This window comes from Pseudomonas solani, from assembly GCF_026072635.1.
Classification (GTDB): Bacteria; Pseudomonadota; Gammaproteobacteria; order Pseudomonadales; family Pseudomonadaceae; genus Metapseudomonas; species Metapseudomonas solani.
This window is the reverse complement of the sequence record NZ_AP023081.1, coordinates 1262501-1318045: the sequence shown is the minus strand read 5'-3', so window position 1 is coordinate 1318045 and position 55545 is coordinate 1262501. Positions and strand designations below refer to the sequence as shown.

The window sequence follows — 55545 nt, the reverse complement described above, 5'->3', positions numbered from 1 at the left end:
CCAGGCGACTTCGCCCTGGGTGCGCTCGACCACGACGACGGTGGAGACATCGGGGCAATCCTTCAGCGCCTTGTCGACGTTCTGCTTGAGGGGCACGTACTTGCCGCCGCGCACGCCTTCGTCGGCGGTGATCACGGCGCGGCAGTCGGCGTCGAGGATTCGGTCACGCAGGGCGTCGGGGGAGAAGCCGCCGAACACCACCGAATGCACGGCGCCGATGCGCGAGCAGGCGAGCATGGCGTAGGCCGCCTCGGGGATCATCGGCATGTAGATGCACACCCGGTCGCCCTTCTTCACGCCGCGATCCTTGAGCACGTTGGCCAGGCGGCAGACGTGCTGGTGCAGCTTGCGGTAGGTGATCTGCGCGGATTCGGCCGGGTTGTCGCCTTCCCAGATGATGGCGACCTGCTCGGCGCGTTTTTCCAGGTGGCGGTCGATGCAGTTGTAGCTGACGTTGAGCTTGCCGCCCTTGAACCATTCGGCCTGGCCTTGGCGCAGGTCGCTGCTGTGCAGCTGGTCCCAGGGCTGGAACCAGTCGAGGAAGGTGGTGGCCTGCTCGCTCCAGAACTCCTCGGGGTTATCCACCGACTGCTGGTACAGGCGCAGGTAGGCATCGTTATCCAGGAAGGCGCGCTTGCGCACGTCCTCGGGCACGGCGTGAAGGCTGATTTCGTACATGAGGCGGGTCCTTGTTTTTGTGTTGCCGCAATGCCGGCTAGGGTGCACCCAAGCAGTTGCTCGGTTCAAGTGCCCGCCGGCTTTGCACAGGCGTTTGAGCCCGCCCCAAGGTTATTCGTTCAGCGCAGGGGCGTACTCGAGCTGGGCTGCTACCAGTGCGGCGGTGGCTGGGTCGTAACGCTCGGCGATGGCGCCCAGGGTCTGGTCGAAGAGGCGGGCCAGCGGTGCGTCGGTGGGCTGCAGGTGCGTGATACCCGGGTGCGCGGCCATGGGCTCCGGTAGCAGGACCAGGCCGCTGGCCGTGCGGATGGGCGATGCATCCGCCGCCAGTGCCAGGACCTCGGAGCGGAAGGTGCGCGACCAGGCGTCTGCACGCAGGGCCAGGGCCAGTTCGTCTTCGCCTTGTCGCACCTCCAGCCCCAGCTCCTCGTGACGCCAGAACGACAGCAGATTGCCGGCGGCGGCCAGGTAGCCGCCGGCGCCGAGGGCGAAGGCATCGCCGTCGTGGCGGGGCGACCAGTCCGCCAGGCCGATGCCCGTGGCCAGCGCCTGTGCTCGGTCGGTGCCGGCGATGGCCTCCACCAGGGCAATGGAGACGGGTATCGCGGCGCTGACGCCGGCCGTGGTGATCACCTTGCCGTCGGCCAGGTAGCGGCGATCGCTCACCCAGCGGGTGCCGGGAAAGTCGTCCTCTCGCTGGCCCCGGGAGTACCAGTGGCCGGTGGCGCGACGCCCCTCCAGCAGGCCGGCTTCGCCGAGCACCAGGGCGCCGTCGCAGATACCGACGACGGTCGCGCCCTTGGCGGCCTGCTGGCGGACCCAGCGCAGCAGTTGCGGGTCGTCGCTGTAGTGGACGGCAGGCACGACGATGTAATCGGCGCCTTCGGGGTGACGGCGGTCGAAGCCGACGATATCGGCCTCGGCCAGCAGGCGCAGCGCCGGCATCATCTGCATCGGCCCTGGCCGGGTGGAAAGCGCGACGACCTCGGCGACGCTCGAGCGCTTCAACAGCCCATAGGGGAGAACGTAATCGACCAGCTCCGTCATGCGGTTTTCTCCGATCACCGCCACCAGCGGCCGTTCGCGCTCGAAGCGCTTCTGGTAGGCGGGCAGGCGCTCGGGTGCTTCGTCGGCCCTCAGGGGCAGGGGATGGCAGAAAAACAGGCAGGCGAGCAGCAGGGTGGCTAGGCGGGACATGGGGGACTCCTTGGCGGGCGGGTTGCCTGGAGTGTTAATCGGGTCAGCCTGGCGCGAATGACAGTGATGGATGAAACTCCGCCAATCCTCGTCAGTGCCTGCCAGGTGGCCCATGTCCGTAGCCCCCGAATCGCCGCCCCATCTCGTCGTCTTGCTGGTCTTCACCGATTTCCAGCTGCTCGACGCCAGTGGCCCGGCGGATGTGTTCGCTGCCGTCGGCGAGCACCTGCCGGGTGGCCGTGCGGCGCCTTATCGCTTGCGCACGGTGGCGCCTGAGGCGGGGCTGGTGGCGTCGTCCACCGGGTTGCAGTTGCAGGCCGAGGCGCTGCCGCCACCCTCCGAGCTCGTGGGCTGCACCTTGCTGGTGGCCGGCGGCCATGGCGTGCAGCGGGCCATGGGGGCGGAGGTGCTGGTGCGCTGGCTGGCCGAGGTGGCGCAGGTTGCGCGGCGTTGCTGTTCGGTCTGCACCGGCGCCTTCCTGCTGGCGCGCGCTGGGCTGCTGGATGGGCGCCAGGTGGTGACCCACTGGCGCTACGCGGCACTGCTGCAACGGTTGTTCCCGACGGTGCGGGTGCTGGAGGACGCGCTCTTCGTGCGTGACGGCGCTTTCTACAGCTCCGCGGGTGTTACCGCGGGCATCGACCTGTGCCTGAGCCTGGTGGAGGAGGACCTGGGACGTGGTGTTTCGCTGCAGGTGGCCAAGGGGCTGGTGATGTACCTGCGGCGCCCTGGCGGGCAGCGCCAGTTCAGTGCCGAGCTGCTGGCCCAGCAGGCGCCGGTGGGCGGGCTGGTGGAGCAACTATCGGCCTGGCTGCGGGAGCACCTGCAGGAGGACCTGGACATCGAGGCGATAGCGGCGGCGCTGGCAGTGTCGCCCCGCACCCTGCATCGACGCTGCAAGGAGGAGCTGGACATGGGGCCTGCGCGGCTGCTGTTCCAGATGCGCCTGGAAGCGGCCTGTCGGTTGCTGGAGGCGGGGGCGGCCTCGCTCAAGCGCACGGCACAACGCACCGGCTTTATCAGCGAGTACAACCTGAGAAGGGCGTTCGTGCTGGAGTTGGGGGTGACGCCGAGCGAGTACCGCCAGCGTTTCTGCCGCTAGCAGCGGCGGGTACCTGGCGGGGGAGTGCCGCACCCGGGGCGGGTGCGGCAGCTGCATCAGCCGCGATGACGGCCGCGGAAGAAGTCGATCAGGCCCTGGGTGGAGCCGTCCTCGGCGGGGGTTTCCTCGCTGCCGACGATGCGCGAGTAGACGCCCTTGCCCAGCTCCTTGCCCAGTTCGACGCCCCACTGATCGAAGGCGTTGATGCCCCAGAGCACGCTCTGCACATAGACCTTGTGCTCGTACATGGCGATCAGCGCGCCCAGGCGGCGAGGGCTGATGCGCTCCATCACCAAGGTGTTGCTGGGGCGGTTGCCGGGGATCGCCTTGTGCGGTGCCAGGCGCTGCACCTCGGCCTCGGGCAGGCCCTTGGCGCGCAGCTCGCTCTCGGCTTCCTCGCGGGATTTACCGAGCATCATCGCCTGGCTCTGGGACAGGCAGTTGGCGAACAGCCACTGGTGGTGGTCGGCCACCGGGTTGTAGCTGGACACCGGGACGATGAAGTCGGCCGGGATCAGGTGGGTGCCCTGGTGCAGCAACTGGTGGTAGGCGTGCTGGCCGTTGCAGCCGACGCCGCCCCAGATCACCGGGCCGGTGCCGGCGGTGACCGGGCTGCCGTCCTGGCGCACGCTCTTGCCGTTTGATTCCATGTCCAGCTGCTGCAGGTGGTCGGTGAAGTTACGCAGGTAGTAGTCGTAGGGCAGGATCGCGTGGCTGCGGGCGCCCCAGAAGTCGCTGTACCAGACGCCCAGCAGGCCGAGGATCACCGGGATGTTGCGCTCGAAGGGTGCGGTCTGGAAGTGCTGGTCCATGCTGTAGGCGCCGGACAGCAGCTCCTTGAAGTTGGAGATGCCGATGGACATGGCGATGGGCAGGCCGATAGCCGACCACAGCGAGTAGCGGCCGCCCACCCAGTCCCACATGGGGAAGATGTTCTCTTCACGGATGCCGAAGGCCATGGCCGCTTCCTTGTTGCTGGAAACGGCGATGAAGTGGCGGTAGAGCTCTTCCTCGCTGCCGCCCTGGGCCAGGTACCAGGCGCGGGCGGCCTGGGCGTTCTTCAGGGTTTCCAGGGTGCCGAAGGACTTGCTGGAGACGATGAACAGGGTGGTTTCGGCGTTGAGCTTGCAGGCCAGCTCGCGGAACTCGCTGCCGTCGATGTTGGCCAGGTAGTGGCAGCGCACGCCTTTCTGGGCGAAGGGCAGCAGGGCTTCGGAAACCAGTTGCGGGCCGAGGAAGGAGCCGCCGATGCCGATGTTCACCACGTCGGTGATGGGCTTCTCGGTGTAACCGCGCCACAGGCCGTTGTGCACGTAGCCCACCAGCTCGGTCATCTGGTGCAGCACACGGTGCACCTCGGGCATCACGTCGGTGCCGTCCACCCGCACCTTGTCACCGATGGGGCGGCGCAGTGCGGTGTGCAGCACCGGGCGCTGTTCGGAGGCGTTGATCACCTCGCCACGGAACATCGCCTTGATCGCGTCGCTGAGCTGGGCCTCTTCCGCCAGTTTCACCAGCAGGGCCAGGGTGTCGTCGCGGATCAGGTTCTTGGAGAAGTCCAGCAGCAGCCCGCAGGCGCTGAGGGTGAAGCGCTTGAAACGCTCGGCGTCATCCTGGAAGGCCTGGCGCATCTTGAAACCGGCCAGCTCCTCACGGTGCGCGGAGAGCGCGCCCCAGCTGGGCAGTTGGGTTACGTCGAGCGGAGTCAGGTGGTGGTTCATGGCGTGCCTTCAAGCAATCAACTTGGTTATGAACATGAAAAAGCCCGGAGTGTTCCGGGCTTCCAGTCTAGCGGGTCAGGGCTTAGGCGACCTGTACCGGAATGGCGTTACTGGTATGGCTCAGCTCGTTGCCCGGCGCCATGTAAAGCATGCGCGGCTTGAAGCTGGCCAGTTCGGCTTCGCTGTAGTGGGCGTAGGCGCAGATGATGACCCGGTCGCCTACTTTGGCCTTGTGCGCGGCAGCGCCGTTGACCGAGATCATGCGCGAGCCGTTTTCACCGCGGATGGCGTAGGTGGTGAAGCGCTCGCCGTTGTCGACGTTGTAGATCTGGATCTGCTCGTATTCGTGGATGCCGGCGAGGTCCAGCCACTCACCATCGATGGCGCAGGAGCCTTCGTAGTCGAGTACGGCGTGGGTGACTTCGGCGCGGTGCAGCTTGGCCTTGAGCATGATGGCGTGCATGGCGTTTTCCTTGTCTGGACGCTGGCGGCGGCAGAGTTTGCCCGAACCACGAGGGGCGGGCAAGCCGTGCCGGGCGCGGGTTTCAGGCCTGCTTTTCGAGGCTGAAGGCGAGGTTGTCGATCAGCCGTGTGGTGCCCATGTAAGCGGCGGCCAGTATCACCAGGTCGCGCTCGCCGGGCTGCGCCGGACGCAGGCTGGAGGCCTCGCGGACTTCCAGGTAATCGGGGCGGAAACCGGCCTCGCTCAGCGCGTCGCGGCCCTGGGCTTCCAGTGCGGCGAAGTCGCTGTTGCCACTGGCTACGGACGCTGCCAACTGCTTAAGGATGCGGTACAGGGCCGGTGCGGCGGCACGCTGCTGCTCGTTCAGGTAGCCGTTGCGCGAAGACAGTGCCAGGCCGTCTTCGGCGCGCACCGTGGCCTCGCCCATGACCTGGATCGGCATGTTGAGGTCGCGGACCAGCTTGCGGATCACCGCGAGCTGCTGGAAATCCTTCTCGCCGAACAGGGCGAGGTCCGGCTGGACCATGTTGAACAGCTTGCTGACCACGGTGGCGACACCTTCGAAGTGGCCGGGACGGCTGGCGCCGCAGAGCCCTTCGGAGACCAGGGGCACGCTGACGCGGGTCTGGTCGCTCATGCCGTCGGGGTACATCTCCTCGACGTCCGGGTGGAACAGCAGGTGGCAGCCGGCGGCGACCAGTTTTTCCTGGTCGGCCTGCAGGGTGCGGGGGTACTTGGCCAGGTCTTCGCTGGGGCCGAACTGCAGCGGGTTGACGAAGATGCTGGCGACGACGAAATCGGCGCGCTGGGCGGCTTTTTCCACCAGCGCGGCATGGCCGGCGTGGAGGTTGCCCATGGTCGGCACCAGGCCGATGCGCTTGCCTTCGCCACGAGCACGGGCCACGGCGGCCCGCAGCTCGCGGACGGTCTTGACGGTGATCATGCGGAGAATCCGTGTTCGGCGGCCGGGAAGGTGACGTCCTTGACGGCCTTCACGTAGGCGGCCATGGCGGCCTGGATGCTGGGCTGGCCTTCCATGAAGTTCTTCACGAACTTGGGCGCGCGGCCGGTGAGAGAGAGGCCGAGCATGTCGTGCATCACCAGGACCTGGCCATCGGTGGCGCTGCCGGCACCGATGCCGATGACCGGGATCTTCACCGACTGGGTGATTTCGGCGGCCAGTTCACTGGGCACGCATTCCAGCAGCAGCATGGCGGCGCCGGCCTGTTCCAGGGCCATGGCGTCGGCGCGCAGCTGGCGGGCCTGGGCTTCCTGGCGGCCTTGCACCTTGTAGCCACCGAGGATGTTCACCGCTTGCGGGGTGAGGCCAAGGTGGGCGCAGACGGGAATGCCGCGCTCGGCCAGCAGGCGGATGGGCTCGGCCAGCCAGGCGGCGCCTTCCAGCTTGACCATGTGCGCGCCGGCCTGCATCAGGGCGGCGCTGTTGGCGAAGGTCTGCTCCAGGGTGGCATAGGCCATGAACGGCAGGTCGGCGATGATCAGCGCGCCCTGGTTGCCGCGCTTCACGGCGGCGGTGTGGTACGCCATGTCGGCGACGCTCACCGGCAGGGTGCTGTCATGGCCTTGCAGGACCATGCCAAGGGAATCGCCCACCAGCAGCACATCGGCACCGGCCTGGCTCGCGGCCTGGGCGAAGGTGGCGTCATAGGCCGTTAGCATGGCGATCTTCTCGCCTTTCTGCTTCAGCTCTTGAAGGGTGGTCAGGGTCACATCAGGCATGAAAACGTCCTCATCGGTACCGATTCTGCACCGGCACGGGGCAACGGGACGCTTATAGTCCCGATGGTGGGGCATGGTGTCAATTGCAGGTGTTACCGATCTGTTACGGCGTTACCGCCATGCCCGGAAGGCGCCCCACGACCTCGAGCCCTTCGAAGGGACAGGCGTCCAGAAGTGCTTGCAGGGGCTGGCCGCTGGGGAGCTTCAGGCCACCGCCGGCTATCTCCGCGAGGGGATAGAGAACGAAGGCGCGAGCGTGCATGTGGTAGTGCGGAACCTGCAGGCGTGGCTCGTCGAGCATGCGCTCGCCGAACAGCAGGATGTCCAGATCGAGGGTGCGCGGGCCCCAGCGCTCGTCCTTGCGCACGCGGCCCTGGGCGAGTTCGATCGCCTGCAGGGCGTCGAGCAGTTCCAGGGGCATGAGTTCGGAGTCGAGGGCGGCCACGGCATTGGCATAGCGGGGCTGGTCGGGTGGGCCGAGCGGGTCGCTGCTGTAGAGCGAGGATACGGCCGCCAGGCGAGTGCGTGGCAAGGCGGCCATGGCCTGCAGGGCGCAGGCCAGTTGTGCCGCAGGCTCGGCGAGGTTGCTGCCGAGCCCTATATAGATGCGCTCCATCATCACTCGCTGGCGGGAGCCGAGCCTTCACGCGGGCCGCGTTTGCGACGGCTGCCGCCACGGCGCCGCTTGCGCGGTGCGCCGCTGCCGTCGTCCTTGCTGCTGAGGTCGCGGATCATGGCGCGACGCTCGCTGTCGCTGGCTTCCTGGTAGTCGGTCCACCAGTCGCCCAGGCCGTCGGTTTGCTCGCCTGCGCTTTCACGCAGCAGGAGGAAGTCGTAGCCGGCGCGGAAGCGCGGGTTCTCCAGCAGCAGGTCGGCACGTTTGCCACTGCGGCGCGGCAGGCGCTCCTGCATGTCCCAGATCTCGCGGATCGGGATAGTGAAACGCTTGGGAATGGCGGTGCGCTGGCACTGTTCGAGGATCAGGCCGTGGGCCGCTTCCTGGATGGCCGGGATCGGCGGCATGCCACGCTCCTGCAGCAGCGCTGCACGGGCAGGCAGGGCCGGCCAGAGCATGGCGGCGAAGAGGAAGGCGGGGGTTACCGGCTTGCCTTGGCGGATGCGTTCGTCGGTATTCGCCAGTGCCTGGCGGATCAGCGCGCCAGCGTATTCCGGGTCGCGCTCCAGGGACGCTGCAGCGGCCGGGAATAGCGGGGCGAAGAGGTCGTATTCCAGCAGCAGTTCGAAGGTGCGCTCGGCCTTGCCGCCGAGGAACAGCTTGAGGATCTCGTCGAACAGGCGGGCGGAGGGAATATCCCGCAGCATCGGCGCCAGGCGGCGGATGGGCGCGGCGCTGTGCTTCTCTATCTCGAAGCCGAGCTTGGCGGCAAAGCGCACGGCGCGAAGCATGCGCACCGGGTCTTCGAGGTAGCGCTGCTCGGGATCGCCGATCAGGCGGATCAGGCGGTTGCGGATGTCGTGTACGCCGTGGGCGTAGTCGAGGATGCGCTCGGTGACCGGATCGTAGTAGAGGGCGTTCATGGTGAAGTCGCGGCGTTGCGCGTCTTCTTCCTGGTTGCCGTAGACGTTGTCCCGCAGGATGCGGCCGCTCTCGTTGCGCGAGGACTGGTTGCTGTCTTCCTCGTCGGCACCCTGGGGGTGGTTGGCGCGGAAGGTCGCGGTCTCGATGATCTCGCGGCCGAAGTGCACATGGACCAGCTTGAAGCGGCGGCCAATGACGCGGGCGTTGCGGAACTCCGCGCGGACCTGCTCGGGCGTAGCGCTGGTGGCCACGTCGAAGTCCTTGGGCTCCAGGTTCAGCAGCAGGTCGCGCACGCAACCCCCGACCAGGTACGCCTGGTACCCGGCTTTTTGCAGGCGCTCGACCACGTTCACCGCGTTGCGGCTGATATCCGCACGCTCAAGCGAGTGTTGGCGATTGCTCAATACTTCGGGTGTGCTGCGGGGATGCTGCGCGCGGCGCAGGGGAGAGCGAAAAGACTGGATCAGCTTCTTCAGCATGGGATGCACTGTTTTGCGGAATGGACGGCCAGAATTGAACAAGACCGCACGATGGACGCGGATTCTAGCACTGGGTCGGGAGATGGTGAAGGAAGCGGCGGGGGTGTGTCAAAGCTACTGGGGGAGCCGAAGCTCCCCCCAAATTGGTGCGTGCTTTGTTTTTATTGTTGTGTCGGGCTTGGTGTTTTTGTTGTTTGACCCGTTCCAGCAGGCTCTTGGCCTCTGAAAATGCCCTCGAATCGAGGGTCAATAGCAAACGGATTGCTTTGGACGCTGACGGTGCCATGATCATTCCGTGATCCAACCAGTTCCGGCGCTGCCTTAGGGCAGTTTTGTTGTTCTCAGCCTGGCTGTGGGGCGAGCCCCAAAGGCAACTCCTCTCCAAAAGAATCAGTTAGCTGCGCCTCCGCGGTTTTGTTTTTGTTGTGCTGGAGTCGATACGTCTTGTTTTTATTGTGGGGTTACACGTTTGTTATTGTTGTTGTACTGGAGATAAAGCAGTTGCCGTGCCAACTTTTGCGAATCCTTGTAAATCAAGGGTTTGCGAAGATCAGGGGTGGATCGGCAGGTACAAAAAAGCCGGGCTTTCGTTACCTTAAGACCCGGCTTTTGTTACGAGAGATTAACGCGGTAACAAAGCGATGCAATCCGCCCACACCGCTCTACTCCTGAGGTTCGCCGCCTCAGGAGGTCGCTGCACCCGATTTGCGACGGGGGATACCGAGGCGCTGGCGGCGTTCCCACAGGCATTTGCGGCTGATGCCCAGTTTTCGGGCAAGCTCGGTCTCGGTCATATGATCCTGGTGCTCGAGGACGAAGTGCTGGAAGTAGTCTTCCAGTGACAGGTCTTCGGTCGGCTCGTGGCTGCTGCTGGCGCTTTGCATGGGTGAATCGAGGAAGACGTCGTCATCCAGGTCGTCCAGTTCTATGTCGATGCCTAGAAGCTCGGCGGAGATGTCCGGGCTCTCGCACAGGATCACCGCGCGCTCGATGGCGTTCTCCAGTTCGCGCACGTTGCCCGGCCAGGGGTAATGACGGATGGCCTGCTCCGCATCGTGGGCGAAGCGCAGGTCTTCGCGCCCCATGCGTGTGCATTGGCGGGCGAGGAAGGCGCGGGCGATCTCGATCACGTCGTTTCCGCGCTCGCGCAGGGCGGGCAGCTTCAGCGAGATCACATGGAGGCGGTAATAAAGGTCTTCGCGGAACTGGCCGGTCTTGGCCAGCGTCTTCAGGTCGCGGTGGGTCGCGGCGATCAGGCGCACGTCGACCTTCTGCGATTGCACCGAGCCGACCCGGCGGATCTCGCCTTCCTGCAGCACGCGCAACAGGCGCGCCTGGGCTTCCAGCGGCAGCTCGCCGATTTCATCGAGGAACAGGGTGCCGCCATCGGCCGCCTCGACCAGGCCTGCGCGGCCGGCGCTGGCGCCGGTGAACGCGCCCTTTTCATGGCCGAAGAGTTCGGACTCGATCAGGGTCTCCGGGATCGCGGCGCAGTTCACCGAGATCAGCGGCGCCTTGGCGCGGCGGGAGAGGTTGTGCAGGGCGCGGGCCACCAGTTCCTTGCCGGTACCGGATTCGCCCTGGATCAGGACGGTGGAGTCGGTGGGCGAGACTTTGCGGATCTTGCTGTACAGCTCCTGCATCGCGCCGCAGGAGCCGATGATGCCAATTTCGCCGTCTGCGGCGCTGCTGCTCGCTGCGGCTTTTTCCGTGCCGCGCGCGTTACCGCTGCGTTCGGCCGGGGCGCCTTTGCCTTCCTGGCGCTCCTTGAGGATGCGCGCGACGGCTTGCAGCATTTCGTCGTGGTCGAAGGGCTTGGCGATGTAGTCCACCGCACCCATTTTCATCGAGTCCACGGCCGAGCGCAGGCTGGCGTAGCTGGTCATGATCAGCACCGGGGTGCCCTGGGCGAGCTTGATCAGCTCGGTGCCCGGTGCGCCAGGCAGGCGCAGGTCGCTGACGATCAGGTCGAAGCCGGGGATGCTGTAGCGCTCCTGGGCTTCCTGGACGGAACCTGCTTCGCTGACCTGGTATTGGTTGCGTTCAAGCAGGCGGCGCAAGGCAGAACGGATAATGGTTTCGTCTTCGACGATGAGAATATGTGGCATTAAATTCAGCTCTCTCGACGGTCTCAGATCACAGCGGACGTCGCTTCGACAAATCGTGGCAACGTCACCCTGATTCGGGTGCCGCGCTGTTGTTCGGGGTCGGCCGGGCTTTCGATGGTGATGTGGCCATAATGCTCTTCCACGATCGAATAGACCAGCGCGAGGCCCAGGCCGGTCCCCTTGCCCGGGTCCTTGGTGGTGAAGAACGGCTCGAACAGGCGGTCCATGATCGCCTTGGGAATCCCGCTCCCTTCGTCCTCCACTATAAGGTCGACCGCGTGGTCGGATATCTCGCTGCGCACGCGTATCGCGCTACCGGGCGGGGAGGCGTCGCGGGCGTTGGAGAGCAGGTTGATCAGCACCTGGGCGAGGCGCTGCGGGTCGCCCTCGGCGACGTGTTCCGGGTCGCACAGGTTGAAGAACTCCACGTCGACGCTACGTTTGTTCAGCGACAGCAGGCCGATGGCGTCCTGGGTCACGTCGGCCAGGCACACCGGCTCGGTGGCCTGCTGGCGGCCGCCGGCATGGGCGAAGCTCATCAGCGACTGGACGATGCGTGACACGCGCTTGGTCTGTTCCAGTATCTGGCTGCTGATCTCGGTGAGCTCGCCATCACCCTCACGCTCTTCGCGTAGGTTCTGCGCCAGGCAGGCAATGCCGGTGATGGGGTTGCCGATCTCGTGGGCGACGCCGGCGGCGAGGCGACCGATGGACGCCAGGCGCTCGGAGTGCACCAGTTTGTCTTCCAGCAACTGGGTATCGGTAACGTCTTCCACCAGCAGTACCAGGCCACTGTTACCGGGGGCCAGGGGCTCGTCGATGGCCGCCTTGTGCAGGTTCAGCGAGCGGGTCTGGCCCTCCAGCTGCAGGCGCTGCTTATGCAGGTGCTCGTCGGGCAGGTTGATGAAGCTTTCCAGCAGCCCCTTCCAGGGTTCGGCGATGGCCGAGAGGCGCGAGCCGACCACGCGCTGGGCGGGGATTTCGGTGAGCTCCTCCATGGCACGGTTCCACATGAGGATTTCCTGGTCCTTGGCCAGCGAGCACACGCCCATCGGCAGTTCCTGCAGGGTCTGGCGGTGGTAGCGACGCAGGGCGTCCAGCTCGGCGGCCAGGCCGGTGAGGCGGGAGTGGTAGTCCTCCAGGCGGCTCTCGATGAAGTGGATGTCCTCGGTGACGTAGCTTTCGCTGCCGGACTTGTACGGCAGGAAGGTCTCGACCATGTCCTGGGCCACGCTGGGCCCCATCAGCCCGGAAAGGTTGGCTTCGATGCGGTCGCGCAGGCGACGCAGCGCATAGGGGCGGCGCTCGTCGAAGGGCAGGTGCAGGTCGCGCAGGGCTTGCTCCACCTCCTTCTGCGCGGTCTTGGCACCCAGCGGCTTGGCCAGCTGCGCGGAGAACTCCTGGGGCGAGCCGGCCACCAGTTCGCGGCGTTGCGGGCGGCGCACGTTGTCCACGGCGCAGGCCTCGGCGGCACCACGCTCTTCGGCGCTGGCATCGGTGAACAGCGAGACCAGGGTGAAGACCAGCACGTTGGCGGCCAGCGAGGCGATGGCCGCGATGTGCCAGCTGGTGTCGTCGAGCACATAGATGGCGTTGAACAGCGGCAGGTAGATGCCCTGCAGGTTGCCCACCAGCGGCAGCAGCATGCTGAACAGCCAGACGCCGATACCGGCCAGCAAGCCGGCGATGAAGCCGCGGCTGTTGGCGGTGGGCCAGTAAAGCACCGACAGGGCGCCGGGAAGGAACTGCAGGGTGGCGACGAAGGCGACTATGCCCAGGTTGGAAAGGTCCTGCTCGGCACCCAGCAATAGATAGAAGCCGTAGCCGGCCATGATGATGGCGACGATCAGCGCCCGGCGCGTCCATTTCAGCCAGCGGTAGATGTTGCCTTCCGACGGCGGCTGGTAGAGCGGCAGCACCAGGTGGTTCAGCGCCATTCCCGACAGCGCCAGGGTCAGCACGATGATCAGGCCGCTGGCCGCCGACAGCCCGCCGACATAGGCGAGCAGTGCCAGGGCGTCGCTGTTCACGGCGATGCCCAGGCCCAGTGTGAAGTATTCCGGGTTGGTGGTGGCACCGAGCTTGAGGCCGGCCCAGAGGATCAGCGGCACCGCCAGGCTCATCAGCAGCAGGAACAGCGGCAGGCCCCAGCTGGCGCTGACCATGGCGCGGGGGTTGAGGTTCTCGGTGAAGGTCATGTGATACATGTGCGGCATCACGATGGCCGAGGCGAAGAACACCAGCAGCAGCGTGCGCCAGGGGCCTTCCTGCAGTGGCGTGTGCAGGGTGGAAAGCGCCGCCTGGTTCTGCAGCAGCCACAGTTCCAGTTCATGGGGGCCGCCGAACACGCCGTACAGCGCGTAGAGGCCGATGCCGCCCAGGGCGGTGAGCTTGACCAGGGATTCGAAGGCGATGGCGAACACCAGGCCCTCGTGTTTCTCCCTCGTGGCGATGTGGCGTGCACCGAAGAGGATGGTGAACAGTGTGATCAGGGCGCAGAAGCTCAGGGCCACGCGGTCGTGCACCGGCTCGCGGGTGAGGATGCCGATGGAATCCGCCACCGCCTGGATCTGCAATGCCAGCAGCGGCAGCACACCCACCAGCATGAACAGCGTGGTCAGCGCCCCGGCCCAGGTGCTGCGGAAGCGGAAGGCGAACAGGTCCGCCAGCGAAGACAGCTGGTAGGTGCGGGTGATGCGTAGGATCGGGTAGAGCAGCACGGGCGCGAGGAGGAAGGCGCCGGAGATGCCCAGGTAGCTGGCGAGGAAGCCGTAGCCGTACTGGTAGGCCAGGCCGACCGTGCCATAGAAGGCCCAGGCGCTGGCGTAGACGCCCAGCGACAGGGTGTAGGTCAACGGATGGCGGACGATGCGCCGCGGTACGAAACCACGGTCGCTGAGCCAGGCGACGCCGAACAGGGTGAACAGGTAAGCCGCGCTGATCAGGATCAGCTGGCTCAGGCTAAAGCTCGTCAGCATCGCGTTGGCTCTGGAGGATGAAGGTCACCACGATCAGGATCAGCCAGAGCAGGTAGGGGCGGTACCAGGCCCCATTGGGGTCGATCCACCAATCCATGATGGCGGGGGAGAACAGGTAGATCCCCACCACCAGGAGCAGGACCAGTCGGTAGATATACATGCCGCATCTCACGTCGGGAGTGCGGCGATGGTAGCGAATGCCCGATGCCGGTGCGAGGGGGATGGCGCCTAGCGCAATTGCGCTTCGGCCAGGGTGCGGCTGCCGGGGATGCGCGTGGCGTCCCAGTTGGCGATGCCCCAGTCCAGCACCTCGCGCGCGCTGGCGTCGGCGAGCTCTTGCGGGGGGCGCTGGCCCAGTGCGCGGAGTGCGCGGTTGAGCAGCGGGGCGGCCTGGTCGGTCGGCAGCGGTGGGGAGCGGTAAGACTTGCCCAGCTTGTGGCCGTCCGGCTGGATGATCAGCGGCACGTGCAGGTAGCGCGGCTGCGGCAGGCCCAGCAGCTCCTGCAGGTACAGCTGGCGCGGCGTGGAGTCGAGCAGGTCGGCGCCGCGCACCACATCGGTCATGCCCTGCCAGGCGTCGTCGAGCACGACTGCCAGTTGGTAGGCGTAGAGGCCGTCGCGTCGGCGGATGACGAAATCGCCGACTTCACGCCCCAGGTGCTGGCGGAACTCGCCCTGCACGCGGTCGGTGAAGCCATAGATGAGTTCCGGCACGCGCAGGCGGATCGCTGCGTCGTGCTGAGGGTGCAGTGCATTGCGGCAGAAACCGGGGTAGACGCCCTGATGGCCTTCGAGCTGCTTGCGCGAGCAGGTGCAGGCATAGGCCAGGCCCTGGTCGAACAGGCGGTCGATCACCTGGGCATAGACGTCGTGGCGATCGCTCTGGCGCACCCGTTCACCGTCCCACTCGAAGCCGTAGCTTTCCAGGGTGCGCAGTATCGCGTCCTGGGCGCCGGCCACTTCACGGGGTGGGTCGAGGTCCTCCATGCGCAGCAGCCAGCGGCCACCCACGGCGCGGGCGTCGAGGTAGGAGGCGAGGGCGGCGACAAGGGAGCCGAAGTGCAGATAACCGCTGGGCGTGGGAGCGAAGCGGCCGATGTAGGCAGGGGAGCTCATTGGGATGCGGGCCTGCTGAAACGAAACGGGGCGCCGAAGCGCCCCGTTCTGGGATCAGGAACCGAGTTGCTTTTCCTTGATCTCCGCCAGCGTCTTGCAATCGATGCAGAGCGTAGCGGTGGGGCGTGCCTCGAGGCGGCGGATGCCGATCTCGACGCCGCAGGAGTCGCACCAGCCGTAATCGTTGTCTTCGATCAGCTGCAGGGTCTCGTCGATCTTCTTGATCAGCTTGCGCTCGCGGTCACGGGCACGCAGTTCCAGGCTGAATTCTTCTTCCTGGCTGGCGCGGTCGGCCGGATCGGGGAAGTTAGCGGCTTCGTCCTGCATGTGGTGCACGGTACGATCCACTTCTTCCATCAGCTCAACCTTCCACTTGTTGAGGATGCTGGTGAAGTGAGCGCGCATGCGATCACTCATGTATTCCTCACCCTTGGTTTCCTGGTAGGGCTCGAAACCACGGATCAGTTGGCTGCTCTGTTGCTTAGCTTTGGTGGGCATGAATGGCCGCCTCTCACTTTCTCTAATCCATTGCGCAGGTTCTGGTCCATCGCCGGTAACCCGGCCCTGCGACTGCAAGCGGGCGAACTTACCAGATCGACTCCGGGCACGCTACTCCCAGTTATCTTGGTTGCTGCAGCCTTCCCGGACCATTCGGTAGAATCCGCTCTTTGCGTTAATAAAGGAAGGCCGATGGCCCAGTCATACAGTGCACGCAGCCGTGCCATAGAACCCTTCCACGTGATGGCCCTGCTGGCTCGCGCCAACGAATTGCAGGCCCAGGGGCATGACGTCATCCACCTGGAGATCGGCGAGCCGGACTTCACCACCGCCGCGCCCATCGTCCAGGCGGGGCAGGCTGCCCTGGCCGCCGGCCACACGCGCTACACCGCCGCACGGGGCCTGCCGCAACTGCGCAGCGCCATCGCCGGGTTCTATGGCGATCGCTACGACCTGGATATCGACCCCGAACGCATCCTGATTACTCCCGGCGGTTCGGGGGCTTTGTTGCTGGCCGCGAGCCTGCTGGTCGACCCGGGCCGCCACTGGCTGCTCGCCGACCCGGGCTACCCCTGCAACCGTCACTTCCTGCGCCTGGTGGAAGGCGCGGCGCAACTGGTGCCGGTCGGCCCCGAAAGCCGCTACCAGCTCACCCCGAACCTGGTGGAGCGCTACTGGGATGGCGACAGCGTCGGCGCCCTGGTCGCCTCGCCCGCTAACCCCACCGGCACGCTGCTCACCCGCGATGAGCTGGGCGGCCTTTCCGCCGCGCTGAAGGCCAAGGGCGGGCACCTGGTGGTCGACGAGATCTACCACGGCCTCACCTACGGCGTGGATGCCGCCAGCGTGCTGGAGGTGGATGACGACGCCTTCGTGCTCAACAGCTTCTCCAAGTACTTCGGCATGACCGGCTGGCGGCTCGGCTGGCTGGTGGCGCCGACGGACGCGGTGCCTGAGCTGGAGAAGCTGGCGCAGAACCTCTACATCAGCGCCCCGTCCATGGCCCAGCACGCTGCCCTGGCCTGCTTCGAGCCGGATACCCTGGCGATACTCGAAGAGCGGCGCATCGAGTTCGCCCGCCGTCGCGACTACCTGCTGCCCGCCCTGCGCGAGCTGGGCTTCCGCATCGCCGTCGAGCCGGAAGGCGCCTTCTATCTATATGCAGATGTTTCCGCCTTCACCCAGGACGCCTACGCCTTCTGCCGGCACTTCATCGAAACCGAGCACGTGGCCTTCACCCCGGGCCTGGATTTCGGTCGCCACCTGGCCAACCAGCATGTGCGTTTCGCCTACACCCAGAGCCTGCCGCGCCTGGAAGAGGCGGTGCAGCGCATCGCCCGTGGCCTGAAGACCTGGGCGGCACTGACGGCATGAAGTTCGAGCCGCCCCTGGAGCAGGGCCGCCTGCTGCGTCGCTACAAGCGCTTCCTCGCCGATATCGAGACCCTCGACGGCGAGCTGTTGACCATCCACTGCCCGAACACCGGCTCGATGCTCAACTGCATGAGCGAAGGCTGCCGGGTCTGGTTCAGCCGCTCCAACGACCCCAAGCGCAAGCTCCCCGGCACCTGGGAAATCACCGAAACGCCCCAGGGGCGCCTGGCCTGTGTGAACACCGCACGGGCCAACGCCCTGGTCGAGGAAGCCCTGCGCGCCGACCTGATTCCCGAGCTGGCCGGCTTCATCGCGCTCAAGCGCGAGGTCGCCTACGGCGTGGAAAACAGCCGCGCCGACTTCCGCCTGGACTACCCGACGGGCGAGGTGTTCGTGGAAGTGAAAAGCGTGACCCTGGGCTTCGACGGCACCGCCGTGGCGGCCTTCCCCGACGCCGTCACGGTGCGGGGCAGCAAGCACCTGCGCGAGCTGGCAGCGCTGGCGCGCCAGGGCATGCGCGCGGTGCAGTTCTATTGCGTCAATCTCTCCGGCATCGAGGCCGTGCGCGCGGCGGAGGAGATCGACCCGGCTTACGCCGCAGCGCTGGCCGACGCCAAGGCCGCCGGGGTGGAGGTGCTCGCCTATGGCGCCGAGGTCAGCCCTGAAGGGCTGGTGCTGCAGCGCAAGTTGCAGGTGCTCGGCTAGCAGGCCTTTGAAAAACGTAGACGAGGCAGCCGACGCAAGGCGAAAACGGCCGAAAAAGCGCAGTTTACGTAGGGTAAATGAGCATTTGAGGGCGTTTTCAACGCCGCAGCGGCAACGCAGTTAGTTTTTCAGCAGCCTGCTAACGCGCCAGCCAGATGCCGTGCTCGTCCTCGCTGCAGTCGAGGGCGCGCAGGGACTCGCCGGCACAAGGCCCGGCCACGCACTCACCGGATTCGATAAGGAACAGTGCGCCGTGGGTGGCGCACTGGATCAGGCTGCCGCTGTCGTCGAGAAAACGGTCCGGTTGCCATTCCAGGGGAATGCCCCGGTGCGGGCAGCGGTTTTCGTAGGCATGGACCCGGCCCTCCCGGCGAACCAGCAGCAGCTTCAGGTCATCGATCAGAAAGCCCCGGCTCTGGCCTTCGGCCAGTTCGTCGGGGCGGCATAGCAGGATCATCGGCGTCTCCACGGCAGGCGGGCATTATCCCGCGCTGCCGTGGATTGCCAAGAGGGTGCGCGTCCTTGCGCTGAAAGGGGTCAGATCTCCCAGACCAGGTTGACCGCGGCGTGGCGGCCGGGCTGGTTGTAACGCTGCAGGCTGGGGCTGTTCTCGGTCAGCCCGCGTACATCGCCCCACTGCCAGTAGTCCTTGTCGGTGATGTTGAACAGACCGGCGTTGACCGAGAACTCCTCGGTGACCTGCCACCAGCCGTTCAGGTCCAGCAGGCCGTAGCCCGAGGGCTGGTACTGGCCGGCGGTCTGGGTGCGGTCGATACGTTCCTTGGCCGCCACCAGGGTCCAGCTCAGGTCACCGCCGAACTTTCCGCCGGGCTGTGCATAACCCAGGCCGAAGACCCCCTTGAGCGGGTCGACGCTGTTGATCGGCTGGCCAGTGCCTTCGTCCTTGCCACGTGCGTAGGCCACGGAACTCATGGCGCGCCAGCCGGCCGGCATGCCGAGCTTGTCGAGGAAGAGCTCGCCCTTGGCTTCGAAGCCACGGATGGTTACCCGGTCGCGGTTGACGTACTGGAACTCGCCGAAGGGGAAGCCCGGCACGCTGGAGGCGCGGGATACCTGCTCGATGAAGTCGTCGTAGCGGTTGTAGAACAGCGCGGCGCCGAAGCTGCCGATCTCGTACTTGCCGCGCAGGCCCAGTTCGAAGCTGTCGCTGGTCTCGGCCTTGAGGTTGGTGTTGGCCAGGGTGCGGTACATGCCCGGGTTGACGAACTCACCGAAGATCTCGATCGCCTGCGGGGCGCGGAAGCCGGCGGCGTACTGGCCGTAGACGCTGTGCTGGTCGTCGACCTGGTAGGTCACGCCGAACTTGGGCGATACGGCCGAGTCGGTGAAATTGCTCGGGTTGGCGTCGGTCGCCTGGCTATTGAGGTAGCGCGCGGTGGCGTGCGGCTTCATCTCGTAATAGTCGTAGCGCAGGCCCGGCAGCAGGGTCCAGCGGCCGATCTCGATGTTGTCCTGGACGAAAGCCGCGTACTCGTTGGTGGTCGGGTCCGGGAAGTCGCTGGTCGGCAGGACCGGCGTGTTGACCCCGGTGGCTATGACGGTTTCGCCGCCTTCGCGCAGGTCGGTGTTCTTCAGGCGCTTGAGGTCGGTGCCGTAGACCAGGGTGTGCCGGCTGCCGGCGATGCTGAAGGATTTGTCCAGCTTGCTGTTGAGCACCCAGAGCTTTTCCTCGTAGTGGGAATCGCGGGTACGGAAGCGCGCCGAACCCGTGACGACGCGGTTCTCGTAGGTACGCTGGCGGGTCTGGCTGTCCTGGTAGCTGAGCTGGTTCTGCACGTTGTCCGCTATGGGGCTGTCCAGCTGCAGGGTGTGCAGCAGGGAATAGCGCTCGCGGTCGACGCTGTCGCGCGCATCCTGGGTACGGATGGTGGCGGTGTTGCTGTAGTTGCTCAGGACCTTGGTGTCGGTGTCGTCCTGGTAACGCTCGTAGGTCAGTTGCAGGCGCTGGCCTTCGGCGTAGTTCCAGCCGAGCTTGGTGAGCAGGTTGTCGGTGGTGTAGTCGACCGGGTTGGCTTCCTCGCGGGTCGCGCCTATGCCACTGATGTCGCCCTGGGTGTCCAGTGCCTGGCCGGTGCGGCGGCCGATGTGCACCAGGCCATCGACGTTGCCTTGGCGGGCGGCGAGGGTGGTGCTGCGCAGCCAGCTGTCGTCGGAGCCGTCGTAGCCGGTCTTCAGGCGGGCGTAGGCGTCATCGCCTTCGTCCAGGTAGTCGGCCGCGTCCTTGGTGAGGAAGCTCACCGCGCCGCCGATGGCGTCGCTGCCGTACAGCGAGCTGGCCGGGCCGCGGATGATCTCCACCTGCTTGAGGGTGTCCGGGTCCACGTAATCGCGCTGAGCGCTCAGGAAGCCGCCGAAGGAAAAGGCGTCCGGCATGCTCACGCCGTCCACCTGGGTCAGTACGCGGTTGCCACCGATGCCGCGGATGGTGAAACCGGACAGGCCGAAGCGGCTGCCCGTTCCGCCAACGGATACCCCCGGCTCGTAACGCACCAGATCCTGAATATTTTTTACGTTCTTCTGGTCGATCTCTCGTTCAGTCATTACCGACACCGTGTTTGGCACCTGGTCGAGCGTCTGCTCGCTGCGGGTGGCGGTAACGGTGACGGTGTCGAACTGGGTCGCGGTTTTTTCCGCAGCCAGGGCGAGAGAGGGGGAAAGAAGAAGCAAGGCCAGCCAGGGGCGGCGGGCGAAGGGGGGCGAAGCGACATGGATGGACTCCCGGGTTCAAGGCGCAACCAGGGACCGGCCGGGCACTTCTGGTGTGGCTCGGGGCCACGGGCGTCATGCCGCGGGTGCCTTTCCCGATGGCCGTCCTGACCATCGCTTTCGCCGGCCTCTCTGGTGATCGCAGATTGGCATCGGTGGCGAACATAATGAGGTTGACAGTCAAATGCAAACAATTATCAAATTGATTCGTATTTATGTGTTCGGGCTTGAAAATGCCGCGTATCCCACTCTGTCTCGCGCTGTCGCTTGTCGCGCACGCGGGGCTTGCATGGCTCCTGCACGACCTGCGGGCGGAGGCGGCTATCGCCCAGGGAGAGGCCCGGGCGGACGTGGTGCACCTGGTCAGCCTGGCCGAGCCGGCGCCTGCCGTGGCTGAGCCCGTGGCGCGTCCGGCACCGGCTCCCCGCAAGGTGGAACCACAGAGCCGCCCAGTCGCGGAGGCCAAGCCTATTGCCATCAAGCCGCGCCTGGTCAGCCCCGAAGCCCCCGCGCGCAAGGTCGCTCGCGTCGAGCCCAAGCCGCAGCCGCGTCCGCAATCCCGCCCCAGCAGCGAGCCGAGCGTGGCGCACGCCGCAGCGTCGGCCCCGCAGCCGGCACCTGCCCAGCAGGTCGCCATCGCCGCCAAGTTGCCGAAGGCCGAGGTGGTCATCGACCAGCCTTCCTTCCTTACACCGCCCAAGCCCCCGATCTACCCGGCCCAGGCGCGCCGCCGCAATCAGCAGGGCGTGGTCCTGGTGGAGGTCCGCCTGGACGAGCGCGGCGGGCTGCGGGAGATGAAATTGCTGCGCTCGTCAGGCATCGAAAGCCTCGACGAAGCGGCCATAAACGCGGTCGCCAGCTGGCGCTTCCGTCCCGAGGTCCAGGACGGCGAGCCGGTACCGAGCCGCGTGAGAATACCCATTGAATTCGCCCTTACGGCGAGCCGTTGATCCTGAAGGAGTGACACCATGACTGCCCTCACCCAAACCGCCACGGCGGGCCCCGCCCTGTACCAGGCCTGGCAGACGCTGCGTGGCGAAGAGCCGCGCCTGCGCGCCCGTGACGCCGCCGAGCGCCTCTCGGTCAGCGAGGGCGAGCTCACCGCCAGCCGCCTGGGCGTGGATGCCGTGCGCCTGCGCCCCGAGTGGGCGAGCCTGCTGCCCGCGCTGGGCGAGCTGGGCCACATCATGGCGCTGACCCGCAACGAGCATTGCGTGCATGAGCGCAAGGGCGTCTACCGCGACGTGTCGGTGATGGCCAACGGGCAGATGGGCCTGGTGGTGTCCGCCGACATCGACCTGCGCCTGTTCCTCGGTGGCTGGTCCAGCGTGTTCGCCGTCGCCGAAGAGACCCCGCGCGGCACCCAGCGCAGCATCCAGATCTTCGACAAGCAGGGCGTGGCCGTGCACAAGGTGTTCCTCACCGAGCGCAGCGAGGTCGCTGCCTGGGCGCCGCTGGTCGAGCGCTTCCGCGCCGAGGAGCAGAGCACCGAGCTGGACCTGCAGCCGCTGCCCGCCGCCGAGCCGGTCAAGCCCGATGCCGAGATCGACGTCGCCAGCCTGCGTGAAGGCTGGTCCACCCTGAAGGACACCCACCACTTCTTCGCCCTGCTGAAGAAGCACGGCGCGGCACGCACCCAGGCCCTGCGCCTGGCCGGCACCGAATGGGCCGAGAAGCTGGACACCGCCGAGCTGCCGCGCCTGCTGGAAGCGGCCGGCGAGAAGGAAATTCCGATCATGGTGTTCGTCGGCAACCGCCACTGCATCCAGATCCACAGCGGCCCGGTGCAGAACCTGAAGTGGATGGACACCTGGTTCAACGTGCTCGACCCCGAGTTCAACCTGCACCTGAAGACCCCGGGCGTGACCGAACTGTGGCGCGTGCGCAAGCCCAGCAGCGACGGCGTGATCACCAGTTGGGAAGCCTTCGATGCCGAGGGCGAACTGGTGGTACAACTGTTCGGCGCGCGCAAGCCGGGCATCCCGGAGCGTGAAGACTGGCGTGCCCTGGCCGAGACCGCCCCGGCGCTCTGACGCCTGGCCGAGCCCCGGCCCGATCCACCCCGACGCCCCGCCCATGCCGGGGCGTCGTTCCGCCTGAATCTGAAGGAGTCATAGGATGCGTGTTGCTGTTTCCCTTGCCGGCCTGTGCGCTGGCCTGTTCCTGAGCCAAGCGGCGCTGGCCGCCGATCCGCTGCCGCAACGCTGGGTCAGTGCCGGCGGCTCTCTCAGTGAGTGGGTAGTGGCGCTGGGTGGCGAAAGCAAGCTGGTGGGCGTCGACACCACCAGCCTCAACCCCGCCTCGCTGAAGTCGCTGCCGAGCATCGGCTACCAGCGCCAGCTGGCCGCCGAGGGCATTCTCTCGCTGCGCCCGGACATGCTGCTGGGCACCGAGGAAATGGGCCCGCCGCCGGTGATCGAGCAGGTCAAGGCGGCGGGTGTGCGCATCGAGCTACTGCCCTCCAAGGCCGAGCTGCCGGTGCTGGAGAAGAACCTCACGCTGATCGGCGGCCTGCTGGGTGACGAGGCCAGCGCGCAAAAGGTCTTCGCCGACTACAGCCAGCGCTTCGAGCTGCAGGCCAAGTGGGTCGCCGAGACCCAGCGCACGCAGAAGGCGCCGCGCGTCCTGTTGCTGCTCGGCCATGCCGGCAGCAACCCCATGGCCGCCGGCAAGGACACCGCCGCCGCCTGGATCATCGAACGGGCCGGTGGCCAGAACATCACCGATCACCTCGGCTACAAGGCGATCTCCAACGAGGCGTTGGCGGCACTGGACCCGGACGTGGTGGTGTTCGCCGATCGCCGTCTCGAAGGCGAGGAAGCCAAGGCTGCGCTGCTCAAGCAGAACCCCGCCCTGGCCATGACCCGCGCCGGCAAGCAGGGCCGCCTGCTGCCGCTGGACCCGACCCTGCTGGTGGGTGGCCTCGGCCCGCGCCTGCCGGATGGAGTGGCTGCGCTGTCCGCGGGCTTTTATCCTCAGGCTCCAGCCCTGACCGCTAACAGCCAGAACCAGCCATGACCTCAGCTGTACATTCGCGTCCACTGTTCATCGCACTGGGCGCCTTGCTCGCGCTCGCCCTCTGGCTGTCCCTGGCCCTCGGCCCGGTGAGCCTGCCCCTGGGCGACACCCTGCGCGCTGCTCTGCGCCTGGCCGGAATGCCCCTGGCGCCCGAAGGCCTGGAGCAGGCCGAACTGATCCTCGGGCAGATCCGCCTGCCGCGTACCTTGCTGGGCCTTGCCGTTGGCGCGGTGCTGGCGCTGTCCGGCGTGGCGATGCAGGGCCTGTTCCGCAACCCGCTGGCGGACCCCGGCCTGGTCGGCGTTTCCAGCGGTGCGGCCCTCGGCGCGGCGGTGGCCATCGTCGGCGGTGCGGCCATCGGCGGGCTGTCCGAGAACCTCGCGCCCTACCTGCTTTCCGCCTGCGCCTTCGCCGGTGGCCTGGGGGTAACGGCGCTGGTCTATCGCCTCGGCCGTCGCGACGGGCAGACCAGCGTGGTGACCATGCTGCTCGCCGGTATCGCCCTCAACGCCCTGGCCTTCGCCTGCATCGGTTTGTTCACCTACCTGGCGGACGACGCCACCCTGCGCACCCTGACCTTCTGGAACCTGGGCAGCCTCAACGGCGCCAGCTATGCACGGCTGTGGCCGCTGCTGCTGATCACCGGGGCGGTGGCGCTGTGGCTGCCGCGCCGGGCCAAGGCGCTGAACGCCTTGCTGCTGGGCGAGTCCGAGGCGCGTCACCTGGGCTTCGAAGTCGAGAAGCTCAAGCGCGAACTGGTGCTGTGCACGGCGCTGGGCGTCGGTGCTGCGGTGGCCGCTGCGGGGCTGATCGGCTTCATCGGCCTGGTGGTGCCGCACCTGGTGCGCCTGGTCGCCGGGCCGGATCACCGTGTCCTGCTGCCGGCCTCGGCGTTGGCCGGTGCCAGCCTGCTGTTGTTCGCCGACCTGGCCGCGCGCCTGGTGCTGGCGCCGGCGGAGATGCCCATCGGCATCGTCACCGCGCTGATCGGCGCGCCCTTCTTCCTCTATCTGCTGCTGCGGGGGCGTCACTGATGCTGCGTGTCGAACAGCTTGAAGTGCACCGTGGCAGCACCGTGGTGCTGGCGGGCGTGGACCTGGAGCTGCGCCCCGGCGAAGTGCTGGGCGTGCTCGGCCCCAACGGCGCGGGCAAGAGCACCCTGCTCGGCGCCCTGAGCGGCGAGCTGGGCCTGGCCGCTGGCCAGGTCAGCCTGGAGCAGCGGCCGCTTGCCGAGTGGACCGGCCCGCAGCGTGCCCAACGCCTGGCAGTGTTGCCGCAGAGCTCCACCCTTAACTTCGGCTTCCGCGTCGAGGAAGTGGTCGGCATGGGCCGCCTGCCCCACGCGACGGGCCGCGTGCGCGATGCGGAAATCATCGGCGAAGCCCTGGAGGCGGCCGATGCCGCGCACCTGGCCGGGCGCAGCTACCTCGCGCTCTCCGGCGGCGAGCGCCAGCGCGTGCACCTGGCGCGGGTGCTGGCGCAGCTGTGGCCGGGCGCGGAAGGGCAGCACCTGCTGCTGGACGAGCCCACCTCCATGCTCGACCCCCTGCACCAGCACACCACCCTGCAAGCGGTGCGTGATTTCGCCAAGCGTGGCGCCGCGGTGCTGGTGATCCTTCATGATCTCAACCTGGCGGCGCGCTACTGCGACCGCCTGCTGCTGCTCTGCGACGGGCGCCCCCATGTGCTGGGCACGCCGGACGAGGTGCTGCAACCCGAGCCGCTGAAGGCCGTGTTCGGCCTCGACGTGCTGGTGCAGCGCCACCCGGAACGCGGCCATCCCCTGATCGTCGCGCGCTGAACGAACCCGAGGAATCCATCCATGCGTCTGCTTCTCCTGCTCATCATCGCGTCCCTGGCGGCGTGCCAGGCCACCCCGCCCTTGCCGCAGTGGCAGAGCCCGGAGGCCCGCCAGCATGCCGATCTCGGTGTGATCCGCGACCTGCGCAGTGGCGAAACCCTGAGCCCGCAACAATTGCTCGACCGTCTTGCCGAGGCGCCGCGCGTGCTGGTGGGCGAGCAGCATGACAACCCCGACCACCACGCCCTGCAGCTGTGGTTGCTGCAGGCGCTGGAAGGCCGTCGCAGCCAGGGCAGCCTGCTGCTGGAAATGCTCAACCCCGACCAGCAGGCCAAGGTGGATGCCGTGCACGCACGCATCCGTTCCGGCGCCGGCGAAGGTGAGCTGGAAAGCGCGCTGGCTTGGCAGAAGAACTGGGACTGGGCGCTGTACGGCCCGATCGTGCGCCATGCGCTGGCCCAGCCCTACCCGCTGCTGGCGGCGAACCTGGATCGCAGCGAGATCATGCGCATCTATGGCGAGCAGCCAGCGCTAAGCGGCACCGCCTCGACCACGGCCACCGTCCAGGGCGCCCTGCGCGAGCAGATCCGCGAATCCCATTGCGGGCTGCTGCCGGAGAGCCAGTTCCCGGCCATGCTCGCCGTGCAGCAGCAGCGTGACCGGCGCATGGCCGAGCGCCTGCTGGCGGCCCCGCAACCGGCGTTGCTGTTCGCCGGTGCTTTCCATGTGCGACGCGACCTGGGCGTGCCGCTGCACCTGGCCGATCTCGGTGCGGGGGAGGGCAGTGCGGTGCTGATCCTCGCCGAGGCAGGCAAGACCGTGGAGCCCGGCAGCGCCGACTACGTCTGGTACACCGCCGCGCTGCCGGCCAAGGATCACTGCGCCGAGTTGCGCGAGCGGATGCAGCCGGCTCAGTGATCCGAATCGATGATCACCTCCTCGCCCAGCGCGCCGTTCTCCGGTAGCGGCTGATTGGTCGAGGAGGCGGCACGCATCACCCGCACGCCGCGGATGCCGGCGTCCCGCGCCGAGCGGATATCGCTGTCCGAATCGCCGTAGTAGAGCGCGATGCCCTGCTGGCGGATGAACGCGGCCTTTTCCGGGCCGGACGAGAAGATCACCGGGTTCATCGCCTTGATGGCGAAGGTCTGCTGGAGGATCTCGCTGAGCTTCTCCCCGGGCGTGCTCGGCCGGCCAGTGATGAAGAAGATGCGGTCGCCCCGGGCCTGGTGCAGGTCGATCAGCCTGCGCCCCACTTCTTTGGGCAGCGAGTAGCGGTCGCAACCGCCATTGGTTTCCTGCCAGAAGCGCATGTCGTGCAGGTAGGCGTCGCTGCCTGGCGAGTACTTCTGCTTGCCGTGATAGAAGCAGGGGCTGGAAAACAGCAGCGTGTCGTCGATATCGAAACCGACGCTGATGGGCGCCTGCCCCGACAGGCTGCTGCCGATCTCCTCGACCGAAACCCAGTGCACCTCCGAAGGCAGTATTTCCTCCGCCAGCAAGGCGGTGGGGAAGGCTGCCGCGACAGCGAGGGCCAGGGCGTGGATCGTCTTGCGCATTGCGTACTCCATCGATGGGTTTGCTCGTCGGTTGGCTAGCAACCGGCATGCCGCCACGGGCGCGGAAAGGCTTGCGTCGCGCGCTGCGGCTGCCCCCATGAAACCTGACGGAGATGACAGGTTGATAAATTGTCGGACGATATCCGTTTGATCCTGTCTGTTGAGACAACTTGGTGCGGGCTTTTCGTGGAAGTCGCCAGATTGGGGCATGGACAGATGTGACCTGATCGGTATTCATTGGCCAGGAGCCTCTGCTGCGGGCCATGCAAATCAAACGCTTATTTCAATACTGATTGTGAAGTCAGTTTCTGGCACGCTCCGTGCTGTCATCAAAGCGTTACATGAACTCGCCATCATTCGCGCCAATCCTGCGTTGATGGTCAGGATCAAATGAGGGCAGGTTGAGGCCGCCCATCGCTGATGACTGTGGGAGGTTGTGTCCTCATGCGTAGCTGGGACGTTGCGAAGAAGAAGAAGGCCCACATCGAGATCATCCCGATGATCGATGTGATGATGTTCCTGCTGGTGTTTTTCGTGCTGGTGAGTCTCAACGTGATTCCCGCCGTAGGCATCAAGACGCAGTTGCCGACGGCCGCCCATGCCCAGCAGCTGAAGCCGCAGAACAAGGCGGTGATCACTCTGGGCCTCGACGAGAAGTTGCAGCTCGATGGCCAGGATGTCAGCGAGAGCCTGCTGGTCGAACAGTTGAAAGTGCTGGAAGGCACGGCCGAGAAGTTGGTCATCATCATCAATAGCGACCAGGGCGTGGAAGTTAAGCGCCTGGTGGCGGTGATGGACTTGCTCAAGGGCAATGGCTTCTCTTCCGTTTCCATCGCCACGCGTAAATCCTGACGCCATGTTTCCTATCTATCGAACTCGCAAGTTCATTGCGTGTGTGCCGGCGGCTTGCCTGCTTCTCGTATTCGTTTATTCCGCCAGTTCGCAGAGCTTGCAGATGAAACCCAAGTACGACGACAGCGCCGTGGAAATCGCGCTGGTGGATCCGGCCGATTTCATGCCGCCACCGCCCGAGCCGGAACCCGTGGTCGAGGCGCCGCAGCCGGAACCCGAGCCGCTGCCCGAGCCCGAAGTCGAGGAGCCGGTGGTGATCGAGCCGCCGAAGCCCAAGCCCGTCCCCAAACCGGTGCCCAAGCCTGTGGTGAAACAGGTGGAGAAACCCAAGCCGCAGGTGGTCAAGCAGGAGCCCAAGTCCGCGCCGCCCGTGGTGGCCAAGGCAGCGCCAGCCCCGGCTCCGACACCCGCACCGGCCCCGGTGAGCGTGCCGGTGGCGCCGCCCGCACCCCGCGACAACAGCGCGGCGATGGAGGGCGTCTACACCGCCGCCCTGCGCAAGGAGCTGGAGAAATACAAGCAATACCCGCGTGGTCGCGAGGCTTCGTTGCAGCGCCCCGAAGGCAACGTGGTGGTCTGGCTGTTGGTGGACCGAGTGGGGAATGTCCTGGATGCAGGCATTGAAAGCAAGGCAACGAACATGTTGCTGAACAAGGCTGCACAAACAAGTTTGCGTCGATTGGAAAAAGTTTCGCCGTTCCCGAGCGAAGCCTTCCAGGGAAAAGACAAACAACGATTTACGGCGACCTTTAGTTACAACGTCGAGTGATCAAGTACCCATAACTAAACCAATAAACGAAGGCGTTCCTTTTTATCGAGGAGTTTGGTCCGTGAAGTTTAATAAGTTATTTGCAATGTTCCTGGCCGCTGGCCTGGGGGGATGGACGATGGCGGCGCTGGCCGCTGAAGAGTCCGCAGATTCCGTTGATGTGGGCAAGGTGAAAGTCACCGGGCAGAACCTGGGCAATGGCCAGATGGTGGTTGAGGAGGCGGGCAAGGCGCGCACCACCATCACCAAAGAGGCGCTGGAAAAGATGGCGCCGGCGGCGAACGCCATCGACAAGCTGAAATATAAGCCGGGTATCAACGTCAGCTCTAACGACTCCACCGGCCTCAGCGGCACCACCTTCACCATGCGCGGCATGCAATCCGACCAGATCGGCGTTTCCATGGATGGCATCCCGATCAACGATTCCGGCAGCTACGAGCTGTACCCGAACCTGATGGGCGACCCGGAGAACCTCGGCGAGGTCTTCGCCACCCAGGGTTCGTCCGAGATCGACGCGCCGCACATCGGCGCCTCCGGCGGCAACATCGGCCTGGTGTCGTTGCCGCCCGAGAAGGACTTCGGCGTCTTCGCCAAGCAGACCCTCGGCAGCAACAACCTGACCAAGTCCTTCGTGCGCCTGAACACCGGCGAATACATGGGCCTGTCGAACTACATCTCCGTGTCCAAGACCAACGCCGACAAGTGGAAGGGCAAGGGCGACCTGGACGCGGAGAAGGTCGAGCTGAACAGCCTGTACAAGTTCGGCGAGGGCAACAGCCTCAACGCGATCGTCCGGTACCACAAACAGGAAAACTACAACTACGCCACTGCCAGCAAGGCGCAGTTCAAGGCCGACCCGCGCTACGAGTTCGCCGACCGGCCGACCTACACCACCGTGGGTGGCAACACCAACATGACGGCGTCCAGCTACGCCATCAACCGCAACCCGTTCGAAAACCTCACCACCCAGATCACCGGTCGTTTCCAACTCGACGATGACGTCACGCTGACCGTGATGCCCTATTACTACTGGGCCAACGGCGGCAGCTATTCCACCTACGGCAACGCCGCCAGCCTCAACCGCACGTCCACCGGTTCCAACCAGTACAACCTGGGCAACCTGGGGACCTCGGCCGACTACGCGGCCGACGGCAGTCCCACCAGCGGCCTCTACTACCGCCCGTCCTGGACCGAGACCTGGCGCCCTGGCGTCAACACCAAGCTCACCTGGATGATCAACGACGAACACACCTTCGACGTGGGTTACTGGTATGAGCGTGCGCGCCAGCGCCAGACCCAGCCCTTCATCTCCCTGGATGCCGAAGGCAAGCCTGTGGATATCTGGGGTGACTTCCACGACAGCAACCAGGTGCGCGATGCCAACGGCACCGTCGTCCAGGGCCGTAACTGGTTCACCACCACGCCGAGCCAGAAGCTGTTCGTCCAGGACACCTGGTACGCGACCCCGGACCTGACCATCACCGCCGGCCTGGCCTACGACCACTCCGAGCGCCAGGGCGAGAAGAAGGTTTCCCTGGCCACCGGCAGCACCGTCGACAGGAGGCCTGGCAAGAAGAACCAGAAGTACCACGAGTTCCTGCCGAGCTTCAGCGCCAAGTACCAGCTGGATGACGAGAACCAGGTCTTCTACAACCTGACCCGCAACATGCGCACGCCGCCGAACTACGTGCTCTACAACGCCGGCAGCTCCATCGAGCTGAAGCCCGAGCTGAGCTGGAACAACGAGGTCGGCTGGCGCTTCACCACCGAGGACATGACCCTCGGCGCGACGCTGTTCTACCTGACCTTCACCGATCGCCAGGTCTCCAGCTACAACCAGGCGGCCAACGACTACGAAATGCTCAACGTCGGCAAGGTGATCAACCAGGGCGTGGAGCTGGAGTGGAGCGGCCTGCTGCCCTACAACTTCAACTACTACGCGTCCTACACCTACACCGAGGCCGAGCAGCAGGACTCCATCCTGACCCGCAACGTCTACCTGCCCACCGAAGGCAAGCAGGTGGCCGCCGTGCCGAAGAACATGTTCAACCTGAGCCTGGGCTACGACGACGGCCGTTACTACGGCAACATCGCCGGCCGCTACGTGGGCCGCCAGTACGGCGACATGACCAACGACGAGAGCATCCCCGACTTCGTCGTCGCCGACCTGAACCTGGGTGTACGCCTGCCGGTGCAGGGCACTGCGCTGAAGAGCGCCGCTGTGCGCTTCTCGGTGACCAACCTGTTCGACAAGGAGTACCTGAGCGGCGTCAAGTCGGTGTCGTTCAACTCCGTGCGCTACAACGGCTCCGGCTCCGCTTTCGCGGGCGCCAACTCGCCGTTCTACACCATCGGTGAAGAGCGCGTGGCCTCCATCACCCTGGAAGGCTCCTTCTAATCCACCCCGAAGTCCGCAGGGCCTTCGGGCCCTTCGGCACACCCCGAGTTCGCTGGAGGTACCACATGAATATGGATCTGCTGCACGACATTACCTTCTACGTGATGTACGGCGCCGCCGCCCTTGCCGCGTTCATCGCCGTGGAGCGGGGCATCTTCTTCGCCTACAGCCTGCGCCAGGCCGTGAAGCTGGAAGCGGCGCTGGTGCCGAGCATGCATGGCATCGACGAGCTGCCGGCCGCGCTGAACAGCCGCAAGAGCCTGCCGCTGGAAATGATCGACCAGCTGTTCGAGCAGAAGGGCGCGGTCAGCTCCCACAAGGACCTGGAAGACCTCAGCGAATCCATCTACATCGCCACCCGTGGCAAGCTGATGCACGGCCTGTGGATCCTCGAGACCGTGGTCACCGCAGCGCCGCTGCTGGGCCTGCTGGGCACCATCCTCGGCATCATCGACACCTTCCGCGCCCTGGCCGAGGCCGGCGTTTCCGACCCGGGCGAAGTGTCCAAGGGCATCGGCACCGCGCTGTTCGCCACCGCGCTGGGTATCGCCATCGCCCTGGTCGCGATGATCTTCCACAACCACTTCCAGGACCGTGTCGAGCGCATCACCGACCACCTGAAGATCCTCCTGCTGCGTGCCGGCATGGGCACCGTGGTCCGCACGGCGGCGCCGGTCGCCAACGGCCAGTTGCAGCCGGCCTGATGCGCGCAGGGGAGTCACGCATGTTCCGTTCCCTTGCCCGCAGCCGCTTGCTGGGCGCACTCCTGCTCGCCGGCCTGGCCGGTTGCGGGCAGGAAGCTGTGCAGCCGGTGGCGGTGAACCTGGTGGCGATCAACGATTTCCACGGTTACATCCAGGGCAGCAGTTTCCGCTACCCGGACCCGGCCAACCCCGGCAAGACGCTGTCGGTGAACGCCGGCGGCATCGCCACCCTTGGCGGCATGCTGGCGGAGCTGCGCAAGCAGGACCCGCAGCTGCTGTTCATCGGCGCTGGCGACCTGGTGGGCGGCAGCCCGCCGATCTCCGCCATGTGGGCCGACGAGCCCAGCCTGGAGGCGCTCAAGGCCATGGGCCTGCGCTTCACCGCCGTGGGCAACCACGAGCTGGACCTGGGCAAGGCCGAGCTGCTGCGGCAGATCCACGGTGGCTGTGAATCACCACGCCCGGAGAAGGCCTGCAGCTTCCGCGGTTACTACAAGGGCGCCGGGTTCGATTACCTGGCCGCCAACCTGGTGGACAGCACCACTGGCAAGCCACTGCTGCCGGCCTACCTCATCGAGGAGGTGAAGGGGGTCAAGGTGGCCTTCGTCGCCGCCATCCTGCGCGATGTCGCCAGCGTGGTCCGCCCCAGCGGCCTGGCCGGGCTGGAGGTGCGCGACGAGGCTGATTCGATCAACGCGCTGATCCCCGAGATCAAGGCCGCCGGTGCCAACGCCATCGTCGCCGTGGTGCACCAGGGTGGCAGCACGCCTGAGCCCTTCGACAAGCCCGCCTGCCAGCAACTGGGCGGCGAGATCGTCGATGTGGCCAAGCGCCTGGACCCGGCAGTGGACCTGCTGCTCAGTGCCCACAGCCACCAGGGCTATCTGTGCCAGGTGGGTAAGCTGCCGGTGACCCAGGGCTCCTCCTACGGCCACCTGCTCACCCAGCTCACGCTGGACGTGACACCAGGGACCCACAAGGTGACCCGCATCGAGGCCCGCAACCTGCTGGCCGACCCGGCGCGTTATGCCGCGGACGAGAAGCTCGCGGCGCTGCAAAGCGAGATCGAAGCGCGCAGCAATGCGGTGCTGGCGCGGCCCATCGCCCGGCTGGCGGCTGCTGAGGTGCGTCGCGAGGTGAACGAGGCGGGCGAATCGGCCATGGGTGATCTGATCGCCGATGCGCAACTGGCTGCGACCCGCTCGCAGGGCGCACAGCTGGCATTGATGAACCCGGGCGGCATCCGTGGCGACCTGGCACTGGAACAGGGGCTGGAGACGGTCAGCTACTCCCAGGTGGCCAGCTCGCAACCTTTCAACAACACCCTGCACCTGCTGACCCTCAGTGGCGCGCAACTGGTGGCGCTGCTGGAGCAGCAGTGGCGCGACGGAGGTGGCTTCACACCGCTGCAGGTCTCCTCGTCCTTCGCCTACCAGTGGGAGGCGGGCAGGCCGTTCGGGCAGCGCGTGCGGGTCGACAGCCTGCGCCTGGACGGCCAGCCGGTGCGGGCGGATGGGCGCTACCGGGTGGTTTCCAATGCCTTCCTCGCGGAGGGGGGCGATGGCTTCAGCCTGTTCCGCGAAGGGGCGGAACATCGCGACAGCGGCATCTCCGACCTGGACGCGTTGATCGACTACCTGGTGGCCCAGGACCAGGCCGGCAAGCCGGCGGGTGCGGCCGAAGGCGCGCGGCGCATCCGCCGTGTGGATATGGCGGTCAGCCAACGGGAATAGCGGCTTGCAACAAGGAGGCGCCTGCATGACGGGCGCCCGATAACCATAAAGAAGGCGACCCAGAGTCCCGGACGGTACCCCATGAACGATGTTGCTCGATCCGCTCTGTGCGAGCGGTTGTTGCCCCAGGCCATCGAGGCTGCGGCACGCACCTACAGTCCCTATTCCCGATTCCCCGTCGGGGCGGCGCTGCTCACCCATGACGGCCAGGTGATCCTCGGCTGCAACGTGGAAAACGGCTCCTACGGCCTGACCAACTGCGCCGAGCGCAGCGCGCTGTTCGCCGCCATCAGCCAGGGCCATGCGCCGCGCAGCTTCAAGGCGTTGCTGGTGTTCGCCCCGGAGGTTCCGGTGATCAGCCCCTGCGGCGCCTGCCGTCAGGTGATCAGCGAGCTGATGGCGGCCGACTGCCCGGTGATCTGCTGCGGCAGCGACCCGGAGTCGACCCGCCTGTGGCGCGTCGACGAGCTGCTGCCCGGCGCCTTCGCCCTCTAGAACAACGACAAGAACAACGACGCACAATTCTTCCGGGGAATCCATTTCATGATCGGCATGCTCGGCATCCTGATGTTGCTGGTAATCGCGTACCTGTTGTCGTCCAAGCGCAGCGCCATCAACCTGCGCACGGTCGGCACGGCCTTCGTGCTGCAGGCGGGGTTCGCCGCCTTCGTGCTCTACGTGCCCTGGGGGCAGAACTCCCTGGCGGCCATGTCCAACGTCGTCAGCAGCCTGGAAGACAGCGCCACCAAGGGCATCGACTTCCTCTTCGGCGGGCTGAACAGCGCCAAGATGTTCGACCTGTTCGGTGGCGGCGGCTTCGTCTTCGCCATCAAGGTGCTGCCGGTGATCGTGTTCTTCAGCGCCTTCATTGCGGTGCTCTACTACCTGCGCGTCATGGACGTGATCATCTCGGTGATCGGTGGCGCCCTGCAGCGCGCCATGGGCACCAGCCGCACCGAATCCCTGTCGGCCACCGCCAACATCTTCCTCGGCCAGACCGAGGCGCCGCTGGTGGTGCGCCCCTACATCCCGCACATGACCCGCTCCGAGCTGTTCTCGGTGATGGTCTGTGGCCTGGCCTCCACCGCCGGCTCGGTGATGATCGGCTACGCCAGCCTCGGTGTTGACCTCAAGTACCTGATTGCCGCGAGCCTGATGTCGGCGCCCGGCGGCATGCTCATGGCCAAGCTGATGGAGCCTGAAAGCGAGACGCCCCAGGACCGTCCGGACCTGATCGAGGGCTACGCCGACGACCGTCCGGCCAACGTGCTCGACGCGGCCGCCGCCGGTGCGTCCAGCGGCCTGCAACTGGCGCTGAACGTAGGTGCCATGCTGCTGGTGTTCATCGCTCTGGTGGCGGTGCTCAACAGCCTGATGGGCTGGCTCGGCGGCTTCGTCGGCTACCCCGGCGTGACCCTGCAACTGCTGCTGGGCTACGCCTTCGCTCCGGTGGCCTGGCTGCTTGGCGTGCCCTGGGCCGAAGCCATCCAGGCCGGCGGCTTCATCGGGCAGAAGATCGTGCTCAACGAGTTCGTCGCCTATGTCGACTTCGCCCGCTACATCAATCCGATCCAGGCGTCGGCCGCCGGTGTCGAGGTGCTCAGCGCCCACACCCAGGTGATCGTCACCTTCGCCCTGTGCGGCTTCGCCAACCTGTCCTCCATCGGCATCCTGCTGGGCGGCATGGGGGTGATGGCGCCCAACCGCCGCAAGGACCTCGCCCGGCTCGGGGTGCGCGCGATGATCGCCGGCACCCTGGCTAACCTGATGAGTGCGGCTTTGGCCGGACTGTTCGTTTCGCTCTGAATCACTGCAACGGGATGCCGGCTCATGGCGCATCCCTGGGGAATGTTCTGAATGACTCAATTGACGGATACCGAACTGGCCCGGTTGGCCATCGGCCTGCTGGACCTGACTTCGCTCAACGACGATGACGACGAGACCGCCATCGCCGCCCTCTGCCAGCGCGCACTGACCCCTGAGGGCCGAGTGGCGGCGCTGTGCATCTACCCGCGCTTCATCGGCTTCGCCCGACGGACCCTGGAGAAACTGGGTGCCGGCGACCTGCGTATCGCCACCGTGACCAACTTCCCCCAGGGCGCCGACGACATCGCCGCCGCCGTGCGCGAGACCGCTGCGGCGGTGGTCGATGGCGTGGATGAAGTGGACCTGGTCTACCCCTATCGCGCGCTGCTGGCTGGCGATGCCGAGCGTGGCCGCGAGATGGTCGCCGCCTGCAAGGCCGCGTGCGGGGAGCGGGTGCTGCTCAAGGTGATACTCGAAACCGGCGAACTGGCCGACCCGGAGCTGATCCGCCAGGCCAGCCGCGACGCCATCGCCGCCGGTGCTGACTTCATCAAGACCAGCACCGGCAAGGTGGCGGTCAACGCCACGCCCGAGGCCGCAGCGCTGATGCTCGATGTGATCCGCGAGATGGGCGGCCGGGTGGGCTTCAAGCCGGCAGGGGGGATTCGTACCTTGGCCGATGCGCGCCGCTATATCGAACTGGCGGCCGCTGAGCTGGGCCTGGACTGGATCGATGCCCGTCACCTGCGCCTCGGTGCCTCCAGCCTGCTCGGCGACCTGCTGCGGGTGCTTGGCCAGGCCGATGCCGTTGTATCGGAGGGCTACTGATATGTGGCTGGCGCAGGAAGTGATCCGTCGCAAGCGCGATGGGCTGGAGCTGGCGGGTGAGGACATCCGCCGCTTCGTCGAAGGCATCAGCGATTCCAGCCTCAGCGAGGGCCAGGTGGCCGCCTTCGCCATGGCGGTGCTGCTCAAGGGCATGAGCCTGGATGAGCGCATCGCCCTGACCACCGCCATGCGCGACTCCGGCCAGGTGCTGGAATGGAAGCTGCCCGGCCCGGTGGTGGACAAGCACTCCACCGGTGGTGTGGGCGACCTGGTGAGCCTGGTGCTGGCGCCGTTGCTGGCGGCCTGTGGCTGCTACGTGCCGATGATCTCCGGGCGTGGCCTGGGGCACACCGGCGGCACCCTGGACAAGCTGGAAAGCATCCCCGGCTACTGCACCCGCCCCGACCCCGAGCGCCTGCGCACGGTGGTGGCGGAGGTGGGCTGCGCCATCATCGGCCAGACCGCCGACCTGGCGCCGGCGGACAAGCGCCTGTACGGCATTCGCGATGTCACCGGCACGGTGGAGTCGGTGGACCTGATCACCGCGTCCATCCTGGCGAAGAAGCTCGCCGCCGGGCTCGATGTGCTGATCATGGACGTGAAGAGCGGCAATGGCGCCTTCATGAGCGACCCGCAGCAGGCCGACCTGCTGGCACGCAGCCTGGTGGCAGTGGCCAATGGTGCCGGCGTGCGCACCCGCGCGGTGATCTCCGACATGAACCAGCCGCTGGCCCGTAGCGCCGGCAACGCGTTGGAAGTGGAAGAGGCGCTGGCCCTGCTCAAGGGCGAGGTGCGCAGCCCGCGCCTGTGGGAAGTGACCCTGGTGCTGGCCGAGGAAACCCTGGTGGCCGCCGGGTTGGCGGAGGACTGCGCCCAGGCCCGCGAGCGCCTGCTGCAGGCCTGGCGCGACGGCGCGGCACTGCAACGCTTCAACCTGATGGTCGATGCCCTGGGCGGCCCCGGGGCCTGCATCGCGAGCCCTGGCGCCACCTGCCCTGGGCGCCGGTGGTGCACCCGGTGCATGCCGAGCGCGGCGGTATCGTCCAGGCGGTGGATACCCGCGCCATCGGCCTCGCGGTGGTCGCCCTGGGCGGCGGTCGCAAGCGCCCGGAGGACGAGGTCGACCCGGCGGTGGGCTTCAGCGCGCTGGCGCTGCCCGGGGAAAGGGTCGGAGACGAGCAGCCGCTGGGGCTGGTGCATGCTCGGGATGCCGCCAGCGCCGAGCGTGCAGCAGCGGCCTTGCGCGCGGCCTATCAACTGGGCGATGGCGAGGCACAGGTCGCCGAGCTGATCGGCCAGCGTTACTAGGAGCGGACCATGGGCAGAGCCTTGTTGCTGGTCCTCGACTCCTTCGGTATCGGTGCCACGGCGGATGCCACGCGCTTCGGCGACCAGGGCGCCAACACGCTGCTGCATATCGCCGAAGCCTGTGCCCGTGGCGAAGCGGATGGCCCTCTGCGCATCGGCCCGTTGCATCTGCCCAACCTGGAGCGCCTGGGGCTGGGCCATGCAGCGGCAGCCAGTGCTGGCATCTATGCGCCGGGCTTCGATCCCGAAGCACCTGTCATCGGTGCCCACGGCCATGCCCGCGAGCTGTCCAGCGGCAAGGACACGCCGTCCGGCCACTGGGAGATGGCCGGGGTGCCGGTGCTGTTCGACTGGGGCTACTTCGCCGAGAAACAGCAGAGCTTTCCGCCCGAGCTGCTGGATGCGCTGATCGAACGCGCCGGCTTGCCGGGCATCCTCGGCAACTGCCACGCCTCGGGCACCACCATCCTCGAAGAACTGGGCGAGGCGCACCTGCGCAGCGGCAAGCCCATCTGCTACACCTCGGCGGACAGCGTGTTCCAGATCGCCGCCCACGAGGAGGCGTTCGGCCTGGATCGGCTCTACCAGCTGTGCGAGATCGCCCGTGGGCTGTGCGATGACTGGAACATCGGCCGGGTGATCGCGCGGCCCTTCGTCGGCACCTCCGCTGCCGATTTCCGCCGCACCGGCAACCGCCGTGACTACGCCGTGCCGCCCCCCGCGCCCACCCTGCTGGACCGGCTGGTGGAGGCGGGCGGGCAGGTATTCGCGGTGGGCAAGATCGGCGACATCTTCGCCCACCGGGGCATCAGCCGGCTGTACAAGGGCGACGGCAACGAGGCGCTGTTCGAGGCGACCTTGCAGGCCTTGGCGCAAGCGCCGGAACGCACTCTGGTGTTCGCCAACTTCGTCGATTTCGACATGCTCTTCGGCCACCGCCGCGACATCGCCGGTTACGCGCTGGCGCTGGAGGCTTTCGACCGTCGCCTGCCTGAACTGCTGGCGGCGATGGGGGAGGGCGATGTGCTGATGCTGGCCGCCGACCACGGTTGCGACCCGAGCTGGCCAGGCAGCGACCACACCCGCGAGCACATCCCGGTGCTGGCCTTCGGTGCCGGCATCACGCCCGGCAGCCTGGGCGAGCGCGGCAGCTTCGCCGACATCGGCCAGAGCCTGGCCACCTTCTTCGAATTGCCGGCCTGCGAGCACGGCGAGTCCTTCATTCATCCTGAATCCGGAAACCTGTAGATGGCCACTCCCCATATCACCGCCCTTGCGGGTGACTTTGCCGAAACCGTGCTGATGCCGGGCGACCCGCTGCGGGCGAAGATGATCGCCGACACCTACCTGGCGGACGTCCGCCAGGTGAATGCGGTGCGCAACATGCTGGCCTTCACCGGCTTCTACCAGGGCCAGCGCATCTCGGTGATGGGCTCGGGGATGGGCATCCCCTCGTTGTCGATCTACGCCCACGAGCTGTTCAGCCAGTACGGCGTGCAGCGTATCGTCCGCGTCGGCAGCTGCGGCTCGCTGCAGGACGGCGTGAAGGTGGGCGACTTGGTGATCGCCCAGGGCGCGTCCACTGATTCGGTGGTCAACCGCAAGCGTTTCGGCGGTTTCGACTTTGCCGCCCTGGCCGACTACCGGCTGCTGGAACGCACCGTGCGCCGTGCTGACGAAAGGGGGCAGGCGGTGCACGTGGGCAACGTCTTCTCCGCCGACCTGTTCTACGAGCCGGACCTGGCCTGGGCCGCGCGCATGACGGGCATGGGCGTACTGGCGGTGGAAATGGAGGCTGCCGGGCTCTATGGCGTGGCGGCGGAGCTGGGGCGCCAGGCCCTGGCGGTGCTGACGGTGAGCGACCACCTGATCAGCGGCGAGAAGCTGACCGCCGAGCAGCGCCAGGAAGACTTCCACGACATGGTGCGGCTGACGCTGGACGCCATGACCCTCGATCACTGAGTCATTTCTTTGCGCGTGGGTGCGACGTCCAGGCGCGCCCGGGGGCGCTTCATGCCTGGGCACAGCCATTAGGGGGAAACATGCAGCACAACGGATTTCGTCGGGCGCTGGGCGCCAGTCTCTTCATCGGCAGCCTGCTCTGGGGCGCGCAGGCAGGGGCCTGGGGCCAGCTGGGCCACGCGGTGGTGGCGGATATCGCCGAGGCGCAACTGACGCCAGCGGCCAAGGCCGAGGCCGATCGCCTGCTGGCGCTGGTACGGCAGCAGCACCTTTCCGCTGTCGCCAGCTGGGCGGACAACCTGCGCAACATGCCGGACTTCCAGGCGCTCTGGGAGCAGACCCGCGCGCAGCACTACATCAACTACAAGACCGATGACTGCACCTACCAGGCTCCGCGTGACTGCCCGGACGGCCAGTGCGTGGTGGCGGCCATCGAGCGCAACGCGGCGCTGCTGGCCGACCCCAAGGCGAATGACAACCAGAAGGTCATGGCGCTGATGTTCGTGGTGCATTTCGTGGGTGATATCCACCAGCCGCTGCATAACAGCTATCGCCTGGACAAGGGCGGCAACGACTTCCCGGTGGTGGTCGGCGGCCGCGATTACAACCTGCACAGCGTCTGGGACAGTTACCTGTTGGCAAGCCGGCGCCTGGACCAGGCAGCCTATACGGCGAAGCTGTCCGAGGACCTGCCGAAACCCGAGGTGGGCACTCCCGCGAGTTGGTCGGGGGAGTCCTGCGCCATCGTCCGTGACGACGACCTGTACCCGAAGACCGGCGGCAAGAAGGCCTTCAAGCCTGATGCCTTCAAGCAGTCGAAAAGCGAGGAGTGGGCCCGTCGTGGCACCCAGGGTGGTGACGAGGATGGCGAGGCAGGGGGCAACCAGGACACCCTGGATCGCCGTTACCTGAAGAAATTCCTGCCCCTGGCCGAGCGCCGCGTGCAGGAAGCGGGCATCCGTCTGGCGCTGCTGCTCAACGCCAACCTGCCGGAAGGCGCGCCGAAGAAGTAAGGGGCGGTGCCGCGGGAGTGAAGCGGCGGCACTTTCTCGCAGGCAAAAAAAGACCCGGCAAAATTGCCGGGTCAATAACCGTGATTAGCCTGATGAGGAGATAATCTGAAGAGTCCGACTGCTTGGTCTCCCAGCTTACCGGCTGATCTCGCGACCAGTTGCGGTAATAATAACAATTCTCATTCCACAGTCAAGCATTAGTGCGAATTATTTTCATCTCGCTTTTCGGGCGTCCCCAAAAAACAGAAACCCCAGCGTTTGCCGGGGCCCCTTGTGACGCGAATTCGATCATTCAGCAGGCTTTGCCAGGCGCTGCTGGGTGACTTCCTTGTTCAGCAGGTCGATGCGTCGAGCCATGCTCTCGATCAGGCTGTGAGCGATGCGCGGGTTGCTTTGCATCAGGCTGAGGAACTGGTCCTTGGGGATCACCATCACCGTGCAGGGCTCGCTGGCAACCACGGTGGCGCTGCGTTTCTCACGGGTGAACACGGCCATGGCGCCGAAGATTTCGTCCTTCTGCACGTCACCGACCTTCTGCCCGTCGACGAAGGCTTCGGCGTGCCCTTCGATGATGATGAACACATGATCGGCCTCGTCGCCCTGGTGGATCAGCTCCTCGCCGGCGGCGAAGTGCTGGAAGCCGGTGGCGGGGCGGATTTCGGGCTGCTTGAGGCGGGCGAGGGCGTCGGACAGCAGCGCGGTGTGGCCGATCAGGTACTGGATGAACAGCTCCTGGCCTTTCTCGCTGCCATAGATGTGCTTGAACACGTCGCCGCGCGCATAGGGGATCAGGCTCAGCGGCTCGTCGCTGCGGTAGCGGCAGCTGGGCAGTTCGATGCCTTGGCGCAGGCCTACGAGGTCACCTTCCTGGAGGTAGAACAGCGGGCGTTCGTCGACTAGGGCGTGGAGCAGGCCGTTCTCGATGAGGAACAGTTGATTGCCGGGCAGCACCTTGGCCAGGTCCTCCACTGCATCGAGGCGCAGGGGTGGGCCCGAGGGCTCTAGCCCATCGAGCAGCTGGCCGGGAATGCTTTGCAGTCGGTTGATCAGCTGGTCGGCGTAAGCAGGTTGCTCCCCGAGTAGGTACATGACAGTAATTCCTTGAACTGGCTGGGCGGCTTGGACGCACGAACGTCCCTGAAACAATAGGGCGCATTGCTATCGCAGTAAATCCTCCAACGCCCAGGTTGTGAGCTAGCTCTTGTTGTGGGGCTGCAGTGCATCCAGTTGGCCGTTGAGTTCAGCCTTGTGGCTGGGCGGCAGGTCGTTCCAGTGCACATCCAGCAGCGCACCTTCGATCGCGTAGAGCAGGACCTTGGATGCGCGAAAGCCCCGTGCCCGCACTGCACGATAGGCCCCGACCGCACCCAGGCGGCGCAGGTCCGAGGCGCTGTGGATGCCCACCGCATGCAGCCACTGCGCCGAGGTCTTGCCAAGATTCTTCAGGTGTTGCAGTTCGTCGTTCATCCAGCCTCCTTGCGTTGGTGGGGCGCGAAGGACTCATTACCCGGTTCATCCGGGAAGTGTAGCGGCCATCTGCTATTGCGTGGTCCGGTGGCATCATCCCTGTCCCGCGCCCGGCGGGCGTTGGCCCCTCCAATCCGCTTCTGCGGAGTTCGCGCCCGGATATCAGCGTAGACGGCATCCGCGTGGGCGCTAACCGAGCGGGGCCGATCACAGGTTGGGCGTGGCTACTTGTGGGTGTTGTAGCGCAGGCGGGTGCCGAAATTGACCGACATGAGGATCTCGTCGGCCGCCAGTTCGGTGGGGAAGTAGGCGCCGGATATCTGCGCGTGGGCGATGCTGGCGCCTTCCAGGCTGGCTTCGCGCAGGTCTACGCCGCGCAGGTCGGCGCCGCGGAAATAGGCGTCGGTGAAGTCGATGCGCGCGGCATCGAGGGTGCGCAGGTCGAGCCCGCGGAAATCGCCGGAGGCCAGGTTGATCGAGCCTTCCTTGGGCTTCTGGTCATTGAAACCGACGACATCGTCGTTGTGCAGCAGGCGGTAGAGGGGGCTATCGAGTTGGTGTGGTGTGGTCATGGGTACTCATCCGGTGAGAGTTCACCGGGAGTATAGAACCCATGGCGAGCAGTGCCCGCCATAGGCCTTAGGGCATCGTCCGATCAGAGGCCGGGCAGGTGCTGACGAATGCGCTCGACCAGGCTGTCGAGGCTGCTGGCGTCGTGGGTGTCGATGCGCTTGCTGTGGGTCTGTTCTTCCGCCGTCAGGGCTTCGCGGCTCGCCTGCTGGGCATGCACCACTTCTAGCGTGGCGTCGGAGGGGTCGCCGCCTTGCTGCTTGCGCTGTTCCAGCCAGCCGGCGATGACGGCTTCCGGGGCGTGGCAGTCGAGGATGACGACGGGGGTGCCCACTTGCTCGGCGATATCCTGGGCGGCCTGGCGCTGGGCCTGCTTGAGGTAGGCCGCGTCGATCACCACCGGGAAACCGGCGTGCAGCACGGTTTCCGCCAACTGGTGCAGGTGCTGGTAGGTGCGGGCGGTGGCCTCGGCGCTGTAGATGCCACTGTAGAGGTCGTTCTGCTCGCCCTGCTGCTGGCCGAACAGGCGCTTGCGCTCGACGTCGGAGCGCAGGCGGATGGCGCCGAGGGCTTCCACCAGGCGCAGCGCCACATGGCTCTTGCCGACGGCCGATACGCCGTGGGTGATGGCCATGAAGCGCGAGGGAATGGCGCTGTAGCTTTCCGCCAGGTTGGCGTAGTTGCGGTACTGGCGCAGGGTGGCGGCCTGCTGCACGGCGTCGCTCTGGTGGGCGAGGCTGAACAGGGCGATCTTGGCGCGGACCAGGGCGCGGTAGGCCTTGTAGAAGTTCAGCACCTCCAGGCCCTTGTAGTCGCCGGTCTCTTCCAGGTAGCGGCTGACCAGGCGGCGGGACAGCGACTTGAGGCCGCGGTCCTCCAGGTCCATGGCCAGGAAGCCGATGTCGGCATAGACGTCGGTGAAGCGGAAGGGTTCGTTGAATTCGATGCAGTCGAACAGCACCACCTCGCCTTGGATGAGGGTGGCGTTACCCAGGTGGATGTCGCCATGGCATTCGCGGATCGAACCATTTTTCTTGCGTTCGGCCAGTAGTGGCAGCAGGCGCTCGTAGCTGCTTTGGGCCCAGGCTTCGAGGGCGTCGAGTTGCTGCAGGTCAGCCTTGTTGCTCAGCATCGGGCGGATCTGGTCGAAGTTCTGCTGCACCGGGGCCATGACCATTTCCGGGGTGCCCAGCGGGTGCTCGATGGCGACCTGGGGCGACTCCATGTGGAACTGGGCGATCTGTACGGCCAGGGCGTCGATGTGGGCGGGCGTGAGTTCGCCACGCGACTGCACTTCGCTCAGCAGGTTGGCCTGGGGGAACTGAGCCATGCGGATGGCGAATTCGATGGCCGGGCCTTCGCCGCCCAGCTTCGGGGCGGCTTCGCTGCCGGTGATCGGCAGCACGTCGAGATACAGGTCGTGGGTGAGGCGTTGGTTGAGACGCACCTCTTCACCGCAGAAGCGCTCGCGGGCGGCCAGGTCGGTGAAGTCGAGGAAGCCGAAGTTGACGGGCTTCTTGATCTTATAGGCGTAGGGACCGGTGAGGAGCACCCAGGAGATGTGCGTCTCGATGACCTTGAAGCCTTCCACGGGATGCGGATAGAGGGCGGGGTCTTGCAGGGCGGTAATCAGTGCTTGGCTCACGGTCTTTCCTTGCTGGAGGTGCTGGCAGAGCGGGGGATTATGGCCGCTGTGCACCACTCTGCAAACCGTCAGGAGGCGCCTTCTGGCTGTGGATAAAGTGCGTATAATGCGCCGCCATGACTCGTCCCCGATCCCCCCGCTCCCGTAAAAAGCCCCGCTCCAGCGGCCTCCGTACCCTATTTGGCTGGGGCTTGAAGCTCGGCCTGGTGGGCTTGGTGGTGCTGGCGGGATTCGCCATCTACCTCGACGCCATCGTCCAGGAAAAATTCTCCGGCAAGCGCTGGACGGTTCCGGCCAAGGTCTATGCGCGACCGCTGGAATTGTTCGTTGGCCTGAAGCTGGCCAAGGATGATTTCCTCAAGGAACTCGATGCGTTGGGTTACCGCCGCGAAAGCGCGTCCAGCGGCCCGGGCTCCGCGTCTGTGGCCGGTGCGGCGGTGGAGCTCAATACCCGCGGCTTCCAGTTCTATGAAGGCCCCGAGCCTGCGCAGCGGATCAAGGTGCGTTTCTCCGGCGATTACGTGGCGGGCCTGACTCAGGCCAACGGCAGCAACCTTGCGGTCGCGCGCCTCGAGCCGCTGCTGATCGGTGGCCTCTATCCCGCCCATCATGAGGACCGGGTGCTGATCAAGCTGGACCAGGTTCCGGCCTATCTGGTGGAGACGCTGGTGGCGGTGGAGGACCGTGAGTTCTTCAACCATTGGGGTGTTTCGCTCAAGTCCATCGCGCGTGCGATCTGGGTCAACGCCACCGCCGGCCAGCTGCGCCAGGGCGGCAGCACCCTGACCCAGCAGTTGGTGAAGAACTTCTACCTGACCAACGAGCGCAGCATCAGCCGCAAGGCCACCGAAGCCATGATGGCGGTGTTGCTCGAGGTGCATTACGACAAGCGCGAGATCCTCGAGGCCTACCTCAACGAGGTGTTCCTCGGCCAGGACGGCCAGCGCGCCGTGCACGGCTTCGGTCTTGCCAGCCAGTATTTCTTCAGCCAGCCGCTTTCCGAGCTGAAGCTGCATCAGGTCGCGCTGTTGGTGGGCATGGTCAAGGGCCCGTCGCAGTACAACCCGCGCCGCAACCCGGAGCGCGCGCTGGAGCGCCGTAACCTGGTGCTGGACCTGCTCGCCGAGCAGGGCATCGTCACGCCGGAAGAGGCCGCCGAGGCCAAGGCCAAGCCGCTGGGCGTGACCCAGCGCGGCAGCCTGGCGGACAGTTCGTTCCCGGCCTTCCTCGACCTGGTCAAGCGCCAGCTGCGCCAGGACTACCGTGACGAAGACCTTACCGAGGAAGGGCTGCGCATCTTCACCAGCTTCGACCCGATCCTGCAGCTCAAGGCCGAGTCCGCCCTCGATGAAACCCTCAAGCGCCTATCCGGCCGCAAGGGTGTCGACGAGGTCGAGTCCGCCATGGTAGTCAGCAACCCCGAGACGGGTGAAGTGCAGGCGCTGGTCGGTAGCCGCCAGCCGCGCTTCGCCGGTTTCAACCGCGCCATCGATGCCGTGCGCCCGATCGGCTCGCTGATCAAGCCCGCCGTCTACCTCACCGCCCTAGAGCGGCCCAGCCAGTACACCCTGACCAGTTGGGTGCAGGATGAGCCCTTCTCGGTGAAGGGGCAGGACGGCCAGGTGTGGACGCCGCAGAACTACGACCGTCAGGCCCACGGCAGCATCTACCTGTACCAGGGGCTGGCGAACTCGTACAACCTGTCGACCGCCAAGCTGGGTCTGGAACTGGGCGTGCCGAACGTGCTCAAAACCCTCGAACGACTCGGCGTCTCCCGCGAGTGGCCGGCCTTCCCGTCGATGCTGCTGGGTGCGGGTGCACTGAGCCCGATGGAGGTGGCGACCATGTACCAGACCCTGGCCAATGGCGGCTTCAATACGCCCTTGCGGGGTATTCGCAGCGTGCTGACCGCCGAAGGCGAGCCGCTCAAGCGTTACCCGTTCCAGATCCAGCAGCGCTTCGATCCGGGTGCCATCTACCTGGTGCAGAACGCCATGCAGCGGGTGATGCGTGAGGGCACCGGGCGCTCGGTCTATACCCAGCTGCCCAGCTCGCTGACCCTGGCCGGCAAGACCGGTACCACCAACGACTCCCGTGACAGCTGGTTCGCCGGCTTCAGCCAGGATTTGCTGGCAGTGGTGTGGCTGGGCCGCGACGATAACGGCAAGACGCCACTCACCGGCGCGACGGGTGCGCTGCAGGTCTGGACAGGCTTCATGCGCAAGGCTGATCCGCTGCCGCTGGACATGCCGATGCCGGATAACGTGGTGCAGGCGTGGATCGACCCACACAGCGGCCAGGGCTCTGACTCCAGCTGCCCGGGCGCGGTACAGATGCCGTATATTCGCGGCAGCGAGCCGGCGCCGGGCCAGTCCTGTGGCATGGGTGCGCCAGTGGACTCGGTGATGGACTGGGTCCGTGGCTGGATGCAATGAACCGAAGAGGATCTGATGTGAATAAAGGGTGGATTCCTGCCTTGACCGTTGCGGTCATGCTGACCGGTTGTGCGACTCCTCAGCGAAATGCCATCCCGGTGGTCGACTCCGGTGGCCCGATGTCCGAACAGGAAGAAGGCTCCGGCGGCTACCGCGCCCCGGTCGCGGCCCAGCAGCCTCAATACGATTCCCAGGATTCCGGTGTGGTGGTGATGGTGCCGGGTGGCAGTGGCAGTTCCGCCCAGGCGATGCCGGCGCCGAGCGCGCCCATCAGCGGCTCGATCAGTTCCGGCCCCATCACGCCCGGCCCGATCACCCCGGGACCTTCGAGCTCCGCACCGATCTCCACTGGCAGCTACAGCATGCCTTCCGCGCCGAGCGGCATTCCCAGCGGCGGCAGCCTTGCCGCTGACGAGCAGCTGGATGGCCCAGTGCTGGCGCTGCTGACCACCGCCCAGCAGCAACAGGGCGGTGGCGACCTCAATGGTGCGTCCTCCAGTCTGGAGCGTGCCCAGCGCATCGCCCCGCGCGAGCCGCAGGTGCTTTATCGCCTCGCTGAAGTGCGCCTGGCCCAGGGCGATGCCGCCCAGGCCGAGCAGCTTGCTCGTCGTGGCTTGAGTCTTTCCAATGGCCGCCCGGCGTTGCAGGCGAGTTTGTGGGAGTTGGTCGCCAAATCCCGCGAGCGCCAGGGCGACCCGTCCGGTGCCGCCCAGGCCCGTCAGCGCGCCAAGGTCAGCTCCTGATGGATCCGCGCCTCTCCGAGGTGGCTGAGCAGTTGCTGCTGATCGAGCGCGAACTGCGCGTGCTCGGTTGGTGGGCGGACGCCGCGCCCAGCGCAGAAGCGCTTTCCAGCCCGGAGCCGTTTTGCGTCGATACGCTGGCGTTCGACGAGTGGTTGCAGTGGATCTTCCTGCCGAAGATGAAAATCATCTTGGAATCCGGGGCCGATCTGCCCCAGGCGTCGGGGATTCGCCCGATGGCCGAGATGGCCTTCCGTGAGCATCCGGTGGAGGTGCGAGCCTTGCTGGAGTCGCTCGGGGAGTTCGATCGGTTGATCGGTTGAGACATGAATGCGGCGCCGAGAGGCGCCGCAGTTCTATGGGTCAGTTGCAGTTCTCGTCTATCGACTTCTTGGTTTCTGCCATCTTGGCCTGGCGTTCTTCTTCGCCCAGGAAACGCAGCTGACCGTTCTCTTCCACGCGCACGCGCGGGTTGTTCTGCAGTTGCGCGAGGTTGGTGCGCATGGTGTCGCAGTACTTCTTGCGCTCGGCTTCCTGCTTGGCGACGTCGCTTTTCACCTTCTCGTCCAGCGCCTTCTGCTGCTCATCGCTGCTGGCCTTGCCAGGTTTGGCGGGCGCTGGCGTAGCGGCCTTTTCCTCGGCCTTGGGCTGGACGGGGTAGGGGTTCTCGAACGTGGGTTTGACTTCCTTGGGCTGCGCGGCGCCGGTGCTGACCGACGTGGCATCCTGCCCTTGGGGCGGCTGCGCGCCGAAGTGGGTTACACCTTGCGCGTCCACCCATTTGTAGACCTGGCTGGCCATGACAGAACCGCTCAGGGCGAGCAGCAGGCTGCCTGTGAGAATGATGCGCCGCATGTTGTTTCCTTGTGATCGACTCGAGACCTGGCAATTACTATAACCAAAACCCGCCTATCGTCATGCTGCTACGTGTCACAGGCTTGTGATGCAAGAAACACTGATGGATTACTTGACTTGTCGCACGCTTATCCGAAGAATCCGTGGTTCGCTGTTTCAGTGGGCCGGCCGCAAGTCGGTAGCTGCCGCAGTCGATGAGGTGCATACCCGCGCCGACCTGTTACACCCGCAACGCGTTACCTCGCGCTGGGTGGGAAAGTCCCGCAACAACTCTCAGGGGCCGACCCGATGCTTGCTCAGTCAGTAGCTGATGGAGTTCGACTACCCGTCGTGCACGTCACTGCTTGCAAGCAAACCTATTTCAGGCCGTCCGGTGCGGGCGGTTTACTGGCGTTTTAGAGGTGAACAACGTGGAGCTTTTATCTGGCGCTGAAATGGTCGTCCGCTCGTTGCGTGACGAAGGCGTTAAGTACATCTACGGGTACCCGGGTGGTGCCCTCCTGCATATCTACGATGCCCTGTTCAAGGAAAGTGACGTCACCCATATCCTGGTGCGCCATGAGCAGGCTGCTACCCATATGGCCGACGGCTATGCCCGCGCTACCGGCAAGCCCGGCGTGGTGCTGGTGACGTCCGGCCCCGGTGCGACGAACGCCATCACCGGCATCGCCACCGCCTATATGGACTCCATCCCGATGGTCGTGCTGTCCGGTCAGGTGCCGAGCGGCATGGTAGGCACCGATGCCTTCCAGGAAACCGACATGGTCGGTATCTCCCGTCCGATCGTGAAGCACAGCTTCATCATCAAGCATCCTTCGGAAATCCCCGAAGTGATCAAGAAGGCCTTCTATCTCGCCCAGTCCGGCCGTCCTGGCCCGGTCGTGGTCGATATTCCGAAGGACATGGGCGATCCGACCCAGAAGTTCGAATACAGCTACCCGAAGAAGGTCAAGCTGCGCTCGTACAGCCCTGCCGTTCGTGGTCATTCCGGCCAGATCCGCAAGGCGGCCGAGATGCTGCTGGCTGCCAAGCGTCCGATCCTGTACGCCGGTGGCGGCGTGATCATGGGCGGCGCTTCCGAGCCTCTGACCGAACTGGCGAAGATGCTCAACCTCCCGGTGACCAACACCCTGATGGGCCTCGGCGCCTACCCGGGCATGGATCGCCAGTTCGTTGGCATGCTCGGCATGCACGGCAGCTACACCGCCAACCTGGCGATGCACCACGCTGACGTGATCCTGGCTGTCGGCGCGCGTTTCGATGACCGTGTGATCAACGGCGCGAGCAAGTTCTGCCCGAACGCCAAGATCATCCACATCGACATCGACCCGGCTTCGATCTCCAAGACCATCAAGGCCGATATCCCGATCGTGGGGCCGGTGGACAGCGTCCTCACCGAGATGGTCGCCATCCTCAAGGAAATCGGCGAGACCCCGAACAAGGAGACCGTCGCCAGCTGGTGGAAGCAGATCGAAGAGTGGCGCGGTGACCGCGGCCTGTTCCCCTATGAAATGGGCGACGGCAGCATCATCAAGCCGCAGACCGTCATCGAGACCCTGTGCGATGTCACCAAGGGTGATGCCTATGTGGCGTCCGATGTGGGCCAGCACCAGATGTTCGCGGCGCAGTACTACCGCTTCAACAAGCCCAATCGCTGGATCAACTCCGGTGGCCTCGGCACCATGGGCTTCGGCTTCCCGGCGGCGATGGGCGTGAAGCTCAACTTCCCGGATGCCGATGTGGCGTGCGTGACCGGTGAAGGCAGCATCCAGATGAACATCCAGGAACTGTCCACCTGCCTGCAGTACGACCTGCCGGTGAAGATCATCAACCTCAACAACGGTGCCTTGGGCATGGTCCGCCAGTGGCAGGACATGCAGTACAACAGCCGTTACTCGCACTCCTACATGGAGTCGCTGCCGGACTTCGTCAAGCTGGTTGAAGCCTATGGCCACGTTGGCATGCGCATCACCGACCTGAAGGATCTGAAGCCGAAGATGGAAGAAGCGTTCGCGCTGAAGAATCGCCTGGTGTTCCTCGATATCCAGGTCGATCCGAGCGAACACGTCTACCCGATGCAGATCCGGGATGGCGCCATGCGCGATATGTGGCTGAGCAAGACGGAGCGGACCTGAACATGCGACACATCATTTCCCTGTTGCTGGAGAACGAACCCGGTGCGCTGTCCCGTGTCGTCGGCCTGTTCTCCCAACGCAACTACAACATCGAAAGCCTGACCGTAGCGCCCACCGAGGATCCGACCCTGTCGCGTCTGACGCTGACCACCGTTGGCCAGGACGATGTGATCGAGCAGATCACCAAGAACCTCAACAAGCTGATCGAAGTGGTCAAGCTGGTGGACCTGTCGGAGAGCGCTCACATCGAGCGCGAGCTGATGCTGGTAAAAGTGAAGGCTACTGGCGCCCAGCGCGCCGAGGTCAAGCGCACCACCGACATCTTCCGCGGGCAGATCGTCGATGTGACCAGTAGCGTCTACACCATCCAGCTGGCCGGTACGTCCGACAAGCTGGACAGCTTCATCCAGGCGATCGGCACCGCGTCGATCCTCGAGACCGTGCGCAGTGGCGTTACCGGCATTGCCCGTGGGGACAAGGTGCTGAGCATCTGATCGCCATGCTGTGTTGAAGAGCCCCGCCTTGTGCGGGGTTTTTATTGCCCGGATTTACTGGCGACGATTCCAGAAGGCGGCGATTAGCGGATCCTTGAGGCGTTTTTCCAGGGCGAACAGGCCGATGTCGTAGGCGGTCAATGGAGGCTGGATGTCGTAGATGCGGATGCGCTCGGTCAGCGGGCTGTTGTCGAGCACGATCTGCGGAACCACGCCGATGCCGAACCCCAGGCTCACCATGCTGACGATGGCTTCGTTCCCCGCCACCTGGGCGTAGATACGCGGCTTGATGCTGTGGCTTTTCAGCCAGCGCTCGGTGCGCGTTCTGGCCAGGCCTTCTTCCGAGAGAATCATCGGCACGTCCTTCCAGCTTTGCGCTGTGGGCTGCCTCAGCTGTTCCTCGCTCAGTAACTGAGGTGACTGTGGTCCGATGAAGCGTAGCTCCGAACGGGTGATTGACTGGAAGTCGATGCCGGCTGGCAGGTTGTCGGGCCGGGCGCCGATGGAGAGGTCCTCCAGCCCCTGTTGTACCCGCTCGACCGCCTTGGCGGGGTCGCCGGTGTGCAGCTTCATTTCGATGCGAGGGTAGTCCTGGCGGAAGCTGCTGAGGATGTCGTAGAGGAAGCTGTAGCTTGCCGTCACCGAGCAATACAGGGAGAGCTCGCCGTGCAGGTCCACCTGGTCCTGCATGAACCGCTGGCGGATGGCGTGCCAGCCGCTCATGACCTCGCTGGCATACTCGCGGAACTGCTGCCCCTCTCGGGTCAGCTGGACCGAACGGTTGTCGCGTACGAACAGGGGCGCGCCGACTTCGTCTTCGAGCTGCTTGATGCTTCGGCTGAGTGCAGAGGGGCTGACATGCTGTTCGCGGCTGGTTTTGCCGAAGTGCAGGTTATCTGCCAGGGAAAGGAAGAGCCTGAGCGAGTGGTTGTCCATGAGTGTTTCATTTACAGGCACATGACGTTGCGAATATATCATTTTACGCAACGGGTCCGATCGCTTAATGTGCCTCTGTCGCGGTGCGCGCACCCCATCCCTTTCGTTTTAGAAGAGTCATGAACATGAAAGTTTATTACGACAAAGACTGTGACCTCTCGATCATCCAGGGCAAGAAAGTAGCCATCATCGGTTACGGCTCCCAGGGTCATGCTCATGCCTGCAACCTGAAAGACTCCGGTGTCGACGTAACCGTCGGCCTGCGCCCGGGCTCCGCCACCGTCGCCAAGGCTCAAGCCCATGGCCTGACCGTGAAGAGCGTGCCGGAAGCCGTTGCCGCCGCTGACCTGGTCATGATCCTGACCCCCGACGAATTCCAGTCCAAGCTGTACAAGGACGAAGTCGAGCCGAACCTGAAGAAAGGCGCCACCCTGGCTTTCGCCCACGGCTTCGCCATCCACTACAACCAGGTCGTCCCGCGTGCCGACCTCGACGTGATCATGATCGCGCCGAAGGCCCCGGGCCACACCGTACGCTCCGAGTTCGTCAAGGGCGGCGGCATCCCTGACCTGGTCGCCATCTACCAGGACGCTTCCGGCAATGCCAAGAACGTTGCCCTGTCCTACGCCTGCGGCGTTGGCGGCGGCCGTACCGGCATCATCGAAACCACCTTCAAGGACGAGACCGAAACCGACCTGTTCGGCGAGCAAGCCGTTCTCTGCGGCGGTTGCGTCGAGCTGGTCAAAGCCGGTTTCGAAACCCTGGTCGAAGCTGGCTACGCGCCGGAAATGGCCTACTTCGAGTGCCTGCACGAACTGAAACTGATCGTAGACCTCATGTACGAAGGCGGCATCGCCAACATGAACTACTCGATCTCCAACAACGCCGAATACGGCGAGTACGTGACCGGTCCGGAAGTCATCAACGCCGAATCCCGTCAGGCCATGCGCAACGCTCTGAAGCGCATTCAGGACGGCGAATACGCCAAGATGTTCATCCAGGAAGGTGCTTCGAACTACGCGTCGATGACCGCCTACCGCCGTAACAACGCTGCTCACCCGATCGAGCAGGTTGGTGAGCGTCTGCGTGCGATGATGCCGTGGATCTCCGCGAACAAGATCGTCGACAAGACCAAGAACTAAGGTCTCGCGCGGTTGAAGAAGAAACGCGGCTACGGCCGCGTTTTTTCATGGTGCTCCCGCTTCTGGTATAAAGCCTGATTACCGGGCACGTGACGCGAACCAGCCTGTTGCATCCCGGTCAAATTCATTCGCATACCTCGCAAGGATGTTGTTCATGAGTGACCGTCCCGAAGAGCCGAACGAGGCTCCCGACGCCGAAAGCCTGCTGCCGATCGACGAGCATGTCGAAGAGGGGCACGATGATGAGGGTCGCAAGGTCCGTCATCGCGGCATCTATCTGCTGCCCAACCTGTTCACGACTGCCAACCTGTTCGCCGGCTTCTACGCGATCATCAACGCCATGAACGGAAACTTCTCCGTCGCGGCTGCCACCATCTTCGTTGCCATGGTGCTCGACAGTCTCGATGGGCGGGTTGCGCGCCTGACCAATACCCAGAGTGCATTCGGCGCCGAGTACGACTCGCTCTCGGACATGGTCGCCTTCGGCGTCGCACCCGCGCTGTTGGCATTCGAATGGGCACTGAGTGGGCTCAACAGCGTTGGCCTGACGGTTGCTTTCATCTATGTGGCAGGTGCGGCTCTGCGCCTCGCGCGCTTCAACACTCAGATCGGCAAGACCGACAAGCGCTACTTCATTGGTTTGGCCAGCCCGGCCGCTGCCGGTGTTGTTGCTGGTACGGTTTGGGCGTTCAGCGACTTCGGTATCAAGGGCTCGAACATGTCCTTCATCGTCGCCCTGCTGGTAGCGGCTGCCGGCATGCTGATGGTCAGCAACGTCAAGTACTACAGCTTCAAGGACCTTGACCTGAAGGGGCGCGTCCCGTTCGTGGCCATCCTGGTGGTGGTGCTGGCTTTCGCCGTGGTGTTCAGCGACCCGCCGCGCATCCTGCTGCTGATCTTCCTTGCTTACGCAGCCTCCGGCCCAGTGCAATACTTGCTGCAACTGCGTCGCCGCAAGCGCGTCGAGTGATGTAATTTCCTCCCGGCTCCGCAGTCTACTGGGCAACCCATGCCGTAACTGTGGAGCCGTCATGCTGATCAGAACTCCCGCCGCGTCTTCCTCCCGGGAAGATGAAGTCACCCCTGAATCCATCTACCTCTCGCGTCGCGCCTTCATGGCGGGGGTGGGGGCTGCCGCCGCACTTTCTTCCCTTCCTGGTCAGGCTGCCGAGGCAGCAGCCTATGCCGATGTCGAGCCGGCTAACGCGCCTGCCTGGTTCTCGGGCAAGTTGCAGGATGCCCGTTGGCAGGCGATCACCGCCGGGAACGAGGCGGTGACGCCCTTCAAGGATGCCACCCACTACAACAACTTCTACGAATTCGGCACCAACAAGGGTGACCCTTCCCGCTACGCAGACAAGCTCAGCGTCGAACCCTGGCAGGTGAAGATCGATGGTGAAGTGGGTAAACCAGGCGCTTACTCGCTTGAAGACCTGCTGAAGCCTCATCGACTCGAAGAGCGCATCTACCGGCTGCGCTGCGTGGAGGGGTGGTCGATGGTCATCCCCTGGTTGGGCTTCCCGCTGGCGGATCTTTTGCAATTGGTGGAGCCCAACGGGAATGCGAAGTTCGTGCGTTTCGAGACACGGCTGGCTCCTGATGAGATGGCCGGCGTTCGTTCGGGCTTCTCGTTGATCGATTGGCCTTATATAGAAGGGCTGCGTTTGGATGAGGCGATGCATCCGCTCACGTTGCTGGCTGTTGGCATGTATGGACGTGTGCTGCCTAACCAGAATGGGGCACCGTTGCGTTTGGTGGTGCCGTGGAAGTATGGCTTCAAGAGCATCAAATCCATTGTGCGCATCAGCCTGGTGGCCGAGCAGCCGAAGACGACCTGGGAGGCTATTGCGCCCAACGAGTACGGTTTCTATTCCAATGTGAATCCTGAAGTGGATCATCCACGTTGGAGCCAGGCTCATGAGCGGCGTCTTCCCAGTGGCTTGTTCAGCCCTAACGTGATTCCGACGCGGATGTTCAATGGCTATGACGAGGTGGCCACTCTCTATAGCGGCCTCGATCTGCGGAAATACTACTGATGCGCTATCGACTGTGGCGCGTGGCGGTTTTCCTGGCGGCGTTGGTTCCTCCTTCCCTATGGGTGTATCAGGCCTGGATCTTTGACCTGGGCCCGGACCCGGGAAAGACGCTTGTCGATCGCCTTGGACTCGGCGCGCTTTGGCTCCTGCTGATCACTCTTGGGATGACGCCATTGCAAAAGCTGACGGGATGGGGCGGCTGGATTGCCGTTCGCCGGCAGCTGGGGCTTTGGTGCTTCGCCTATGTGGTCTTCCATATAAGTGCCTACGCGGTATTCCTGCTTGGCCTGGATCTGGGCCAGTTGGCGAAAGACCTGAGTAAGCGCCCTTACATTATCGTGGGTGCACTGGCCTTCTTCATGCTTCTTGTCCTGGCGGTGACGTCCAACCGGTACAGCATTCGGAAGCTCGGTAGGCGCTGGAAGCAGCTGCATAGGCTCGTCTACCTGATTCTCGGGCTGGCCTTGTTGCATATGCTTTGGGTGGTGCGTGCGGATATGGCTGAGTGGGCGGGCTATGCCATTGCCGGGAGCGCGCTTTTTGCGCTGCGTCTGCCGGTAATCTCCCGGAGGCTCAAGCGGCCAGTTCCGGGGCCTGCAGAGAAGATGACGAAAAGATTTCAATAAAGTGTTGACGTGCTGTTTCTGATCCCTATAATGCGCACCACTTCCACAGCAGAAGCCAAGAAAAACCTCTTGTAAATCAAAAGGTTAAGTAATGGTGGGGTGGTTCGATCTAGGTCGAATCGATGCGATGGAAGGGTGGTGCCAGGTTGGGTTTTGGTGTCGCCAGCCTCTTCCGGATGAGTTCGAAAGAAGCTGAAAAAGAGGTGTTGACAGCGAGTTGAAACGCTGTAGAATTCGCCTCCCGCTGATGTGAAGCGAAAGATTCACGGAAAGCGCAAGTCGTTGAGT

53 protein-coding genes and 1 pseudogene (1 of these 54 running past the window's edge) are annotated in these 55545 nt (G+C 65.2%); 32 read left to right on the top strand and 22 right to left on the bottom strand.

Going from position 1 to position 55545, the window contains the following annotated elements; genetic code table 11:
• On the bottom strand, positions 1-678 hold the 5' portion of the coding sequence (gene acs / locus PSm6_RS06225) for an acetate--CoA ligase (RefSeq protein WP_184491025.1). It extends 1260 nt beyond the left edge of the window; only the first 678 of its 1938 coding nucleotides appear in the window; its start codon is at positions 676-678; the stop codon falls past the left edge of the window.
• 111 nt (positions 679-789) lie between these two features.
• Complete coding sequence (locus tag PSm6_RS06220; protein WP_265169768.1) at positions 790-1875, bottom strand: DJ-1/PfpI family protein; 1086 nt, start codon at positions 1873-1875, stop codon at positions 790-792.
• Positions 1876-1987: 112 nt separating this feature from the next.
• Between PSm6_RS06220 and PSm6_RS06215 the strand changes: the two genes are divergently transcribed.
• Positions 1988-2977, top strand: coding sequence for a GlxA family transcriptional regulator (locus PSm6_RS06215; protein WP_265169766.1), 990 nt, complete (start codon positions 1988-1990; stop codon positions 2975-2977).
• 56 nt (positions 2978-3033) lie between these two features.
• On the opposite strand, the gene pgi is transcribed toward PSm6_RS06215, so the two are convergent.
• The 11 genes from pgi to dksA form a co-directional block, all read right to left on the bottom strand.
• Positions 3034-4698, bottom strand: coding sequence for a glucose-6-phosphate isomerase (gene pgi / locus PSm6_RS06210; protein ID WP_021219326.1), 1665 nt, complete (start codon positions 4696-4698; stop codon positions 3034-3036).
• A gap of 82 nt (positions 4699-4780) precedes the next feature.
• Positions 4781-5161 carry an aspartate 1-decarboxylase gene (gene panD / locus PSm6_RS06205; RefSeq protein ID WP_021219325.1) on the bottom strand — a complete coding sequence of 127 codons (381 nt, stop codon included), beginning with the start codon at positions 5159-5161 and terminating at the stop codon, positions 4781-4783.
• Between the two features lie 82 nt (positions 5162-5243).
• Positions 5244-6104, bottom strand: a complete 861-nt coding sequence (gene panC, locus PSm6_RS06200) for a pantoate--beta-alanine ligase (protein ID WP_021219324.1) — start codon at positions 6102-6104, stop codon at positions 5244-5246.
• Positions 6101-6901 (bottom strand): 3-methyl-2-oxobutanoate hydroxymethyltransferase, encoded by an 801-nt coding sequence (gene panB, locus PSm6_RS06195; protein ID WP_263404323.1) that lies wholly within the window; start codon positions 6899-6901, stop codon positions 6101-6103. The genes panC and panB overlap by 4 nt, the downstream gene beginning before the upstream one ends.
• Positions 6902-7004: 103 nt before the next feature.
• Positions 7005-7517, bottom strand: a complete 513-nt coding sequence (gene folK, locus PSm6_RS06190) for a 2-amino-4-hydroxy-6-hydroxymethyldihydropteridine diphosphokinase (RefSeq protein ID WP_265169764.1) — start codon at positions 7515-7517, stop codon at positions 7005-7007.
• Positions 7518-7519: 2 nt separating this feature from the next.
• Positions 7520-8920: a polynucleotide adenylyltransferase PcnB gene (locus PSm6_RS06185; protein WP_184491005.1), complete on the bottom strand. Its 1401-nt coding sequence runs from the start codon at positions 8918-8920 to the stop codon at positions 7520-7522.
• Positions 8921-9603: 683 nt separating this feature from the next.
• Positions 9604-11028, bottom strand: coding sequence for a sigma-54-dependent transcriptional regulator (locus tag PSm6_RS06180; RefSeq protein WP_021219320.1), 1425 nt, complete (start codon positions 11026-11028; stop codon positions 9604-9606).
• Positions 11029-11051: 23 nt separating this feature from the next.
• The gene (locus PSm6_RS06175; protein WP_031287630.1) at positions 11052-14006 is read right to left on the bottom strand and encodes a sensor histidine kinase; all 2955 of its coding nucleotides are present in this window, start codon (positions 14004-14006) and stop codon (positions 11052-11054) included.
• Entirely contained in the window at positions 13990-14166 is a 177-nt protein-coding gene (locus PSm6_RS06170; protein WP_003095129.1) for a hypothetical protein, read from the bottom strand. Before PSm6_RS06170 ends, PSm6_RS06175 begins: the two co-directional genes overlap by 17 nt.
• A 68-nt stretch (positions 14167-14234) precedes the next feature.
• The gene (gene gluQRS / locus PSm6_RS06165) at positions 14235-15122 is read right to left on the bottom strand and encodes a tRNA glutamyl-Q(34) synthetase GluQRS (protein ID WP_021219318.1); all 888 of its coding nucleotides are present in this window, start codon (positions 15120-15122) and stop codon (positions 14235-14237) included.
• 54 nt (positions 15123-15176) lie between these two features.
• The gene (gene dksA / locus PSm6_RS06160) at positions 15177-15620 is read right to left on the bottom strand and encodes an RNA polymerase-binding protein DksA (protein WP_015478905.1); all 444 of its coding nucleotides are present in this window, start codon (positions 15618-15620) and stop codon (positions 15177-15179) included.
• Positions 15621-15812: 192 nt separating this feature from the next.
• Between dksA and PSm6_RS06155 the strand changes: the two genes are divergently transcribed.
• Together PSm6_RS06155 and sfsA are read left to right on the top strand one after the other, a co-directional pair.
• A complete protein-coding gene (locus PSm6_RS06155) occupies positions 15813-16994 on the top strand; it encodes a pyridoxal phosphate-dependent aminotransferase (RefSeq protein ID WP_021219317.1) in 1182 nt (393 codons plus the stop codon).
• Positions 16991-17698, top strand: a complete 708-nt coding sequence (gene sfsA, locus PSm6_RS06150) for a DNA/RNA nuclease SfsA (RefSeq protein ID WP_265169763.1) — start codon at positions 16991-16993, stop codon at positions 17696-17698. Before PSm6_RS06155 ends, sfsA begins: the two co-directional genes overlap by 4 nt.
• A 139-nt stretch (positions 17699-17837) precedes the next feature.
• On the opposite strand, the gene PSm6_RS06145 is transcribed toward sfsA, so the two are convergent.
• Together PSm6_RS06145 and PSm6_RS06140 are read right to left on the bottom strand one after the other, a co-directional pair.
• Positions 17838-18155, bottom strand: coding sequence for a Rieske (2Fe-2S) protein (locus PSm6_RS06145; protein ID WP_265169762.1), 318 nt, complete (start codon positions 18153-18155; stop codon positions 17838-17840).
• 80 nt (positions 18156-18235) lie between these two features.
• The gene (locus tag PSm6_RS06140) at positions 18236-20431 is read right to left on the bottom strand and encodes a TonB-dependent hemoglobin/transferrin/lactoferrin family receptor (RefSeq protein WP_265170505.1); all 2196 of its coding nucleotides are present in this window, start codon (positions 20429-20431) and stop codon (positions 18236-18238) included.
• Between the two features lie 347 nt (positions 20432-20778).
• Between PSm6_RS06140 and PSm6_RS06135 the strand changes: the two genes are divergently transcribed.
• The 6 genes from PSm6_RS06135 (at position 20779) to PSm6_RS06110 (ending at position 26162) form a co-directional block, all read left to right on the top strand.
• On the top strand, positions 20779-21375 hold the full coding sequence (locus tag PSm6_RS06135; protein WP_265169761.1) for an energy transducer TonB: 597 nt from the start codon (positions 20779-20781) through the stop codon (positions 21373-21375).
• Positions 21376-21393: 18 nt separating this feature from the next.
• Positions 21394-22458 (top strand): hemin-degrading factor, encoded by a 1065-nt coding sequence (locus PSm6_RS06130; RefSeq protein ID WP_043244455.1) that lies wholly within the window; start codon positions 21394-21396, stop codon positions 22456-22458.
• An 85-nt stretch (positions 22459-22543) separates the two neighbouring features.
• Complete coding sequence (locus PSm6_RS06125) at positions 22544-23443, top strand: heme/hemin ABC transporter substrate-binding protein (RefSeq protein WP_265169760.1); 900 nt, start codon at positions 22544-22546, stop codon at positions 23441-23443.
• Complete coding sequence (locus PSm6_RS06120) at positions 23440-24477, top strand: FecCD family ABC transporter permease (RefSeq protein ID WP_265169759.1); 1038 nt, start codon at positions 23440-23442, stop codon at positions 24475-24477. Before PSm6_RS06125 ends, PSm6_RS06120 begins: the two co-directional genes overlap by 4 nt.
• Positions 24477-25244 carry a heme ABC transporter ATP-binding protein gene (locus PSm6_RS06115; RefSeq protein WP_265169758.1) on the top strand — a complete coding sequence of 256 codons (768 nt, stop codon included), beginning with the start codon at positions 24477-24479 and terminating at the stop codon, positions 25242-25244. Before PSm6_RS06120 ends, PSm6_RS06115 begins: the two co-directional genes overlap by 1 nt.
• Before the next feature lie 21 nt (positions 25245-25265).
• Positions 25266-26162, top strand: a complete 897-nt coding sequence (locus PSm6_RS06110; protein ID WP_265169757.1) for a ChaN family lipoprotein — start codon at positions 25266-25268, stop codon at positions 26160-26162.
• On the opposite strand, the gene aphA is transcribed toward PSm6_RS06110, so the two are convergent.
• Entirely contained in the window at positions 26156-26803 is a 648-nt protein-coding gene (gene aphA / locus PSm6_RS06105; RefSeq protein WP_265169756.1) for an acid phosphatase AphA, read from the bottom strand. The genes PSm6_RS06110 and aphA overlap by 7 nt on opposite strands.
• A gap of 208 nt (positions 26804-27011) precedes the next feature.
• Here aphA and PSm6_RS06100 point away from each other — a divergent pair, with 208 nt between their 5' ends.
• The 14 genes and pseudogenes from PSm6_RS06100 (at position 27012) to PSm6_RS06035 (ending at position 40176) form a co-directional block, all read left to right on the top strand.
• A complete protein-coding gene (locus PSm6_RS06100) occupies positions 27012-27197 on the top strand; it encodes a hypothetical protein (RefSeq protein ID WP_236205938.1) in 186 nt (61 codons plus the stop codon).
• A 50-nt stretch (positions 27198-27247) separates the two neighbouring features.
• The gene (locus tag PSm6_RS06095; RefSeq protein WP_021219306.1) at positions 27248-27655 is read left to right on the top strand and encodes an ExbD/TolR family protein; all 408 of its coding nucleotides are present in this window, start codon (positions 27248-27250) and stop codon (positions 27653-27655) included.
• A 4-nt stretch (positions 27656-27659) separates the two neighbouring features.
• Positions 27660-28424 carry an energy transducer TonB family protein gene (locus PSm6_RS06090; RefSeq protein WP_031287627.1) on the top strand — a complete coding sequence of 255 codons (765 nt, stop codon included), beginning with the start codon at positions 27660-27662 and terminating at the stop codon, positions 28422-28424.
• A gap of 61 nt (positions 28425-28485) precedes the next feature.
• A complete protein-coding gene (locus PSm6_RS06085; RefSeq protein WP_265169755.1) occupies positions 28486-30822 on the top strand; it encodes a TonB-dependent receptor family protein in 2337 nt (778 codons plus the stop codon).
• 65 nt (positions 30823-30887) lie between these two features.
• Positions 30888-31526, top strand: coding sequence for a MotA/TolQ/ExbB proton channel family protein (locus tag PSm6_RS06080; RefSeq protein ID WP_021219303.1), 639 nt, complete (start codon positions 30888-30890; stop codon positions 31524-31526).
• A 20-nt stretch (positions 31527-31546) separates the two neighbouring features.
• The gene (locus tag PSm6_RS06075; protein WP_265169754.1) at positions 31547-33259 is read left to right on the top strand and encodes a bifunctional metallophosphatase/5'-nucleotidase; all 1713 of its coding nucleotides are present in this window, start codon (positions 31547-31549) and stop codon (positions 33257-33259) included.
• 81 nt (positions 33260-33340) lie between these two features.
• Positions 33341-33754, top strand: coding sequence for a cytidine deaminase (gene cdd / locus PSm6_RS06070; RefSeq protein ID WP_031287624.1), 414 nt, complete (start codon positions 33341-33343; stop codon positions 33752-33754).
• A gap of 48 nt (positions 33755-33802) precedes the next feature.
• Positions 33803-35065 carry a NupC/NupG family nucleoside CNT transporter gene (locus PSm6_RS06065; protein WP_021219300.1) on the top strand — a complete coding sequence of 421 codons (1263 nt, stop codon included), beginning with the start codon at positions 33803-33805 and terminating at the stop codon, positions 35063-35065.
• A 51-nt stretch (positions 35066-35116) separates the two neighbouring features.
• Complete coding sequence (deoC, locus tag PSm6_RS06060) at positions 35117-35893, top strand: deoxyribose-phosphate aldolase (protein ID WP_265169753.1); 777 nt, start codon at positions 35117-35119, stop codon at positions 35891-35893.
• Positions 35799-36812 (top strand): annotated as a pseudogene (locus PSm6_RS06055) (thymidine phosphorylase); the annotation flags it as partial. The gene deoC and the pseudogene PSm6_RS06055, both read left to right, overlap by 95 nt.
• A complete protein-coding gene (locus PSm6_RS30335) occupies positions 36701-37201 on the top strand; it encodes a hypothetical protein (protein ID WP_307735142.1) in 501 nt (166 codons plus the stop codon). The pseudogene PSm6_RS06055 and the gene PSm6_RS30335, both read left to right, overlap by 112 nt.
• 9 nt (positions 37202-37210) lie before the next feature.
• Positions 37211-38449 carry a phosphopentomutase gene (locus tag PSm6_RS06045; RefSeq protein WP_265169751.1) on the top strand — a complete coding sequence of 413 codons (1239 nt, stop codon included), beginning with the start codon at positions 37211-37213 and terminating at the stop codon, positions 38447-38449.
• Positions 38450-39163: a purine-nucleoside phosphorylase gene (gene deoD, locus PSm6_RS06040; RefSeq protein ID WP_265169750.1), complete on the top strand. Its 714-nt coding sequence runs from the start codon at positions 38450-38452 to the stop codon at positions 39161-39163. It abuts the gene before it with no gap.
• 80 nt (positions 39164-39243) lie between these two features.
• Positions 39244-40176: a S1/P1 nuclease gene (locus tag PSm6_RS06035; RefSeq protein ID WP_265169749.1), complete on the top strand. Its 933-nt coding sequence runs from the start codon at positions 39244-39246 to the stop codon at positions 40174-40176.
• A gap of 288 nt (positions 40177-40464) precedes the next feature.
• Here the strand turns inward: PSm6_RS06035 and PSm6_RS06030 are convergent, their stop codons facing one another.
• From PSm6_RS06030 to PSm6_RS06015, 4 genes are all read right to left on the bottom strand, one after another.
• Entirely contained in the window at positions 40465-41265 is an 801-nt protein-coding gene (locus PSm6_RS06030; protein ID WP_043244433.1) for a cyclic nucleotide-binding domain-containing protein, read from the bottom strand.
• Between the two features lie 105 nt (positions 41266-41370).
• Complete coding sequence (locus tag PSm6_RS06025; protein WP_021219293.1) at positions 41371-41643, bottom strand: TfoX/Sxy family protein; 273 nt, start codon at positions 41641-41643, stop codon at positions 41371-41373.
• A gap of 224 nt (positions 41644-41867) precedes the next feature.
• Complete coding sequence (locus PSm6_RS06020; RefSeq protein ID WP_021219292.1) at positions 41868-42215, bottom strand: pentapeptide repeat-containing protein; 348 nt, start codon at positions 42213-42215, stop codon at positions 41868-41870.
• A gap of 83 nt (positions 42216-42298) precedes the next feature.
• Positions 42299-43858 (bottom strand): bifunctional aminoglycoside phosphotransferase/ATP-binding protein, encoded by a 1560-nt coding sequence (locus PSm6_RS06015; RefSeq protein WP_265169748.1) that lies wholly within the window; start codon positions 43856-43858, stop codon positions 42299-42301.
• A gap of 116 nt (positions 43859-43974) precedes the next feature.
• Between PSm6_RS06015 and mrcB the strand changes: the two genes are divergently transcribed.
• Genes mrcB through PSm6_RS06000 form a run of 3 tightly spaced genes read left to right on the top strand, consistent with a single transcriptional unit; the run spans position 43975 to position 47356 of the window.
• Positions 43975-46293: a penicillin-binding protein 1B gene (gene mrcB, locus PSm6_RS06010; RefSeq protein WP_265169747.1), complete on the top strand. Its 2319-nt coding sequence runs from the start codon at positions 43975-43977 to the stop codon at positions 46291-46293.
• 17 nt (positions 46294-46310) lie between these two features.
• On the top strand, positions 46311-47036 hold the full coding sequence (locus tag PSm6_RS06005) for a tetratricopeptide repeat protein (RefSeq protein ID WP_265169746.1): 726 nt from the start codon (positions 46311-46313) through the stop codon (positions 47034-47036).
• A complete protein-coding gene (locus PSm6_RS06000; RefSeq protein ID WP_265169745.1) occupies positions 47036-47356 on the top strand; it encodes a YqcC family protein in 321 nt (106 codons plus the stop codon). The genes PSm6_RS06005 and PSm6_RS06000 overlap by 1 nt, the downstream gene beginning before the upstream one ends.
• Before the next feature lie 40 nt (positions 47357-47396).
• On the opposite strand, the gene PSm6_RS05995 is transcribed toward PSm6_RS06000, so the two are convergent.
• Positions 47397-47888: a DUF4124 domain-containing protein gene (locus PSm6_RS05995; RefSeq protein WP_184490939.1), complete on the bottom strand. Its 492-nt coding sequence runs from the start codon at positions 47886-47888 to the stop codon at positions 47397-47399.
• A gap of 410 nt (positions 47889-48298) precedes the next feature.
• Here PSm6_RS05995 and PSm6_RS05990 point away from each other — a divergent pair, with 410 nt between their 5' ends.
• Positions 48299-50023 carry an acetolactate synthase 3 large subunit gene (locus PSm6_RS05990; RefSeq protein WP_043244472.1) on the top strand — a complete coding sequence of 575 codons (1725 nt, stop codon included), beginning with the start codon at positions 48299-48301 and terminating at the stop codon, positions 50021-50023.
• Between the two features lie 2 nt (positions 50024-50025).
• A complete protein-coding gene (gene ilvN, locus PSm6_RS05985) occupies positions 50026-50517 on the top strand; it encodes an acetolactate synthase small subunit (protein WP_021219285.1) in 492 nt (163 codons plus the stop codon).
• A 54-nt stretch (positions 50518-50571) separates the two neighbouring features.
• Here ilvN and ilvY read toward each other — a convergent pair whose 3' ends face one another.
• Positions 50572-51453 carry an HTH-type transcriptional activator IlvY gene (gene ilvY, locus PSm6_RS05980; protein ID WP_021219284.1) on the bottom strand — a complete coding sequence of 294 codons (882 nt, stop codon included), beginning with the start codon at positions 51451-51453 and terminating at the stop codon, positions 50572-50574.
• A 125-nt stretch (positions 51454-51578) separates the two neighbouring features.
• Here ilvY and ilvC point away from each other — a divergent pair, with 125 nt between their 5' ends.
• The 4 genes from ilvC (at position 51579) to msrQ (ending at position 55257) form a co-directional block, all read left to right on the top strand.
• Positions 51579-52595 (top strand): ketol-acid reductoisomerase, encoded by a 1017-nt coding sequence (gene ilvC, locus PSm6_RS05975; protein ID WP_021219283.1) that lies wholly within the window; start codon positions 51579-51581, stop codon positions 52593-52595.
• A gap of 154 nt (positions 52596-52749) precedes the next feature.
• Positions 52750-53565: a CDP-diacylglycerol--serine O-phosphatidyltransferase gene (gene pssA / locus PSm6_RS05970; protein WP_021219282.1), complete on the top strand. Its 816-nt coding sequence runs from the start codon at positions 52750-52752 to the stop codon at positions 53563-53565.
• Between the two features lie 61 nt (positions 53566-53626).
• Positions 53627-54631, top strand: a complete 1005-nt coding sequence (gene msrP / locus PSm6_RS05965; RefSeq protein WP_265169744.1) for a protein-methionine-sulfoxide reductase catalytic subunit MsrP — start codon at positions 53627-53629, stop codon at positions 54629-54631.
• On the top strand, positions 54631-55257 hold the full coding sequence (gene msrQ, locus PSm6_RS05960; RefSeq protein ID WP_265169743.1) for a protein-methionine-sulfoxide reductase heme-binding subunit MsrQ: 627 nt from the start codon (positions 54631-54633) through the stop codon (positions 55255-55257). The genes msrP and msrQ overlap by 1 nt, the downstream gene beginning before the upstream one ends.
• The last annotated feature ends 288 nt before the right edge of the window (positions 55258-55545 follow it).

What these genes read in the sequence shown, in the direction of transcription:
- PSm6_RS06220 (WP_265169768.1), bottom strand. Translation starts at nt 1,875, where the DNA reads ATGTCCCGCCTAGCCACCCTGCTGCTCGCCTGCCTGTTTTTCTGCCAT.
- PSm6_RS06215 (WP_265169766.1), top strand. Translation starts at nt 1,988, where the DNA reads ATGTCCGTAGCCCCCGAATCGCCGCCCCATCTCGTCGTCTTGCTGGTC.
- pgi (WP_021219326.1), bottom strand. Translation starts at nt 4,698, where the DNA reads ATGAACCACCACCTGACTCCGCTCGACGTAACCCAACTGCCCAGCTGG.
- panD (WP_021219325.1), bottom strand. Translation starts at nt 5,161, where the DNA reads ATGCACGCCATCATGCTCAAGGCCAAGCTGCACCGCGCCGAAGTCACC.
- panC (WP_021219324.1), bottom strand. Translation starts at nt 6,104, where the DNA reads ATGATCACCGTCAAGACCGTCCGCGAGCTGCGGGCCGCCGTGGCCCGT.
- panB (WP_263404323.1), bottom strand. Translation starts at nt 6,901, where the DNA reads ATGCCTGATGTGACCCTGACCACCCTTCAAGAGCTGAAGCAGAAAGGC.
- folK (WP_265169764.1), bottom strand. Translation starts at nt 7,517, where the DNA reads ATGGAGCGCATCTATATAGGGCTCGGCAGCAACCTCGCCGAGCCTGCG.
- PSm6_RS06185 (WP_184491005.1), bottom strand. Translation starts at nt 8,920, where the DNA reads ATGCTGAAGAAGCTGATCCAGTCTTTTCGCTCTCCCCTGCGCCGCGCG.
- PSm6_RS06180 (WP_021219320.1), bottom strand. Translation starts at nt 11,028, where the DNA reads ATGCCACATATTCTCATCGTCGAAGACGAAACCATTATCCGTTCTGCC.
- PSm6_RS06175 (WP_031287630.1), bottom strand. Translation starts at nt 14,006, where the DNA reads ATGCTGACGAGCTTTAGCCTGAGCCAGCTGATCCTGATCAGCGCGGCT.
- PSm6_RS06170 (WP_003095129.1), bottom strand. Translation starts at nt 14,166, where the DNA reads ATGTATATCTACCGACTGGTCCTGCTCCTGGTGGTGGGGATCTACCTG.
- gluQRS (WP_021219318.1), bottom strand. Translation starts at nt 15,122, where the DNA reads ATGAGCTCCCCTGCCTACATCGGCCGCTTCGCTCCCACGCCCAGCGGT.
- dksA (WP_015478905.1), bottom strand. Translation starts at nt 15,620, where the DNA reads ATGCCCACCAAAGCTAAGCAACAGAGCAGCCAACTGATCCGTGGTTTC.
- PSm6_RS06155 (WP_021219317.1), top strand. Translation starts at nt 15,813, where the DNA reads ATGGCCCAGTCATACAGTGCACGCAGCCGTGCCATAGAACCCTTCCAC.
- sfsA (WP_265169763.1), top strand. Translation starts at nt 16,991, where the DNA reads ATGAAGTTCGAGCCGCCCCTGGAGCAGGGCCGCCTGCTGCGTCGCTAC.
- PSm6_RS06145 (WP_265169762.1), bottom strand. Translation starts at nt 18,155, where the DNA reads ATGATCCTGCTATGCCGCCCCGACGAACTGGCCGAAGGCCAGAGCCGG.
- PSm6_RS06130 (WP_043244455.1), top strand. Translation starts at nt 21,394, where the DNA reads ATGACTGCCCTCACCCAAACCGCCACGGCGGGCCCCGCCCTGTACCAG.
- PSm6_RS06125 (WP_265169760.1), top strand. Translation starts at nt 22,544, where the DNA reads ATGCGTGTTGCTGTTTCCCTTGCCGGCCTGTGCGCTGGCCTGTTCCTG.
- PSm6_RS06120 (WP_265169759.1), top strand. Translation starts at nt 23,440, where the DNA reads ATGACCTCAGCTGTACATTCGCGTCCACTGTTCATCGCACTGGGCGCC.
- PSm6_RS06115 (WP_265169758.1), top strand. Translation starts at nt 24,477, where the DNA reads ATGCTGCGTGTCGAACAGCTTGAAGTGCACCGTGGCAGCACCGTGGTG.
- PSm6_RS06110 (WP_265169757.1), top strand. Translation starts at nt 25,266, where the DNA reads ATGCGTCTGCTTCTCCTGCTCATCATCGCGTCCCTGGCGGCGTGCCAG.
- aphA (WP_265169756.1), bottom strand. Translation starts at nt 26,803, where the DNA reads ATGCGCAAGACGATCCACGCCCTGGCCCTCGCTGTCGCGGCAGCCTTC.
- PSm6_RS06100 (WP_236205938.1), top strand. Translation starts at nt 27,012, where the DNA reads ATGGACAGATGTGACCTGATCGGTATTCATTGGCCAGGAGCCTCTGCT.
- PSm6_RS06095 (WP_021219306.1), top strand. Translation starts at nt 27,248, where the DNA reads ATGCGTAGCTGGGACGTTGCGAAGAAGAAGAAGGCCCACATCGAGATC.
- PSm6_RS06090 (WP_031287627.1), top strand. Translation starts at nt 27,660, where the DNA reads ATGTTTCCTATCTATCGAACTCGCAAGTTCATTGCGTGTGTGCCGGCG.
- PSm6_RS06080 (WP_021219303.1), top strand. Translation starts at nt 30,888, where the DNA reads ATGAATATGGATCTGCTGCACGACATTACCTTCTACGTGATGTACGGC.
- PSm6_RS06075 (WP_265169754.1), top strand. Translation starts at nt 31,547, where the DNA reads ATGTTCCGTTCCCTTGCCCGCAGCCGCTTGCTGGGCGCACTCCTGCTC.
- cdd (WP_031287624.1), top strand. Translation starts at nt 33,341, where the DNA reads ATGAACGATGTTGCTCGATCCGCTCTGTGCGAGCGGTTGTTGCCCCAG.
- PSm6_RS06065 (WP_021219300.1), top strand. Translation starts at nt 33,803, where the DNA reads ATGATCGGCATGCTCGGCATCCTGATGTTGCTGGTAATCGCGTACCTG.
- deoC (WP_265169753.1), top strand. Translation starts at nt 35,117, where the DNA reads ATGACTCAATTGACGGATACCGAACTGGCCCGGTTGGCCATCGGCCTG.
- PSm6_RS06045 (WP_265169751.1), top strand. Translation starts at nt 37,211, where the DNA reads ATGGGCAGAGCCTTGTTGCTGGTCCTCGACTCCTTCGGTATCGGTGCC.
- deoD (WP_265169750.1), top strand. Translation starts at nt 38,450, where the DNA reads ATGGCCACTCCCCATATCACCGCCCTTGCGGGTGACTTTGCCGAAACC.
- PSm6_RS06035 (WP_265169749.1), top strand. Translation starts at nt 39,244, where the DNA reads ATGCAGCACAACGGATTTCGTCGGGCGCTGGGCGCCAGTCTCTTCATC.
- PSm6_RS06030 (WP_043244433.1), bottom strand. Translation starts at nt 41,265, where the DNA reads ATGTACCTACTCGGGGAGCAACCTGCTTACGCCGACCAGCTGATCAAC.
- PSm6_RS06025 (WP_021219293.1), bottom strand. Translation starts at nt 41,643, where the DNA reads ATGAACGACGAACTGCAACACCTGAAGAATCTTGGCAAGACCTCGGCG.
- PSm6_RS06020 (WP_021219292.1), bottom strand. Translation starts at nt 42,215, where the DNA reads ATGACCACACCACACCAACTCGATAGCCCCCTCTACCGCCTGCTGCAC.
- mrcB (WP_265169747.1), top strand. Translation starts at nt 43,975, where the DNA reads ATGACTCGTCCCCGATCCCCCCGCTCCCGTAAAAAGCCCCGCTCCAGC.
- PSm6_RS06000 (WP_265169745.1), top strand. Translation starts at nt 47,036, where the DNA reads ATGGATCCGCGCCTCTCCGAGGTGGCTGAGCAGTTGCTGCTGATCGAG.
- PSm6_RS05995 (WP_184490939.1), bottom strand. Translation starts at nt 47,888, where the DNA reads ATGCGGCGCATCATTCTCACAGGCAGCCTGCTGCTCGCCCTGAGCGGT.
- ilvN (WP_021219285.1), top strand. Translation starts at nt 50,026, where the DNA reads ATGCGACACATCATTTCCCTGTTGCTGGAGAACGAACCCGGTGCGCTG.
- ilvY (WP_021219284.1), bottom strand. Translation starts at nt 51,453, where the DNA reads ATGGACAACCACTCGCTCAGGCTCTTCCTTTCCCTGGCAGATAACCTG.
- ilvC (WP_021219283.1), top strand. Translation starts at nt 51,579, where the DNA reads ATGAAAGTTTATTACGACAAAGACTGTGACCTCTCGATCATCCAGGGC.
- pssA (WP_021219282.1), top strand. Translation starts at nt 52,750, where the DNA reads ATGAGTGACCGTCCCGAAGAGCCGAACGAGGCTCCCGACGCCGAAAGC.
- msrP (WP_265169744.1), top strand. Translation starts at nt 53,627, where the DNA reads ATGCTGATCAGAACTCCCGCCGCGTCTTCCTCCCGGGAAGATGAAGTC.
- msrQ (WP_265169743.1), top strand. Translation starts at nt 54,631, where the DNA reads ATGCGCTATCGACTGTGGCGCGTGGCGGTTTTCCTGGCGGCGTTGGTT.